Origin of the sequence: Uruburuella suis, assembly GCF_004341385.1 — a bacterium.
Classification (GTDB): domain Bacteria; phylum Pseudomonadota; class Gammaproteobacteria; order Burkholderiales; family Neisseriaceae; genus Neisseria; species Neisseria suis.
Window position 1 is genome coordinate 1 of sequence record NZ_SLXE01000004.1, and the last position, 56,759, is coordinate 56,759.

53 protein-coding genes (1 of these 53 running past the window's edge) are annotated in these 56,759 nt (G+C 55.5%); 26 read left to right on the forward strand and 27 right to left on the reverse strand.

All coding sequences use genetic code 11. The annotated features are described in order from the left end of the window. Positions 1 to 238: 238 nt before the first annotated feature. Genes pgmB through EV680_RS02220 form a run of 4 tightly spaced genes read right to left on the reverse strand, consistent with a single transcriptional unit; the run spans position 239 to position 5,568 of the window. On the reverse strand, positions 239 to 910 hold the full coding sequence (gene pgmB / locus EV680_RS02205; protein WP_132952768.1) for a beta-phosphoglucomutase: 672 nt from the start codon (positions 908 to 910) through the stop codon (positions 239 to 241). Positions 911 to 913: 3 nt separating this feature from the next. Further along, positions 914 to 3,178, reverse strand: a complete 2,265-nt coding sequence (locus tag EV680_RS02210; protein ID WP_132952770.1) for a glycoside hydrolase family 65 protein — start codon at positions 3,176 to 3,178, stop codon at positions 914 to 916. Between the two features lie 12 nt (positions 3,179 to 3,190). Then, complete coding sequence (locus EV680_RS02215) at positions 3,191 to 4,192, reverse strand: aldose epimerase family protein (protein WP_132952772.1); 1,002 nt, start codon at positions 4,190 to 4,192, stop codon at positions 3,191 to 3,193. Between the two features lie 11 nt (positions 4,193 to 4,203). Further along, a complete protein-coding gene (locus EV680_RS02220) occupies positions 4,204 to 5,568 on the reverse strand; it encodes an SLC45 family MFS transporter (RefSeq protein WP_132952774.1) in 1,365 nt (454 codons plus the stop codon). A 94-nt stretch (positions 5,569 to 5,662) separates the two neighbouring features. Between EV680_RS02220 and EV680_RS02225 the strand changes: the two genes are divergently transcribed. From EV680_RS02225 to EV680_RS02240, 4 genes are all read left to right on the forward strand, one after another. After that, positions 5,663 to 5,980: a hypothetical protein gene (locus EV680_RS02225; protein WP_132952776.1), complete on the forward strand. Its 318-nt coding sequence runs from the start codon at positions 5,663 to 5,665 to the stop codon at positions 5,978 to 5,980. Positions 5,981 to 6,164: 184 nt separating this feature from the next. Further along, a complete protein-coding gene (locus EV680_RS02230; protein WP_132952778.1) occupies positions 6,165 to 7,688 on the forward strand; it encodes a fumarate hydratase in 1,524 nt (507 codons plus the stop codon). Positions 7,689 to 7,901: 213 nt separating this feature from the next. Beyond that, positions 7,902 to 8,612 carry an SIMPL domain-containing protein gene (locus EV680_RS02235; RefSeq protein WP_132952780.1) on the forward strand — a complete coding sequence of 237 codons (711 nt, stop codon included), beginning with the start codon at positions 7,902 to 7,904 and terminating at the stop codon, positions 8,610 to 8,612. A 106-nt stretch (positions 8,613 to 8,718) separates the two neighbouring features. Continuing rightward, positions 8,719 to 9,522, forward strand: coding sequence for a M48 family metallopeptidase (locus EV680_RS02240; protein ID WP_132952782.1), 804 nt, complete (start codon positions 8,719 to 8,721; stop codon positions 9,520 to 9,522). A gap of 702 nt (positions 9,523 to 10,224) precedes the next feature. Here the strand turns inward: EV680_RS02240 and fabF are convergent. From fabF to EV680_RS02255, 3 genes are all read right to left on the reverse strand, one after another. After that, a complete protein-coding gene (gene fabF / locus EV680_RS02245; RefSeq protein WP_132952784.1) occupies positions 10,225 to 11,475 on the reverse strand; it encodes a beta-ketoacyl-ACP synthase II in 1,251 nt (416 codons plus the stop codon). A gap of 160 nt (positions 11,476 to 11,635) precedes the next feature. After that, on the reverse strand, positions 11,636 to 11,872 hold the full coding sequence (acpP, locus tag EV680_RS02250) for an acyl carrier protein (protein WP_047759914.1): 237 nt from the start codon (positions 11,870 to 11,872) through the stop codon (positions 11,636 to 11,638). 257 nt (positions 11,873 to 12,129) lie between these two features. After that, positions 12,130 to 14,133, reverse strand: coding sequence for a prolyl oligopeptidase family serine peptidase (locus tag EV680_RS02255; protein WP_424580106.1), 2,004 nt, complete (start codon positions 14,131 to 14,133; stop codon positions 12,130 to 12,132). An 88-nt stretch (positions 14,134 to 14,221) separates the two neighbouring features. On the opposite strand from EV680_RS02255, the gene EV680_RS02260 reads away from it, so the two are divergent. The 6 genes from EV680_RS02260 (at position 14,222) to leuS (ending at position 21,245) form a co-directional block, all read left to right on the forward strand. After that, positions 14,222 to 14,782 carry a hypoxanthine-guanine phosphoribosyltransferase gene (locus EV680_RS02260; RefSeq protein WP_132952788.1) on the forward strand — a complete coding sequence of 187 codons (561 nt, stop codon included), beginning with the start codon at positions 14,222 to 14,224 and terminating at the stop codon, positions 14,780 to 14,782. A gap of 225 nt (positions 14,783 to 15,007) precedes the next feature. Further along, positions 15,008 to 15,430, forward strand: a complete 423-nt coding sequence (locus EV680_RS02265) for a PTS sugar transporter subunit IIA (protein WP_132952790.1) — start codon at positions 15,008 to 15,010, stop codon at positions 15,428 to 15,430. A gap of 3 nt (positions 15,431 to 15,433) precedes the next feature. Beyond that, positions 15,434 to 15,703 carry an HPr family phosphocarrier protein gene (locus EV680_RS02270; protein WP_132952792.1) on the forward strand — a complete coding sequence of 90 codons (270 nt, stop codon included), beginning with the start codon at positions 15,434 to 15,436 and terminating at the stop codon, positions 15,701 to 15,703. 2 nt (positions 15,704 to 15,705) lie between these two features. Further along, complete coding sequence (ptsP, locus tag EV680_RS02275; RefSeq protein WP_132952794.1) at positions 15,706 to 17,457, forward strand: phosphoenolpyruvate--protein phosphotransferase; 1,752 nt, start codon at positions 15,706 to 15,708, stop codon at positions 17,455 to 17,457. A 120-nt stretch (positions 17,458 to 17,577) separates the two neighbouring features. Next, positions 17,578 to 18,447, forward strand: coding sequence for a putative phage abortive infection protein (locus EV680_RS02280; protein ID WP_132952796.1), 870 nt, complete (start codon positions 17,578 to 17,580; stop codon positions 18,445 to 18,447). A 152-nt stretch (positions 18,448 to 18,599) separates the two neighbouring features. Beyond that, positions 18,600 to 21,245 carry a leucine--tRNA ligase gene (leuS, locus tag EV680_RS02285; RefSeq protein WP_132952798.1) on the forward strand — a complete coding sequence of 882 codons (2,646 nt, stop codon included), beginning with the start codon at positions 18,600 to 18,602 and terminating at the stop codon, positions 21,243 to 21,245. Positions 21,246 to 21,360: 115 nt separating this feature from the next. On the opposite strand, the gene ppk1 is transcribed toward leuS, so the two are convergent. Then, positions 21,361 to 23,418 (reverse strand): polyphosphate kinase 1, encoded by a 2,058-nt coding sequence (gene ppk1 / locus EV680_RS02290; protein ID WP_132952800.1) that lies wholly within the window; start codon positions 23,416 to 23,418, stop codon positions 21,361 to 21,363. Between the two features lie 118 nt (positions 23,419 to 23,536). Next, positions 23,537 to 25,192, reverse strand: a complete 1,656-nt coding sequence (locus EV680_RS02295) for an ABC1 kinase family protein (protein WP_132952802.1) — start codon at positions 25,190 to 25,192, stop codon at positions 23,537 to 23,539. A gap of 155 nt (positions 25,193 to 25,347) precedes the next feature. On the opposite strand from EV680_RS02295, the gene EV680_RS02300 reads away from it, so the two are divergent. The 4 genes from EV680_RS02300 to EV680_RS02315 all read left to right on the forward strand — a co-directional run bounded on the left by EV680_RS02300 (position 25,348) and on the right by EV680_RS02315 (position 27,279). Further along, entirely contained in the window at positions 25,348 to 25,890 is a 543-nt protein-coding gene (locus tag EV680_RS02300) for a C40 family peptidase (RefSeq protein ID WP_165870891.1), read from the forward strand. 9 nt (positions 25,891 to 25,899) lie between these two features. Next, positions 25,900 to 26,118 carry a hypothetical protein gene (locus EV680_RS02305; RefSeq protein WP_132952804.1) on the forward strand — a complete coding sequence of 73 codons (219 nt, stop codon included), beginning with the start codon at positions 25,900 to 25,902 and terminating at the stop codon, positions 26,116 to 26,118. 130 nt (positions 26,119 to 26,248) lie between these two features. Continuing rightward, positions 26,249 to 26,587 (forward strand): CidA/LrgA family protein, encoded by a 339-nt coding sequence (locus EV680_RS02310; protein ID WP_132952806.1) that lies wholly within the window; start codon positions 26,249 to 26,251, stop codon positions 26,585 to 26,587. Next, on the forward strand, positions 26,584 to 27,279 hold the full coding sequence (locus tag EV680_RS02315; protein WP_207894266.1) for an LrgB family protein: 696 nt from the start codon (positions 26,584 to 26,586) through the stop codon (positions 27,277 to 27,279). The genes EV680_RS02310 and EV680_RS02315 overlap by 4 nt, the downstream gene beginning before the upstream one ends. Before the next feature lie 468 nt (positions 27,280 to 27,747). Here EV680_RS02315 and EV680_RS02320 read toward each other — a convergent pair whose 3' ends face one another. From EV680_RS02320 to EV680_RS02335, 4 genes are all read right to left on the reverse strand, one after another. Further along, positions 27,748 to 28,233, reverse strand: a complete 486-nt coding sequence (locus tag EV680_RS02320) for a hypothetical protein (RefSeq protein ID WP_132952810.1) — start codon at positions 28,231 to 28,233, stop codon at positions 27,748 to 27,750. A 65-nt stretch (positions 28,234 to 28,298) separates the two neighbouring features. Then, positions 28,299 to 28,910, reverse strand: a complete 612-nt coding sequence (locus tag EV680_RS02325) for a BON domain-containing protein (protein WP_132952812.1) — start codon at positions 28,908 to 28,910, stop codon at positions 28,299 to 28,301. A 122-nt stretch (positions 28,911 to 29,032) separates the two neighbouring features. Continuing rightward, positions 29,033 to 29,626 (reverse strand): phosphoheptose isomerase, encoded by a 594-nt coding sequence (locus tag EV680_RS02330; RefSeq protein WP_132952814.1) that lies wholly within the window; start codon positions 29,624 to 29,626, stop codon positions 29,033 to 29,035. A gap of 8 nt (positions 29,627 to 29,634) precedes the next feature. After that, positions 29,635 to 29,982, reverse strand: coding sequence for a YraN family protein (locus EV680_RS02335; RefSeq protein WP_132952816.1), 348 nt, complete (start codon positions 29,980 to 29,982; stop codon positions 29,635 to 29,637). A 54-nt stretch (positions 29,983 to 30,036) separates the two neighbouring features. On the opposite strand from EV680_RS02335, the gene rsmI reads away from it, so the two are divergent. The 3 genes from rsmI (at position 30,037) to EV680_RS02350 (ending at position 32,704) form a co-directional block, all read left to right on the forward strand. Then, entirely contained in the window at positions 30,037 to 30,906 is an 870-nt protein-coding gene (gene rsmI, locus EV680_RS02340) for a 16S rRNA (cytidine(1402)-2'-O)-methyltransferase (protein ID WP_132952818.1), read from the forward strand. Positions 30,907 to 31,433: 527 nt separating this feature from the next. Then, positions 31,434 to 31,745, forward strand: coding sequence for a DUF488 domain-containing protein (locus EV680_RS02345; protein WP_243650321.1), 312 nt, complete (start codon positions 31,434 to 31,436; stop codon positions 31,743 to 31,745). Between the two features lie 176 nt (positions 31,746 to 31,921). After that, a complete protein-coding gene (locus EV680_RS02350; RefSeq protein ID WP_132952820.1) occupies positions 31,922 to 32,704 on the forward strand; it encodes an acetoin reductase in 783 nt (260 codons plus the stop codon). A 70-nt stretch (positions 32,705 to 32,774) separates the two neighbouring features. Here EV680_RS02350 and EV680_RS02355 read toward each other — a convergent pair whose 3' ends face one another. Next, complete coding sequence (locus tag EV680_RS02355; RefSeq protein WP_132952822.1) at positions 32,775 to 33,653, reverse strand: LysR family transcriptional regulator; 879 nt, start codon at positions 33,651 to 33,653, stop codon at positions 32,775 to 32,777. A gap of 107 nt (positions 33,654 to 33,760) precedes the next feature. Between EV680_RS02355 and EV680_RS02360 the strand changes: the two genes are divergently transcribed. From EV680_RS02360 to EV680_RS02370, 3 genes are all read left to right on the forward strand, one after another. After that, positions 33,761 to 34,159 carry a DoxX family protein gene (locus EV680_RS02360; protein ID WP_132952824.1) on the forward strand — a complete coding sequence of 133 codons (399 nt, stop codon included), beginning with the start codon at positions 33,761 to 33,763 and terminating at the stop codon, positions 34,157 to 34,159. 72 nt (positions 34,160 to 34,231) lie between these two features. Continuing rightward, a complete protein-coding gene (locus EV680_RS02365; RefSeq protein ID WP_132952826.1) occupies positions 34,232 to 34,837 on the forward strand; it encodes a nitroreductase family protein in 606 nt (201 codons plus the stop codon). Positions 34,838 to 34,994: 157 nt separating this feature from the next. Beyond that, on the forward strand, positions 34,995 to 36,173 hold the full coding sequence (locus tag EV680_RS02370; protein ID WP_132952828.1) for an MFS transporter: 1,179 nt from the start codon (positions 34,995 to 34,997) through the stop codon (positions 36,171 to 36,173). A 377-nt stretch (positions 36,174 to 36,550) separates the two neighbouring features. On the opposite strand, the gene EV680_RS02375 is transcribed toward EV680_RS02370, so the two are convergent. From EV680_RS02375 to mqo, 6 genes are all read right to left on the reverse strand, one after another. Further along, a complete protein-coding gene (locus tag EV680_RS02375) occupies positions 36,551 to 36,982 on the reverse strand; it encodes an ExbD/TolR family protein (RefSeq protein WP_132952830.1) in 432 nt (143 codons plus the stop codon). A 3-nt stretch (positions 36,983 to 36,985) separates the two neighbouring features. Next, on the reverse strand, positions 36,986 to 37,645 hold the full coding sequence (locus EV680_RS02380; protein ID WP_132952832.1) for a MotA/TolQ/ExbB proton channel family protein: 660 nt from the start codon (positions 37,643 to 37,645) through the stop codon (positions 36,986 to 36,988). A gap of 63 nt (positions 37,646 to 37,708) precedes the next feature. Continuing rightward, complete coding sequence (locus EV680_RS02385; protein WP_132952834.1) at positions 37,709 to 38,500, reverse strand: energy transducer TonB; 792 nt, start codon at positions 38,498 to 38,500, stop codon at positions 37,709 to 37,711. 190 nt (positions 38,501 to 38,690) lie between these two features. Beyond that, positions 38,691 to 39,488 carry a lysophospholipid acyltransferase family protein gene (locus EV680_RS02390; protein WP_132952836.1) on the reverse strand — a complete coding sequence of 266 codons (798 nt, stop codon included), beginning with the start codon at positions 39,486 to 39,488 and terminating at the stop codon, positions 38,691 to 38,693. 83 nt (positions 39,489 to 39,571) lie between these two features. Beyond that, positions 39,572 to 40,321: a GNAT family N-acetyltransferase gene (locus EV680_RS02395; protein ID WP_132952838.1), complete on the reverse strand. Its 750-nt coding sequence runs from the start codon at positions 40,319 to 40,321 to the stop codon at positions 39,572 to 39,574. 578 nt (positions 40,322 to 40,899) lie between these two features. Next, positions 40,900 to 42,603: a malate dehydrogenase (quinone) gene (gene mqo / locus EV680_RS02400; protein WP_132952840.1), complete on the reverse strand. Its 1,704-nt coding sequence runs from the start codon at positions 42,601 to 42,603 to the stop codon at positions 40,900 to 40,902. Positions 42,604 to 42,910: 307 nt separating this feature from the next. Here mqo and EV680_RS02405 point away from each other — a divergent pair, with 307 nt between their 5' ends. Then, a complete protein-coding gene (locus tag EV680_RS02405) occupies positions 42,911 to 43,348 on the forward strand; it encodes a GNAT family N-acetyltransferase (protein WP_132952842.1) in 438 nt (145 codons plus the stop codon). 162 nt (positions 43,349 to 43,510) lie between these two features. Here EV680_RS02405 and EV680_RS02410 read toward each other — a convergent pair whose 3' ends face one another. Both EV680_RS02410 and EV680_RS02415 read right to left on the reverse strand, forming a co-directional pair. Next, a complete protein-coding gene (locus EV680_RS02410; protein ID WP_132952844.1) occupies positions 43,511 to 44,164 on the reverse strand; it encodes an FABP family protein in 654 nt (217 codons plus the stop codon). A gap of 163 nt (positions 44,165 to 44,327) precedes the next feature. Beyond that, complete coding sequence (locus EV680_RS02415) at positions 44,328 to 44,660, reverse strand: cupin domain-containing protein (RefSeq protein WP_132952846.1); 333 nt, start codon at positions 44,658 to 44,660, stop codon at positions 44,328 to 44,330. A gap of 213 nt (positions 44,661 to 44,873) precedes the next feature. Here EV680_RS02415 and EV680_RS02420 point away from each other — a divergent pair, with 213 nt between their 5' ends. Then, positions 44,874 to 45,428 (forward strand): ZapG family protein, encoded by a 555-nt coding sequence (locus EV680_RS02420; protein WP_132952848.1) that lies wholly within the window; start codon positions 44,874 to 44,876, stop codon positions 45,426 to 45,428. Between the two features lie 288 nt (positions 45,429 to 45,716). On the opposite strand, the gene EV680_RS02425 is transcribed toward EV680_RS02420, so the two are convergent. The 3 genes from EV680_RS02425 to EV680_RS02435 all read right to left on the reverse strand — a co-directional run bounded on the left by EV680_RS02425 (position 45,717) and on the right by EV680_RS02435 (position 49,335). Then, positions 45,717 to 46,277: a cysteine hydrolase family protein gene (locus EV680_RS02425; RefSeq protein ID WP_132952850.1), complete on the reverse strand. Its 561-nt coding sequence runs from the start codon at positions 46,275 to 46,277 to the stop codon at positions 45,717 to 45,719. A gap of 131 nt (positions 46,278 to 46,408) precedes the next feature. Further along, positions 46,409 to 47,839 carry an aminobutyraldehyde dehydrogenase gene (locus EV680_RS02430; protein WP_132952852.1) on the reverse strand — a complete coding sequence of 477 codons (1,431 nt, stop codon included), beginning with the start codon at positions 47,837 to 47,839 and terminating at the stop codon, positions 46,409 to 46,411. A 104-nt stretch (positions 47,840 to 47,943) separates the two neighbouring features. Beyond that, positions 47,944 to 49,335: a putrescine aminotransferase gene (locus tag EV680_RS02435; RefSeq protein WP_132952854.1), complete on the reverse strand. Its 1,392-nt coding sequence runs from the start codon at positions 49,333 to 49,335 to the stop codon at positions 47,944 to 47,946. A 357-nt stretch (positions 49,336 to 49,692) separates the two neighbouring features. Here EV680_RS02435 and EV680_RS02440 point away from each other — a divergent pair, with 357 nt between their 5' ends. From EV680_RS02440 to EV680_RS02455, 4 genes are all read left to right on the forward strand, one after another. Further along, a complete protein-coding gene (locus EV680_RS02440) occupies positions 49,693 to 50,172 on the forward strand; it encodes a carboxymuconolactone decarboxylase family protein (protein ID WP_132952856.1) in 480 nt (159 codons plus the stop codon). Between the two features lie 159 nt (positions 50,173 to 50,331). Beyond that, entirely contained in the window at positions 50,332 to 51,525 is a 1,194-nt protein-coding gene (prpF, locus tag EV680_RS02445) for a 2-methylaconitate cis-trans isomerase PrpF (protein WP_132952858.1), read from the forward strand. Between the two features lie 163 nt (positions 51,526 to 51,688). Further along, positions 51,689 to 52,966: an acetate kinase gene (locus EV680_RS02450; RefSeq protein WP_132952860.1), complete on the forward strand. Its 1,278-nt coding sequence runs from the start codon at positions 51,689 to 51,691 to the stop codon at positions 52,964 to 52,966. A gap of 411 nt (positions 52,967 to 53,377) precedes the next feature. After that, a complete protein-coding gene (locus tag EV680_RS02455; RefSeq protein ID WP_132952862.1) occupies positions 53,378 to 54,598 on the forward strand; it encodes an acetate kinase in 1,221 nt (406 codons plus the stop codon). A 591-nt stretch (positions 54,599 to 55,189) separates the two neighbouring features. Here the strand turns inward: EV680_RS02455 and tyrS are convergent. Together tyrS and EV680_RS02465 are read right to left on the reverse strand one after the other, a co-directional pair. Next, a complete protein-coding gene (gene tyrS, locus EV680_RS02460) occupies positions 55,190 to 56,458 on the reverse strand; it encodes a tyrosine--tRNA ligase (RefSeq protein WP_132952864.1) in 1,269 nt (422 codons plus the stop codon). Positions 56,459 to 56,482: 24 nt separating this feature from the next. Then, a protein-coding gene (locus tag EV680_RS02465; protein ID WP_207894267.1) for a glycosyltransferase family protein crosses the window boundary here: on the reverse strand, positions 56,483 to 56,759 show its 3' end. It continues 545 nt past the right edge of the window; only the last 277 of its 822 coding nucleotides appear in the window; its start codon lies off the right edge, out of view; the stop codon is at positions 56,483 to 56,485.

A 56,759-nucleotide genomic window follows, 5' to 3' on the forward strand; every position in this document is an offset into this window, starting at 1 on the left:
AAAAAGTAAGCTAACAAGGCGGCGAGCCGCAGACAGTACAACTAGTACGGCAAGGCGAGACAACGAAGTTAGGTTATTTTTTTGGATTGGTATCAGACGGCCTTTGCTTGCAATATTTATAAAGGTTTATTTTTTTGATTTGATATCACGCTTTCAGACGGCCTCTCATCACCATTGCGCAAAAAGCCGCTGCCGCACCCACGGGATGCGGCAGCGGCTTTTTGCGCCGTGCAAACCATCAGCGCTGCGCTTGGCGCCACACTTCTTCCAGATAAGCCAGCGTGAGCTCGGCGGTGCCGGCCACAATGGCGATATCATCACCCAAATCCTGTGCGCGCCCTACACCCACCGGCAGCGCGCCGGCGGCTTTAATCGCCTGCACGCCGGCCAGCGCGTCTTCAATGCCCAGGCAGGCGCGGATATTGGTGCCTACGCCCTTGGCGGCGGCCAGGAAAATATCGGGTGCCGGCTTGGAATGCGCCACGGCGCCGGGGTCGGCAATGGCGCCGAAAAAACGTGTCAGCCCCATTTTTTCAAGCAGAAACGGCCCGTTTTTGCTGGCCGAAGCCAAGGCGATTTTCTTGCCTGCCGCCTGCAAGGCTTCCAAAAGCGGCAAAATGCCGGGAAACACATCATCGGGTGTGATGGCGGCGATCATTTCAATATAGCTGTCGTTTTTGCGCTCGGCCAAGCGGGCAAATTCTTCTGCGCCGATTTCGCCCTCTTTGCCGCCGAAAGCCAGTATGCGCTTGAGCGAATCTTCGCGCGACACGCCTTTGAGCTGCTCGTTGAAGCTGCGGTCGATCTCGATGCCCAGCTCGCCGGCCAGCTTTTTCCAGGCGCGGTAATGGTATTCCGCCGTGTCGGTAATCACGCCGTCTAAATCGAATAACACTGCTTGAAAAGTCATGGTTCAGGCTCCTTGCTTTTTCAGGGCGGTGGTGTAAACGCTTTCGAGCTGCACCGGCTCGCCATACACTTCCAGCGCAATCGGGCTGCCTTTGAGCAAGGCGATTTCCACTTGTTTATTCACGCTCACTTTCAGCAGGCGGCCGCGATAGTTAATGTGAAACGCATAAGCCGTCCATGCCTGCGGCAGGAAAGGCGCAAAGCTCAAGGTGCCGCCCCAGGTTTTCATTTGGGCAAAGCCCTGCACAATCGCCAGCCAAGAGCCGGTCATCGAGGTGATGTGCAGGCCGTCTTCGGTGTCGTTGTTGTAGTTGTCCAAATCAAGCCGCGCGGTGCGCTCATACATTTCCACGGCTTTTTCTTCTTTACCCAATTCTGCCGCCAAAATGGCGTGCACCGAGGCCGAAAGCGAGCTTTCGTGCACAGTCATCGGCTCGTAAAAATCGAAATTGCGCCGCTTGGTGTCGATATCGAAACGGTCGCCGAAGAAGTAAACCCCTTGCAGCACATCGGCCTGCTTGATAAAGGGCGAGCGCAGAATTTTATCCCACGACCATTTTTGGTTGAGCGGCAAATCGTCGGGCGAGAGCGCGGAAACCGGGCGGATGTCTTTATCGAGAAAGCCGTCGTGCTGCACGAAAACATCCAGCACTTCATCATAGGGATAATACATATTGGCCACGATATCCGCCCATTTATCCAGCTCAGCTTCCGAGATGCCCAAATCGGGGCGCGGGTATTTATCGAGTGCGGCTTTGGTGTAGCCGAGCACCCAGGCGGCCAAGGTGTTGGTATACCAGTTGTTGTTGATGTTGTTTTCGTATTCGTTGGGGCCGGTCACGCCGTGAATCATGTATTTGCCGTGGCGTTGGGAATAATGCACGCGGTCGGCCCAGAAACGGGCGATTTCCACCAACACTTCCAAGCCTTCGCCGGCCAGATAGCCTTCATCGCCGGTGTAGTTGGTGTAGTTGTAAATCGCATAGGCTATCGCGCCGTTGCGGTGGATTTCTTCAAACGTGATTTCCCATTCGTTGTGGCATTCGATGCCGGTAAAAGTCACCATCGGGTAAAGTGCGCCGGCCAGCCCTTGCTCGCGCGCGTTGTGTTGCGCCTGCGGCAATTGGTTGTGCCGGTATTTGAGCAGGTTTTCGGTAACTTGCGGCTCGGCCAGCGAAAGATAAAGCGGCACGGCATAGGCTTCGGTGTCCCAATAAGTGGCACCGCCGTATTTTTCGCCGGTAAAGCCTTTGGGGCCGATATTGAGGCGGGCATCTTCGCCGTAATAAGTTGAGAAAAGTTGGAAAAGGTTGAAGCGTATGCCTTGTTGGGCGGCATCGTTGCCTTCGATCACCACATCGGCAATCGCCCAACGTTGGCGCCAGCCGTTTTCGTGCGCGGCCAGCAAATCGGCAAAGCCCGTCTGCTCCATATCGGCAATCAGCGCACGGCCGGCCGCTTCCACCGCATCCAGATTCTCGTAATCGCGGCTGGTGGTAACGACCACCCGCTTTTCAAACGATTTCACCGCTTCGCCCACTTCGGCTTCAAATGTGTTGCTCACTTGCCAATCGCTTTGCCGGTGTGCGGTTTCGGTGAAATCGCCGGCAAAGCTTTGCTGCGCATTCACGATAAACTGCGGCACGCCAAAGGGATTGGCCACGGTTTGCGCGGCAATGTGTGCGCCGCCGGTAAAGGCTTTTTTGTTTAACACCTGCCAAAATGTTTCTTCATAATTGGCATCTTCGTTTTTCACATCGGCATCGATAAACGATTCGATTTTCACATGATGGCTTTTGCCATCGGCCGACACCACATCCCAGCGCATCAGCGCCAGCTCTTTTTGCGCCACCGAAAAGAATTTGGTGAGGCAAAACTGCACGCCGAACACGGTGAATGTGCGCCGCAGCACGCCGGTTTGCATATCTAAGGCCACCGAAAAACCGCTCACTTCGTTTTCGGCCAAATCCACTTCCTGATTGTCGACAAAAATCGCCACTTTGCCGAAATTCACGGCATTGATGGCTTTGCCGAAATATTTCGGATAGCCGTTTTTCCACCAACCCACGCGGGTTTTATCGGGAAACCACACGCCGGCGATATAAGTGCCCAAGTGGCTGTCGGCCGAATAGCGCTCTTCAAAGCTGCCGCGCGCGCCCATATAGCCGTTGCCCAGGCTGGTGAGGCTCTCTTGCAGGCGCTTGTGGGTTTTATCCAGCGTGGTTGATTTAATCACCCACGGGTCTACTTCCATAATTCGCGTATACATAATTTGTCTCCGTTAATTCATTTCAATTTGGTAAATAATCACGGCTTCTTTGCACTCGCCTTTGTTGAGGCGGATGTTGCCGAATTCGGGGTGGTGCAGGCTGTCGGGCAAGGTTTGGGCTTCGGTGGCCAGCGCATCATAATCACCGGCATCGTGCTGTGCGGGCTCTTTGGGCGCGGCGGTAAACACCACCAAGCCGTTGCGGTTGCTGAAAATATTCACCCGAAAACCCTCACCCGTATCCAGCACGGCCACGGGCGCTGCCAAATCCGGCCGCACCCGATAAGCTTCGTCAAACCCGCTTTGCGTGGTGCTGCGGCGCAAGGCCGACACGGCTTGGGCAAGATCTTGGCCGTCTGAAAAATCAAACAGCGCATTGCCGCCATCGCTCAAGCCCGTGGGCAGGCGCTCGGCATCAAGCTGCATGTGCTGCCCGTCGGGTATTGCCAGCCGCGCGCCGGCCAAGCCTTGCGGCAGCCGCCAATAAATATGCATGGTCGGGTCAAACACGGTGTCGCCCAGCGCGGTGGCGCGGTAGGTGATTTTCAGGCTGTCGTCGTCGGTCAAATGATAGTGGATGCTTACATCCAAATCATTCGGATAACCGTCTGAAACCTGCTGCAGGCGGGTGGAGAGCACCAATTCACTGCGGCTCACCCAAGCGGCGTCGAAAAGCTGCATGCTCAGCCCGTTGCTGCCGCCATGCAGGGCGTTTTTGCCCTCATTGGCTTCCACCTGATAAGCTTGGCCGTTGATTTCAAACGCCGCGCCTTTAATGCGCCCGGCCACGCGCCCGATTTGTTTGTTGATTTGAAAAGGGTTTTCAATATAGCCTTGCGCATCATCAAAATGCACCACCAAATTGTGCGGCCCGCCGTTTTGCAACACGGAAAATTCCTGAATAATGCCGCCCAAATTCAAAATGCCCGCCCTGCTGCCTTTTGAATTGGTTAAGATGTATTTGCAGACGGCTTGGTCTTGGAAAAAACCGAAAGCCTGCTCACATGCGCTCATGCCGACTCCCTTTATGCGCTTGGCGTTTCACGGTGTGTTTCTTTGATGAAAAACACCGAGCAGGCGCCCAGCAGCAGCGCGATGCCGCCGGCTAAAAACATATTGGCCTGCTGGCCGCCCAAAAGCGGGTAAAGGCCGAAGCTCAAGAGCGAGGCGATAATCTGCGGAATGCAGATAGAGCCGTTAAACAAGCCCAAATAAGTGCCCATATGTTTGCCTGAAAGCGCGTTGGTTACAATGGTGAGCGGATAAGTGAGAATGCCGGCCCAGGCGATGCCGATTAAAATGTAAGAGCCCACCAACACATATTGGTCGGTAACGAAGAAAATCGAGAAAAAGCCCAATGCGCCCAAGGCCAGGCTCGTGAAATAGCCCGCTTTGTGGTATTGGTTCGGCACTTTGGCCAGCACATAAGAGCACACCACCGCCGCAATCGACTGCACCGCCGCGAGCACGCCATACCAGTTGCCCGCTGCCTGATAGCCCGAAGAAGAGGCATCGGTGGTTTGCCACACGTTTTCCGCAATCGCGCCGGCCGAGTAAGTCCACATATATTGAAAGGCAAACCAGCAGAAAAACTGCACCAAAGCCACCGTCCAAAACGCTTTGGGCGCTTGTTTCAAAAGATCGATCCAACTGACCTTTTCATGATTGGCGCGCGCATCAATACCGTGATAGCGGGCATAGGTTTCCGGGTCGTATTCTTTCACCTTGAAGATGGTCAGCGCGCTGGTAATCACCAAAATCGCCGCGCCCACATAAAACGACACAATCACCGTTTGCGGCACCACGCCTTTGGGCGCCGTGTTGGCCAGGCCGATATAGGCAAACACAAAAGGCAGTATCGCCGCAATCACCCCGCCAGTGTTCGACAAAAAGCTCTGAATGCCATAAGCATAGCTTTTTTGCTTGTCGTTCACCATATCGCCCACCATCATCTTAAAGGGCTGCATCGCCATATTCGATGACACATCAAGTAAGGCAATCATCAGCGCGCCAAACAACAAAGCATTGAGCGAGGCATAACCGAAGCCGAAGCTGCCCGCATTGGGCATCAGAATCATCACAATCACCGCCACCAACGAGCCGTATAAAAGATAAGGCAGCCGGCGGCCGCCCAAGCGCGGTGCCCAGGTGCGGTCGGAGTAATAGCCCACAATCGGCTGCACCAAAAGCCCGGCCAACGGCGGCAGAATAAAAAACCAGCCCAAGCTGTGCGGGTCGGCACCCAGCGTTTGGAAAATGCGGCTCATTTGCGAGCTTTGCAGCGTAAAGGCCGTCTGAACGCCGAGAAAGCCGAAGCTGATCATCCAGATCATATTTTTGGAAAGTGTCGGCAAGCCTTGTTGCGTTGCCGCTTGGGATTCTTCTTTCATAGCAAACTCCTTATTGGGATGCAGCGAATTGCAAGTGAAGCCTTGGCGGCCTCCAAGATGCATTCCTACTTTTGCTTGCGCTAAATCAATATGAATGAAGTTTTATTTCATTTTCAACCAAACAAACCCGTTTTCCGATATGCATATTCTGCATTTAGTTGTTTTCACCGCCAAACCGGCAGCCATTTTTTCCATTTATTTTTGCGCCATCAACAATAAATTTTTAGATGATTATTTTATAGATTTACTATTTATCTGCATTATCAAACCAAAAATCAATGCTGAAGCGCCATCATCACTTGCACCTAAATCACCCCGAAATCTTTGTTTCAAAGCGCCTTCCACATGCACTCAAGCGCTTTTCTCATGCCGAAACCCACCCAAACAGCAGCGCCCACGCAAGTTTATTTAAATTAAAACAAACGTTTTAAAGCTTTGCCCGCCTTTTCAGACGGCCTGTTTATTTGCTTATCATCAAACACCCGGCAAACACGCTGCCAAATCATATACAAACCCTGCAAAATCATGCTTAAATAAGCGCCACAAATTTTGATAACAGGCCGCCCAAGCAGCGGCCGCCACCTAAGGAACCCACCATGACTGTGATCAAGCAAGAAGATTTCATTCAAAGCATTGCCGATGCTTTCCAATTTATCAGCTATTACCATCCGGTAGACTACATCCAAGCGCTCACCCAAGCCTGGGAAAAAGAAGAAAATCCCGCCGCTAAAGACGCCATGGCGCAGATTTTGGTCAACAGCCGCATGTGTGCCGAAGGCCACCGCCCCATCTGCCAAGACACCGGCATTGCCACCGTGTTTCTCAAAGTGGGCATGAATGTGCAGTGGGACAGCACCATGAGCGTGCAGGAAATGGTGAACGAAGGCGTGCGCCGCGCCTACACCGACCCCGACAACACCTTGCGCGCATCCGTGCTGGCCGATCCGGCCGGCAAACGCACCAACACCAAAGACAACACCCCCGCCGTCATCCACATGGAAATCGTGGCCGGCGACAAAGTGGAAGTCACCTGTGCAGCCAAAGGCGGCGGCTCGGAAAACAAATCCAAGCTCGCCATGCTCAACCCTTCAGATTCCATCGTTGATTGGGTGCTGAAAACCATCCCCACCATGGGCGCGGGCTGGTGTCCGCCGGGCATTTTGGGCATCGGCATCGGCGGCACACCCGAAAAAGCCATGCTCTTGGCCAAAGAATCGCTGATGAGCCATGTAGATATTCAAGAATTGCAGCAAAAAGCCGCATCCGGCGCCGAATTAAACACCGTTGAAGCGCTGCGCTTGGAGCTTTACGAAAAAGTAAACGCGCTGGGCATCGGCGCGCAAGGCTTGGGCGGCCTCACCACCGTGCTCGATGTGAAAATTCTCGACTACCCCACCCACGCTGCCGGCAAGCCCGTGGCCATGATTCCCAACTGCGCCGCCACCCGCCACGTTGAATTCGAGCTCGACGGCTCAGGCCCCGTGAAACTCACCCCGCCCTCGCTCGACGACTGGCCCGACATCACCTATAGCCCCGACAACGGCATCCGCGTGAATGTAGACGAAATCAGCAAAGCCGATGTGGCGCAATGGAAAACCGGCGATGTGCTGCTGTTAAACGGCAAAATCTACACCGGCCGCGATGCCGCCCATAAACGCATGGTGGATATGCTCAACAAAGGCGAAAAACTGCCGGTGGATTTCACCGACAAAATCATCTACTACGTAGGCCCCGTCGACCCGGTGCGCGATGAAGTGGTCGGCCCCGCCGGCCCCACCACCGCCACCCGCATGGACAAATTCACCCGCCAGATGCTGGAGCAAACCGGCCTTTTGGGCATGATCGGCAAATCCGAGCGCGGCGAAGCCGCCTGCCAGGCCATTGCCGACAACAAAGCCGTGTATCTGATGGCCGTGGGCGGCTCCGCCTATCTCGTGGCTAAAGCGATTAAAGAAGCCAAAGTGGTGGCCTTCCCCGAGTTGGGCATGGAAGCGATTTACGAATTCGAAGTGAAAGACATGCCCGTCACCGTGGCCGTCGACAGCAGCGGCTTATCGGTGCACGCCGTAGCACCCAAACAATGGCAGGCCAAAATCGGCATTATTCCTGTGGAAAGCTAACTCTTTTCCCCCGCCAAAGCAAAGGCCGTCTGAAAGCATTCAGACGGCCTTTTTGCCGGCACAAAATCCATCAAAATTGTCTTCCGTTACAGCTTGGCAGCCACACCTTTTCGCCGCCCAAGCACGCTGCTAATCCCTTAACCCTTCTTTTCAGACGGCCTGAATGAATTATGCTAAATTAAGCGCCGTTACCACCCACTTGAAAGCCCCACCATGTCGAAAAAAGCCCTGTTGCTGGCCGCCTTGGCCGCTGCTACCGCCGCCGCGCCCGCCGTGGCCGAGCCGCTCAACTACAACGTCATCGAATTTGCCGAGAGCGCCAGCGCCGAAGTGCAGCAAGACACCATGATCATCGGCCTCGAAGTCAACCAAGAAGGCCGCGACCGCGCCGAAGTCAACCGCGCCTTTATGCAGAAATACAACAAGCTCACCCGCCACATCAGCGCCAACAAAGCGCTCAAGAGCGAGCTGCAAGGCCGCCGCGCCAACCCGCTTTACCAATATAAAAACGGCAAACAAACCCAAATCGGCTGGCAGGAAAGTGCCCAAATCCGCGTGGAAAGCACCGATTTCACCGCCATCAACCAGCTGATTGCCCAAGCGCAAAATGATGCCGCCCTGCAATACACCCAATTTAGCGTATCCAAGAAAAAGCGCGAAGCGGTCATCGACGAAGTGAGCAAAGCCGCGCTCAAACGCTTCCAGGCGCGCGCCGACACTTTGGTGCAAACTTTGGGTTTCCGCGGTTATAAAATCGTGCATCTCAACCTCGGCCAAATCGGCAACCAAAGCGCAGAATACGCTGCCCCGGCTCCGATGATGATGCGCGCCGCCAAAGCCGACAGCATGGGCGGCATGCCCGAAACCACCAACCCGGGCACCGAAGAAATCCGCATCACCGTAAACGGCACCATTCAAATGTAATGCAACAGGCCGTCTGAAACTTTTTTGTTTCAGACGGCCTGTTGAACCAAATTGAAAACATCATGTAAATTCCATTCATTGAATACTTTAAGGGAAGCCAACCACCATGAAAACCCGCACCTTACGCCTGAGCGCCCTCTTCACCGCCGCCGCCTTGACCGCCACCGGCTGCACCTCTGTGGCCGATATGATGGGCTACGACACCGCCACCCTCAACGCCAGCGCCGCCAAAAGCTACACCCAAGTGGTGCAGCAAGCGCAAGACAAGCGCGTGCTCGACACCACCTCGCAAACCTCGCGCCGCATTCAAACCGTGTTCAACCGCCTCAAGCCTTATGCCAACCAAGCCAACCAAACCGGCGTGCCCTTCCAATGGCAGATGAGCGTAATCAAATCCAACGAGCTCAACGCCTGGGCCATGCCCGGCGGCAAAATGGCGATGTACACCGGCATGGTCGACCGCCTCAAGCTGAGCGATGATGAAATCGCCGCCGTAATCGGCCACGAAATGGCGCATGCCCTGCGCGAACACAGCAAAAAAGCCGTCGGCCAGCAAGCGCTCACCGGCTTGGCCGCCAGCATCGGCGGCGCCGTGTTGCAATCCACCACCGGCGCGAGCAGCGACACCGTCAACCTGGGCGCCAACATTCTGAGCGAATACGGCGTAAACATGCCTTTCTCGCGCAGCCAAGAATCCGAAGCCGACCTTTTGGGCGTGCGCCTGATGGCCCAAGCCGGCTACAACCCGCAAGCGGCCATCAGCGTATGGGAAAAAATGAACAGCGTGAGCGACAACAATAACGCGCTCAACGCCATCACCTCATCACACCCCACCAACAACGCCCGCATCAGCGCCATCCGCCGCATGCTGCCCGAAGTGATGCCCATCTACGAGCAAAGCCGCCGCTAAACCGCCGGATAGGGCTTGAGCACAACAGGCCGTCTGAAAGATGGGACACTTTTCCAAGCTTTCAGACGGCCTTTTTCCGTTTACCGTTCTCTACTCTACCAAGTGCAATCTGCATACAAAAGGCACGCGCGCGTTTTCTCATACCAATTCAAAAAAGTAAGCTAACAAGGCGGCGAGCCGCAGACAGTACAAATAGTACGGCAAGGCGAGCCAACGAAGTTAGGTTATTTTTTTGGATTGGTATCATTCAACAACAAGGCCGTCTAAACGGTTAATGTTTCAGACGGCCTTGCTTTTATACCCATTCAAAAAAGTAAGCTTACCAAGCGGCGAGCCTGCGCCAGCACAGATAACACGGCAAAGTGAGACAAGACAGTAAGGTTATTTTTGAATGGATATTGCGCATCAAAAAATCAACGCAAGTCGGTTAATACCAATTCAAAAAAATAACCTTACAAAATAAAAAGCAGTTCGGCAGCATCATCTGCGTAGGTCGGATTCTTGAATCCGACGTTTGGCCAACGGCCAAAGCGATGTGCGTGCCTTGTTCTGCGAACAAGTGTCGGATTCGAGAATCCGACCTACAGGCTGCCTGTTTGTATATTATTTTTTTGAATGGGTATAAGAAATCGACATCACCCAATCAAACAGGCCGTCTGAAAAATGTTTCAGACGGCCTGTTTGATTATTGCCGCTTCAGGCTCAGCCTTCAAACTTCTTAAACACCAGTGTGCCGTTGGTGCCGCCAAAGCCGAACGAATTGGAAATCGCCACATCAATGGCCACATCTCGCGCTTCGTTGGCGCAATAATCCAAATCGCAGCCGCCCTCGATATCTTGCTCGAAAATATTGATGGTGGGCGGTGATTTTTGATGGTGTACGGCCAAAATGCTGTATACCGCTTCCACGCCGCCGGCGGCGCCGAGCAGATGGCCGGTCATCGATTTGGTGGAATTCACCACCACTTTGCGGGCATGCTCTTCGCCCAGCGCCAGCTTCAGCGCATTGGTTTCGTTGGCATCGCCCAGCGGGGTGGAAGTGCCGTGCGCGTTGACATAATCCACATCGGCAGCGTTCAGGCCGGCATCTTTCAGCGCACGGGTAACGGCCAAGGCGGGGCCGTCCACATTGGGGGCGGTGATGTGGTAGGCATCGGAGCTCATGCCGAAACCCACCAGCTCGGCGTAGATTTTCGCACCGCGTTTTTTGGCGTGTTCCAATTCTTCCAGCACCACCACGCCGGCACCCTCGCCCATCACAAAACCGTCGCGGCCCTTGTCCCACGGGCGTGAGGCGGTAGCGGGGTCGTCGTTGCGGGTGGAAAGTGCTTTCATGGCGGCAAAACCGCCCATGCCCAAGGTGCACACCGCGCCTTCGGCACCGCCGGCCACCATCACATCGGCATCGCCGTATTTAATCAGGCGGGCAGAATCGCCGATGGCGTGCGCGCCGGTGGTGCAGGCGGAAACCATGCCGTAGCTGGGGCCGCGATAACCTTTGAGAATGGTTACATGGCCGGAAATCAGATTAATCAGCGAGCCGGGAATGAAAAACGGGTTGATTTTGCGCGGGCCGCCTTCTTGCACGGTCACGCCGGTGGCTTCGATGCTGGGCAGGCCGCCGATGCCGGAGCCGATGTTCACACCCACGCGGTCTTTATCGAGGCCTTCCACATCATCCAGCCCGGCATCGGCCACGGCTTGCAGCGCGGCGGCGATACCGTAGTGGATGAACACATCCATGCGGCGGGCTTCTTTGGGGCTGATGTAGGTGCCGATGTCGAAATCTTTTACTTCGCCTGCGATTTGGCAGGCCAGATCAGAGGCGTCGAAACGGGTGATGGTGCCGATGCCGCCTTGGCCGGCCAGCAGGTTGCGCCATGCGCTGTCGATATCGTTACCGACGGGCGACACTTGGCCCAAGCCGGTGATAACCACTCTTCTCTGACTCATAACTGTCTCGCTTTACGGGCGCAAACGGCTTTGCTTTACAGGCCGTCTGAACGCCCTCATGTGTATTCAGACGGCGAAAAATGTCGCCGCTGATGGGAAAAAGCCTCTGTCGGCAGGCAAACCCGCAGCAGAGGCCGGAATCGGTGCGCGTGGGCGCGGTTTAACCGTTGTGGGCTGTGATGTAATCGATAGCCAGCTGAACGGTGGTGATTTTTTCAGCTTCTTCATCGGGAATTTCGCAACCGAACGCTTCTTCCAGAGCCATTACCAGCTCAACGGTATCCAGAGAGTCGGCGCCCAAATCGTCTTGGAATGAAGATTCGTTTTTCACTTCGGCTTCATTTACGCCCAGTTGTTCGGCAACAATTTTTTTAACTTGTTGTTCAATGTTTGACATGTCGGTCAGTCCTTATATGCCTTGTTTAAAAATCACACAGGCGGGTTACAAAAGTTTGCTTCGGCGCATTGTACCGAATTAGTTTAGAGTTTTCCATCTAAAAAAGCAAGCTGCTCGGTGTGCAGGCAGGCTTAGTTTCAGCGCATATTATCATAGGCTTATTTTGTATCACAAGCGGCTTTTCGTTTTCTTAAACATATCAATTCTTTAAATCAGCCAAGCTGCTTGCGGCGCTTCAGACGGCCGTTTGAAGCGCTTCAGCGCAAAAATCCGTTTAAAAACTGCAACACGCAGGCCAATTCGGCGGCGGTTTGCGCTTGCGTGCCGTTGCCGCTGTGGCCGCCTTCTGCGGGCGCATAAAGCCAGCTTTGCGGGCTGATTCGGCGCAATTTGGCGTAAAACTTGAGCGCGTGCGCCGGGTGCACGCGGTCGTCGGAGAAGCTGGTGGTGATGAGCGCGGGCGGGTATTTTTGGCCGTCTGAAAGCCGGTGATAAGGCGACAAAGCAGCCAGGCTTTCGCGCTCGGCGGGGTTTTCAGGGTCGCCGTATTCTTCTATCCAGCTCGCACCGGCCGAGAGCTGTGCATAATTAAGCATATCGGTGAGCGGTACTTCACACACCAGCGCGCCCATGCTTTGCGGCGCGCGCACAAAAGCCGATGCCGCCACCAAGCCGCCGTTGCTGCCGCCTTGCAGGCCGATATGCGCCGGTGCGCTCAGGCCGCGCGCGGCCAAATCGTGCACCACCGCCAGCAAATCATCCACACTTTTGTGTTTGTTTACGCCTTGTGCCGCCTGATGCCAGGCGGGACCGAATTCGCCGCCGCCGCGCACGTTGGCGAGCACGAAAGCATGGCCTTGCGCCAGCCAATGGCGCCCGATAGTGCCCAGATAATGCGGCAATTCGGGCATGCCGAAGCCGCCATACACATACACCAGCGTGGGCGTGTCGGGCGCGGTTTGCTTGCCGACATGGTAATAAGGAATCGACACGCCGTCTGAAGATTGCGCGTGAAGCTGCTGCACCTTGATGCCGCCTGCATCAAACTGCTTGGGCTGGCGGCGCAACACGGTGAGCTCCATCACATTCAAATCGAGCGCAAACAGGGTGAGCGGCGTGGTGAAATCGCTGGCGCCCACATAAACCACATCGCCGCCCCAGGGCTGATCGGTTAGCTCGAGTGCGCCTTGCGGCAGCGCGGGCAGGCTTTGCTGCTGCCACAGGCCGTCTGAAAAACGCCAAGCGAGCAGGCGGCCGGAAACGTTATCCAAAATATTCGCCACCACAAAGCGCTTGGTGGTTTCCACGCTTTCGAGCGCCTGCGTGTCGTTGGGTGCAAACAATAAATGCGCCGCGCCAAGCTCGCCCTTGTTGAGCTTCACCGCCACCAGCGAACCTGCCGGATAGCTTTGATTGGCGCGCACCCAATCGCTGCGCAGTTGCAGCATCAATTGCCCGGCCAGATAGCCCGCCACTTCGCAATCGCGCGGCAGCTTCAGACGGCCTGTTTCCCCTTCGGGCGACACATATAAATAATCTTTGCTGAAAAAGCCGTCGGCCGCTTCAATCAAATCAATCGGCGCGCCTTGGGCATCGAGATAGCGCCATGCGTTCACCATCACGCCCCCGGCATCCATTTGATGCACCGGCAACGCTTCTTCAAAACTTTGGCCGCGCTGCATCAGCCACACTTGGCGCGGATAGCCCGAGCGCGTGAGCTGGCGCTCGTCCCACGCGGGGCACACCCACACGCTGTTTTCATCGCGCCAGGCGATGTGGTTTTTGCCGGCGGGAAAATGAAAGCCGCCCGCCACAATCGCGCCGGCGTTTAAATCGAATTCCACCGTGTAAGCCGCATCGGCACCGGCGCTGCTGAGCGTGAGCAACGCCTGATGCGGGGCTTCCACATAATGCGACACGCCGTCGAGATACACATCGTCGCCCAACACTTCATCAAAATCGGCCACCGCAAACAACACCTGCCAATCGGGCATGCCGGCGCGGTAAGACGCCGCCGAACACACGCGGTAAACGCCTTTCGGATATTGTGCGTTTTGATAAAAATGATACATGCGCCCGCGGTGCTCCTGGCAAAACGGAATCTGGCGCTCGTCTTGCAGCTGGGCGGTGATGTCGGCCGCCAGCGCGGCAAACGCCTCATCGGCGCAAAACCGCGCCAGCGTTTCGGCGTGCGCCCCGGCAGCAAAATGCGCAGTGGCGGGGGAAGACAAATCTTCCAGATAAGCGTAAGGATCTTGCATGGCAATCAGGCCGTCTGAAAAGCAAAAAAGCGATTATACCAACCCGAGCTGTAATATAATGCGCTTTTATTTTCTGCACCGAATCAAAATGGATATCGACACCAAACGCCACCACACCCAAGCCATGCTCGATCAGGCCGAATTATTGTTCAGCGAAACCGAATGCCGCGCCGCGCTCGAGCGCCTGGCCGGCGAAATCTGCGCCGATTTGGGCGGCAAATATCCGCTTTTGCTGCCGGTGATGGGTGGCGCGGTGGTGTTTACCGGCCAGCTGCTGCCGCTCTTGCGCTTTCCGCTTGATTTTGATTATGTGCACGTGTCGCGCTACGGCGACAAGCTCGAAGGCGGCAATTTCAACTGGCTGCGCATGCCCGAGCCGCAAAACATCGCCGGCCGCCATGTGGTGGTGCTCGACGATATTCTCGACGAAGGCCACACCATGTCTGCCATCAAAGAAAAGCTGCTCGAGATGGGCGCGGCCTCCTGCGCCACAGCTGTGTTTGCCAACAAGCTCACCGGCAAGCCCAAGCCGATTCAGGCCGATTATGTGGGCATTGATGTGCCCAACCGCTATGTGTTCGGCTACGGCATGGATGCGGCCGGCGCCTGGCGCAACCTCGGCGCCGTGTATGCACTAGGCCCTACCTGAGCCTGTTTACAGCAAGGCCGTCTGAACCCTCTTTTCAGACGGCCTCATTGCCCCTATATTATTCTCAATTGTTCTTTGCACCTACTCTGCACCCGGCCACCCTATCGCTTTTCAAGCCGCCGGCCTGATATAATCCTTTTTAATCTTTAATACATCGCAACAGGCCGTCTGAAACGGCCGCAACACACCAACCCCCGCCCGCGCGGGCCATCAGGACACCCACTTATGATCGGCATACTCATCATCACCCACGAAGCCCTCGGCGATGCCTACCGCAGCCTGGCGCAGCATTTTTTCCCGGGCGAGCCGCCGGCCAATATTAAAATCCTCGGCGTTACCCAAGAGCAGCAACACGAAGAAATCATCGCCCACACCCAAACACTGATCAGCAGCTTAGACAAACTCGAGCATTGCAACGGCGTGTTGGTGATTACCGACATTTTCGGCGCCACTCCGTGCAATGCCGCGCGCAAGCTCGTGCTCGAAGGCAAAGTGGCCATGCTCACCGGCCTGAATGCGCCGATGATGGTAAAAGCCCTGCAATCTTCGCCGCATGCCGATGATTTGGTGAAATTCACCCAAAGCGTGAAAACCGCCGCCATCAACGGCATTCTCGACATCACCTCACCGCCCGACGAAAGCTGCTGAACCATGCTCAAACAAGAAATCAAAATCATCAACAAGCTCGGCCTGCATGCGCGCGCCTCCAGCAAATTCACCCAAACCGCCGCGCAATTTTCAAGCGAAGTGTGGGTTACGCGCAAAGAGCGGCGCGTCAACGGCAAAAGCATCATGGGGTTGATGATGCTGGCCGCAGCACAAGGTGCTACCATCGAGCTTGAAACCGAGGGTGCCGACGAAGCCGCCGCCATGCAGGCGCTCGCAGACCTTATCAACGACTATTTCGGCGAAGGCGAATAATCATGAGCATCGTGTTACACGGCTTCACCGCCGGCAAGGGCATTGCCATCGGCCGCGCCCACCTGATTTTGCGCGGCATGACCGAAGTGCCGCAATACAACATCATCGCCGACGAATTGGCCGCCGAAACAACACGGTTTGACAACGCCATCAAGGCCAGCCGCCGCCAGCTCGAGCAGCTCAGAAGCGCCATTCCCGAAAACGCCCCCACCGAATTGGGCGCGTTTATCTCGCTGCACCTGATGCTGCTCACCGATGCCACCCTTTCGCGCGAGCCGGCCGACATCATCCAAGAGCAGAAAATCAACGCCGAATGGGCGCTCAAGCTGCAAACCGACAAGCTCTCACAACAATTCGACGAAATCGACGACGCCTATTTGCGCGAACGCAAGCAAGACATGCTGCAAGTGGTTGAGCGCATCCACAATAATTTGGTCGGCCAAAGCAACGAATTAAACCTCGAAACCAATCTGCTCGAAGACACCGTTTTGATCGCGCACGATTTATCGCCCGCCGACACCGTGCATTTCAAAGAGCAGCGCATTGCCGGCTTCGTTACCGATGCCGGCGGCCCCACCAGCCACACCGCCATTCTCGGCCGCAGCCTTGATATTCCCTCCGTTATCGGCTTGCGCAACGCACGCGATTTAATCAGCGAAAACGAATGGGTGATTGTAGACGGCATCAACGGCGTGCTGATTATCAACCCCGACGACACCGTGTTGGCCGAATACCGAGGCCACATGCGCGAATACAAAAACCGCAAACGCGCACTCAACAAGCTCAAAAAAACCGCCGCCACCACCGAAGACGGTCTCAACATCGAATTGCTGGCCAACATCGAATCAACCGAAGACATCAAACAACTGCACAGCGCCGGCGCCGACGGCGTGGGCTTGTTCCGCAGCGAATACCTTTATCTCAACCGCGACACCCTGCCCACCGAAGACGAGCAATACGAAGTTTACAGCACGCTGATTAAAAAGCTCAAAGGCAAGCAGCTCACCATCCGCACCGTCGATTTGGGCGTAGACAAAAACCCGCGCTGGTTCGGCCAAAACGCCACCCCCAACGGCAGCCTCAACCCCGCCCTCGGCCTCACCGGCATCCGCCTGTGCCTGGCAGAGCCCGTGATGTTCCGCACCCAGATGCGCGCCATTTTGCGCGCCGCCGCTCACGGCAAAGTCAACATGATGTGGCCGATGGTGGCCTCGCTCACCGAATTGCGCCAATGCATCGTGCATTTCGAAACCGCCAAGCGCCAGCTGGCCGAGCGCGGCGAAGAATATGGCGAAGTGTCGCTCGGCTGCATGATTGAAATCCCCTCCGCCGCGCTCACCGTCGGCAGCCTGCTCAAATTGGTGGATTTTATTTCCATCGGCACCAACGATTTGATTCAATACACCTTATCGGTCGACCGCGGCGACGACAGCGTGAGTCACCTCTACCAGCCCGGCCACCCCGCCGTGCTCAAGCTCTTGCAGCACATCATCCGCACCGCCAACCGCATGGGCAAATCAGTATCGGTGTGCGGCGAAATGGCCGGCGATTCCACCTACACCCGCCTTTTGCTCGGCATGGGTCTGCGCCGCTTCTCGATGAACCCAAGCAACCTGCTCACCATCAAAGACATCGTTTTGCGCAGCCACACCGGCCGGCTCGAAGAAGAAAGCGCCAAACTCATGCGCAACGAAGACCCGGAAAAAACCGATAAATTAATCAAAGAATTAAACAAAATGGATGAGGCCGTCTGAAACATTATGTCTGTCAACGCTTTCAGATGGCCTTGAATTAGAAATGGTAATTTATAGATTAACACCACAACTTTGCTTACAATAATTTTCCTACCATCACTTACCGCCAAAAAATTAATTATGAAAAGTAAGTTAAAAATATCTTTCTTGAAATGCCACTCTAATATCTTATTCAATAAAAAATTACTTCTATTTATAATCTGCCTATTTGCATGCATGATTTCTTTCTATACATTTTTTAGAGTATTTCAGCTAGAGATTGGAAGAAATGACTTTACTAATTGGATGATAATGTGCGGAACGATTGCCTCTGCCATTGGGTTGGTTTGGTTTAGTTCCCTAACATACAAAAATCAAAAGAATAACGAATTCTATGCATTGTTCAATGTATTACTTAATGAACATAACCAACTTTTAGATAAAATAAAAGAGAAGCCCTATTCTCTGCATACTTTAAATAAAGCTATTATCGGTCAATTTTCTAATTTTACACATAAACTAACAGAACTAGACCAAAGAAAATTAGGTGAAAAATATACTGATGACAAAGAAAAATTTCATCAGTCAATAGCTGAGTTGATCGATACTCATTTTGAATTCAAGCCTTATTTAATTACTTTGTATCATCTACTCGACTATATTTATAAAAACACCAAAATTGATGATACAGATAAAAAAGAATGCTATGGATTAGTTCGCGGTTTATTGCCATCTGAAATCCAGTTTCTCGTATTATTTAATGCTATTCATTTTGATCATTATCAATTTTTAATTGTAGAATCGAAACTATTGGAACATTTGCCCATAACAGAGAATTGGCTTCGCCAACAAGCAATGATTAATTCTGGTGCCCTTGATAAGCCAAGGTTTTGGGAATTAGATAAAAATGCCAAACAAATAGCTCCAAAGTTAAAAAATTATATTCTTTCAACTGAATTAATACCTTTAGAAGCCTTTGGATCTAGCATATATTTAAAGCAATCAACATAGTCTAGTTACAAACCTAGGCTGGCACCGCCTGAAGTCAAAAGCTTTCAGACGGCCTGAGCCATTATTTCCAAAACCCTTGCGCGAAGCTGCTATAATTCCGCTTTATTTTTATTCTGTTTGCGCCTGCCGCAATTTCACATCAAAGCCAAACCATGCAAGAACACTACCAACCCTCGGCCATCGAGCCTGCCGCCCAAGAAAAATGGCAACACGCCCGCTTGTTCAACGTATCTGAAGACACAAGCAAGCCCAAATATTATTGCTTGTCTATGTTTCCCTATCCCAGCGGCAAGCTGCATATGGGGCATGTGCGCAACTACACCATCGGCGATGTGCTTTCCCGCTTTAAGCTGCTCAACGGCTTTAATGTGATGCAGCCCATGGGTTGGGATGCGTTCGGTATGCCGGCCGAAAATGCGGCGATGAAAAACCATGTCGCCCCGGCCAAATGGACGTATGAAAACATCGATTATATGCGCAGCCAGCTTAAAAGCCTGGGCTTTGCCATCGATTGGGAGCGCGAAGTCACCACCTGCACGCCGGAGTATTACCGCTGGGAGCAGTGGCTGTTTACCCGCCTGTTTGAAAAAGGCATCGTTTACCGCAAAAACGGCACCGTAAACTGGGATCCGGTGGATCAAACCGTGCTGGCCAACGAGCAGGTGATTGACGGGCGCGGCTGGCGTTCGGGCGCGCTGATTGAAAAGCGCGAAATCCCGATGTATTACTTCAAAATCACCGATTATGCCGAAGAGCTGCTGGCCGACCTCGACAAACTCGAGCATTGGCCCGAGCAGGTCAAAACCATGCAGCGCAATTGGATTGGCAAATCGCGCGGCATGCAGGTGCGTTTTCAGGTAGCCCCTGAAAGCAAACAAGGCTTGGCGGGCGACTATGCCGATTATCTGCAAGTCTACACCACCCGCCCCGACACCTTGATGGGCGCCACCTATATGGCCGTGGCCGCCGAGCATCCGCTGGCCGCCGCTGCCGCGCAAGACAACCCCGAGCTGCAAGCCTTTATCGCCGAATGCAAGGCGGGCAGCGTGGCCGAAGCCGATATGGCCACGATGGAGAAAAAAGGCGTGCCCACCGGCCGCTTTGTGGTGAATCCGCTCAATGGCGACAAGCTGGAAGTGTGGATTGCCAACTATGTATTGTGGGGCTATGGCGATGGCGCGGTGATGGCCGTGCCCGCGCACGACGAGCGCGATTTCGAGTTTGCCCACAAATACCGCCTGCCGATTAAACAAGTGATTGCCGTGGGCGACAACGCTTTTGATGCCGAGCAATGGCAGGAATGGTATGGCGACAAAGAAAGCGGCACGTTGGTGAACAGCGGCAAATACAACGGCTTAAGCTTTCAGACGGCCTACGACACCATGGCCGCCGATTTGCAGGCAGCCAATCAAGGCGCACCGAAAACCCAATACCGCCTGCGCGATTGGGGCATTTCGCGCCAACGCTATTGGGGCTGCCCGATTCCGATTGTGCATTGCAGCACTTGCGGCGATGTGCCCGTGCCTGCCGAGCAATTGCCGGTGGTGTTGCCCGAAGATGTGGTGCCCGACGGCAGCGGCTCGCCCTTGGCCAAAATGCCCGAATTCTACGAAACCACCTGCCCCAAATGCGGCGGCGCGGCCAAGCGCGAAACCGATACCATGGATACCTTTATGGAATCGAGCTGGTATCCGTTCCGCTATATGTCGCCCCAATTCGAACAAGGCATGGTTGACCCGCAAGCCGCGCAATATTGGGGCGCGGTGGATCAATACATCGGCGGCATCGAACACGCCATTTTGCACCTTTTATACGCCCGCTTTTTCACCAAGCTGATGCGCGATGAAGGCTTGGTGAATGTAGACGAGCCGTTTGAGCGCCTGCTCACCCAAGGCATGGTGGTGTGCGACACCTATTACCGCGAAGCGGCCAACGGCAGCAAAGATTGGATTAACCCCGCCGATGTGGATTTGACGTTTGACGACAAAGGCCGCCCTGTTTCCGCCGTGCTCAAAGCCGACGGCCTGCCGGTGGTGATTGGCGGCACCGAAAAAATGTCGAAATCGAAAAACAACGGTGTCGACCCGCAAGCGCTGATTGAAGCCTACGGCGCCGACACCGCGCGCCTGTTTATGATGTTTGCCTCGCCGCCCGAGCAATCGCTGGAATGGAGCGACAGCGGCGTGGAAGGCGCGTTCCGCTTCTTGCGCCGCCTGTGGCGCACCGTCTACGACTACCGCAGCAGCGGTGATGCCGCAGCCGCATTTTCAGGTAGCCAAGAAGGCTTGAGCAAAGCGCTGAAAGAATTGCGCTTCAAGCTGCACAGCACCATCGCCAAAGTGGGCGACGATTACGGCCGCCGCCTGCAATTCAACACCGCCATCGCCGCCGTGATGGAGCTGCTCAACCAATACGACGCCTGTGTGCGCAACGGCGATTGCAGCAGCGCCGAAGGCCGCGCCGTGGCGCAAGAAGTGCTCGAAGCCGCCGTGCGCCTGTTGTGGCCGATTGTGCCGCACATCAGCGAAGCCTTGTGGCAAGAGCTGCGCCCCGGCACCGCGCTGTGGGATGCCGCCTGGCCGCAAGTAGACGAAGCCGCGCTGGTGAAATCGGAAATCGAGATCATGGTGCAGGTAAACGGCAAACTGCGCGGCAAAATCACCGTGGCCGCCGATGCGCCCAAAGATGCACTTGAAGCCGCCGCGCTGGCCACCGAAGGCGCGGTGAAATTTATGGAAGGCAAACCGGCCAAGAAAGTGATTGTGGTGCCGGGGCGTTTGGTGAATATTGTGGTGTAAGCCGTTGTGCCGACATCAAGGCCGTCTGAAACATTATTTCAGACGGCCTTTTTCAATTGCGGCAATCCGCTATTCAATTAACCCGCATTTCCTTTCTTGCTTGCAGCCGGCAGGCTCAGCTGCCGAATTCCTGCCACAAATCGTTTTGCAGATTCACCGGCACATCACCCTCGGCGAAGGGTGCGCGGATGTAGCTGCCGTCGGGCTGCATCAGCCAGGCTTGCTGATTGTCTTCCAGCGCCAGCGTGAGGCCTTCGCGGATTACGCGCGCTTTGAGCTCGCCCTGCTCCACCGGCGTGCAGGTTTCGATGCGGCGGAAGAAATTGCGCCCCATCCAGTCGGCGCTGGCAATATAGGTGTTTTCTTCGCCGCCGTTGTAGAAATAGAAAATGCGCGAATGTTCGAGCTGGCGGCCGATAATCGAGCGCACGCGAATATTGTCCGACAAACCGGGCACTTGCGGCCGCAGCGCGCACATGCCGCGCACAATCAGATCAATTTCCACGCCGGCATCGCTGGCGGCATAAAGCGCTTCAATCACGCTGGGCTCGATCAGCGAATTCATTTTGGCGATAATGCGCGCGCTTTTGCCGGCCTTGGCGTGCGCTGCTTCGCGTGCGATGCTGTCAATAATCATTTTGTGCAGCGTAAACGGGCTTTGATACACTTTTTTCAGATGAATGGGCTGGCCTAAGCCTGTGATTTCCAAAAATAAAGTGTTCACATCCATCGTGATTTGCTTGTCGGCGGTAATCAGGCCGAAATCGGTGTAGATGCGCGACGTGCCTTGGTGGTAGTTGCCGGTGCCCAAGTGGGCATAGCGCTTGAGCCTGCCCTCTTCGCGGCGCAACACCAGCGCCATTTTGGCGTGCACTTTATAGCCGAACACGCCATACACCACATGCGCACCGGCGTTTTCCAGCTGCTGTGCCCAATTCACATTGGCCGCTTCGTCAAAGCGCGCCATCAATTCCACCACCACAGTTACCTGCTTGCCGGCCAGCGCGGCAGTCATCAGCGCGCGCACCAAATCGGAATGGCTGCCGGTGCGATAGATGGTCATTTTGATGGCCACCACATCCGGGTCGACCGAAGCTTCGCGGATAAACTGCACCACCGGCTCAAACGATTGGTAAGGATGGTGCAGCAAAATATCTTTATCGCGCGCCGCATCAAGTATCGAATTGCCTTTGCGCAAGCGCTTGGGCACGCCGGCGGTGTAGGGCTTGAATTTCAAATCGGGGCGCGCCACCATATCGGGCACGGCCATCAGGCGCACCAGGTTTACCGGGCCTTGCACCTGATAAAGCTCGCTTTGCCCCAGCTTGAAGTGGCTGAGCAGAAAGTTGCGGATATGCTCGGGGCAGGTGTCGGCCACTTCCAGGCGCACGCCGTCGCCGTATTCGCGGTCGTGCAATTCGCTTTGAATGGCGGTGCGCAGGTTTTTCAAGTCTTCCTCATCCACAATCAGGTCGCTGTCGCGGGTGAGGCGGAATTGGTGGCAGCCTTTCACTTCCATACCGGTGAAAAGGCGGTAAACGTATTCGTGCAAAATCGATGATAAAAACACAAAGCCGTTGTCGCCGTCGCAGATTTCCGGCGGCAGTTGCAACACGCGCGGCAAAATGCGCGGCGCCTGCACAATCGCCATGCCCGAAGCGCGGCCGAATGCATCTTTGCCCTCCAATTCCACCGCGAAATTGAGCGATTTATTCAAAGGACGCGGAAACGGGTGGGAAGGGTCAAGCCCGATGGGCGTGAGTATGGGCAAAAGCTCGCAATCGAAATAGCGCTCGATCCAGGCGCGCTGCGCCGGCGTCCAGTTGCGGCGGCGGTAAAAATGAATGCCTTCGCGGCTGAGCGCAGGTTGCAGCTCATCGTTGAAAAGCGCGTATTGCTCTTGAATAATGGCATGCGCCTCGGCCGACACGGCGGCGATGGTTTCGGCGGGAGTTTTGCCGTTGTCGAGGCGGCTGTTGGGGCGCAGCTTCTGCTCGCGCTTGAGCCAGGCCATGCGCACTTCGAAAAATTCATCCAGATTCGATGACACAATGCACAAAAAACGCAGCCGCTCCAAAAGCGGCACACGCGCATCTTGCGCTTGCGCAAGCACGCGGCGGTTGAAAGCGAGCAGGCTCAGCTCGCGGCAAAGCAGGCGGTTTTGATCCGACATAACAATCCCTGAATATGGCTTTTTCAAACACTTTAGTATAACGTGTTTTGATGACGCATTGATGAAAAATCAGGCCGTCTGAAAGCTTTCAGACGGCCTTCCCTGCACGGCAGAGCGCTTAATGTTTGCCCGAGCGCCAAATCGACCAAATAATCCACAAGCTGTTGGTAAAGGCCAATAAATAGCCGAGAAAGCCGATAAACTTGGGGCCGGTTTCGATGCTCATCACAATCGACGAGCCGATAATCAGCGCGGCGGTAACAATGCCCATGGTGAGGCGGTTGGTGGCTTTGTCGATTTGGTGGATAAATTGCTCGGTGCGCTTGAAATCGAGGTTGACCACAAACTGGCCTTTTTGAATGCGCCGGCTCAAGCGGAAGAGATTTTGCGGCAACTCATCAAGCGATTGCAGCAGCGTTTGCGCGTGCATCTTGCTTTTGCGCAGAATATGCTCGGGTGAGGCGCGCGCTTTAAACACTTCGGCCACAATCGGCTTGGCCTGCTCCAGCATCTCGGCGCTGCCGTCGAGCTTTTTCACCACGCCCTCGAGCGTGATCAGGGTTTTAAACAGCATCACCAAATCGCCCGGCAGCGTGAGGCCGTGTTGGCGCATGATTTGGGTGATGTCGTTAATCACTTGGCTGATGCGCAGATCGCGCATGGGTGTGTGCTCATAATTGAGCAGCATTTCGAGCACATCGGCGCCGAGCAGGTTTTCATCGGGCAATTCGCCCTGCGCCCAATTGCTCAGCACATATTGCATGGTGAATTGGTCGCGGTGGGTGAGCGCGTTGATCAAATCAATGATTTCGCGGCGGCGGGTGCTGCTCAAATGGCCGACCAAGCCGAAATCGATCAGCGTGATGCCGCCCTCTTCGTTGATAAAGATATTGCCCGGATGCGGGTCGGCATGAAAAAAGCCCTGCTGCAAAATCATGGTAAACAAGGTGTCGGTGATGCGGTTGGCCAACATGCGGCGGGTGTCGGCAGCCAGGCTTTCAGACGGCACGTTTTTCAACAATTTGTCGCCGATGTATTCCTGCACCAAAAGATAGCGGTTGGAATATTCGGCATAAATCTTGGGAATGTGCACAAAAGGATGGCCGGCAAATGTGGCCTCAAAGCGCTGCATATAGCGCAATTCCACCGATAAATCGGTTTCTTTGGCGAGGCTGCGGGCGAAATACTGCACCATCTGCACCGGCTGGTAGCGGCGGCTTTCGGGAATTTCCGATTCGATAAGATGCGCCAGATGATTTAAAATACGCAAATCGGCCTGTATGGTCGGCTCGATGTCGGGACGCTTGATTTTCACCGCCACAATATCGCCGTCCACCAATTGGGCGCGGTGCACTTGCGCAATCGATGCGCTGCCGATGGGATGCGGGTCGATGTGTTTGAACACCTCGTGATAAGGCCGCCCCAGATGCGTTTCGATCAACACGCGGATATCGGCGGTGGCAATGGGCGCCACATCGCTTTGCAGCTGCTCGAATTCTTCAATCCACTCGGCATCAAAAATATCCACGCGCGTGGAGAGCACTTGCCCCAGCTTCACAAAAGTAGGCCCCAGCTCTTCAAACGCCAGCCGAAAGCGCCTGGGCGTGCTCATATAGCGCTGATTCGATGCCGCTTCATCATCGGCACCGCGCACGCCTTTGTGCGAAAGCTTGATGCGCTGGACAAATTCGCCCAGCCCGTGCTTCGACAAAATCGTCATGATTTCGCGCATACGCGAGAAATCGCGCATGGCAAGTAAAGTTGGAATCATCATGGCTTTTGCTGTATTGTGTGCGCCTATACAAGAATGATTAACAGCATAGCACACAAACCCTCGGCAGCGAATGCGGCCGAGTTGCGGAAAACAAAGATTGGCAAAGGCCGTCTGAATGCATTCAGACGGCCGTGAAACACACGGAATGCATGTGCATGAACTCATGGAAGCAATTTTTTATCACCACGCTGGCCGCCATCTGCCTGTTGATGCCGGCCGCCGCCCATGCCGACGAGCTGGAAACCCTGATTAATCTGCAAGCCGCCGGGCGCACCGACAGCCGCGACATCAGCCGCAACGAGGCCGACAACCTAATCGGCAGCGCCATGGGTCTGCTCGGCGTGGCCTACCGCTACGGCGGCACTTCGGCCAACACCGGCTTCGATTGCAGCGGCTTTATGCAGCATATTTTCCGCCGCAGCATGCAAATCAACCTGCCGCGCACCTCGGCCGAGCAGGCGCGCATGGGCGAGCCGGTGAGCCGCAGCGATCTTCAGCCGGGCGACATGGTGTTTTTCAACACGGCGGGGCGGCGCATTTCGCATGTGGGGCTCTATATCGGCAACAACCGCTTTATTCACGCCCCGCGCACAGGCAAAAACATCGAAATCACGAGCCTTGACAACAAATATTGGGGCAGCAGATATGTGACCGCGCGGCGCGTGAAAAAAAACGACCCCGCGCGCTTTCTTCAGTAGGAAACCATCATGAGCATGCCTGAAATGCCGAAATGGTATGGCGACGATGGCGACATCGTTTCCTGTACCGAAAAAATCAAAGTCATGAGCGAAAACATGCAGGAGCTTTACCAAACCGCCCAAGATGCGTTTGAAGATGCGCTCTTGATGGGCTGCGGCGAAGCACAGCTGCGCGATTATCTGCAAGCGCTGGTGGCCGGACTGGAAAACCCTTACAAACGCGGCTGAACAAGATATGGTTCGGATCACACCGCATCCGAAAATTTGTTATGCGGCAAAAAGTTTCAGACGGCCTCTTTTACCGACAGGCCGTCTGAAAGCCGTTTCTTCATCCGAAAAGCGTTGAAAAGAGAGAAAAATGATACGTGCAGTGGGCATTTTGCTGGGCTTTTTGGCCGCGGGCGAATGCATTGTGTTTTTTACCGGCTTGAAGCTGCCGGGCAGCATTATCGGCATGGGCTTATTGTTTGCCGCCTTGCAGGCGGGCTGGGTGAAAAAAGCCTGGCTCGAGCAATTGGTTAACGTGCTGATGACCAACTTATCATTATTTTTAGTGCCCGCCTGCGTGGCGGTGATCAGCTATTTAGACCTTATCCGCAAAGACTGGCTCTCGATTACCGTGGCAACATTGGCCAGCACTTTTCTGGTGTTGTTTGTCACCGGCAAAGCGCATGAGTTGATGCGGAGGTATTGGTGATGGAAATGCTCGCGCATCCGGTGACGCTGCTGTTTCTCACCGTAACGGTTTACGGGCTGGCCAACCTCGTGCGCGCCCGCACCGGCAGCATTTTGTGCAATCCCGTGATGATCAGCACCTGCCTGATTATTCTTTACCTGAAGCTTTTCGATATCGACTACCCCACTTATTACGAAGCCGGCCGCATCATTGATTTTTGGCTGCAACCGGCCGTGGTGGGGCTGGCGGTGCCGCTTTACGTCAACTGGCCGAAAATCCGCAGCCAATGGCTGCCGATTATCACCTCGCAATTGGCCGGCAGCATCACCGGCATCATTACCGGCATGTATTTCGCCAAATGGCTGGGCGCCGAGCGCGAAGTGGTGCTCTCGCTGGCGGCCAAATCGGTCACCAACCCGATTGCGCTGGAAATCACCCGCAGCATCGGCGGCATACCCGCCATCACCGCCGCCACCGTGATTCTCGCCGGTATGATGGGGCAGATGATAGGTTTCAAGCTGCTCAGCAGCAGCACCGTGGGCCCACCCACCTCGCAAAGCATCGCCCTGGGCACAGCCTCACACGCCATGGGCATCGCCTCGGCCATGGAGCGCAGCCGCAAATTCGCCGCCTATGCCAGCCTGGGGCTGATTTTCAACGGCGTGCTCACCGCCATTCTCGCACCGCTGCTGATTCCTCTTTTGGGCATTTGATGTTTGGTTGTTTGCCCGCAAGCATTTGATTTGATACCCATTCAAGAAAGTAAGCTAACAAGGCGGTGAGCCGCAGACAGTACAAATATAGTGGAATGCATAAAAAAGTGACACAACGGGTAGGTTGGGTTGAAAACCCAACAAGCCCACAGGCCGTCTGAAACGTTGGGTTTATCAACCCAACCTACGCCGTTGTAGCATGCAGTTTCATATAACTTTTCCTTGCATTTCACTATAGTACGGCAAGGCGAGACAACAAAGTTAGGTTATTTTTTTGGATTGGTATGAGTCGGCTCATAAGCACGATTGCGTTTCGTTGCTCGCACCCTCGCTGAAGGCCGTCTGAACGCAGCGGAAAACCTTGTTCTGCGAACAAGCGTCGGATTCGAGAATCCGACCTACACACTAAAAAGGCCGTCTGAAAAGTTTTCAGACGGCCTTTTGCAACTTAATGGGTTTATCCGATGCTTAAAACAGATTATCCATCACATCTTTAGGTTTGGCGGGCTTGGCTGCGGGGTTGGCCGGTGCGGGCGCAGGTTTTTCCGGCGCAACAGCCGGTGCGGCAGGTGCAGCGCTTGCAGCAGGTGCTGCGGCAACCGTTGCGGGTTTGGCCGCCGTTGCCGGCGTTTCGGCATTGGCCGGCGCGGCCGGTTGTGTGCGGCCGCCTGTTGCTGCGGCTTCGGCCGGCGGTGCGGCTACCTGCCCCGGCAACAACACTTGCCCGGCCGGCACGGCCACATTCGATGCGCCGCGCGGCGATAAGATTTCAACGGTGTTGCCGCTGCTGTTCGCAGGTGGGGCAGCGGCGATTTCACCCGGTGCGCTCATGGTGCGGAACACGCCCACCACCAGCGCGGCCACGGCCAGCGCCACCACCACAAAAGCGGCGAGCAATAGATGTTTGGGGGTGAGGTTGAAACCTTTTTTGGCGGCATTCTGTCGCGCTGGCATATGAATATTCCCGATGGCGGCAGGCCGTCTGAATGCTTGCGGCATTTCAGACGGCCTGTTCCGGATTATGGTTGTTGGATATAGGTTTGATAAAGGGTAACCACTTTTTGCACGCCGGCGGTGGTGCTTACTTTTTCGGTGACTGCGGCCTGCTCTTCGGGCGTGAGGATGCCCATCACATAAGTGGTGCCTTCATAGGTGACGATTTTCACGCGGCTGGGAATCACGCCCTGAATGCCGAGCAAGGTGGTGCGCACTTTGGTGGTGCTCCAGGTGTCGGCGCTCACATTGCCGAAGGTGCGCGCTTGCGGTGCCACTTCGATGTAGTTATACACCGCTTGGGCCGATTGCTCGGCGCGCGCCACTTGTTCGACAAAGTTTTTCTCGCCCTCAGTGGCCACTTGGCCCAAAAGCAGGATGTGGCGGTTGTAGCTCACCACGGCAAGCTTGGGCTCGAAGCCTTCGGCGGCATTGTTTTGGCGCAGGTAAGTGTTGGCGGTGTTGCGGATACGCAATTCCATCACTTCGTCATCGGCTTGCGCGCCGGTACTGCGCCGGTCGATGGCCGATGCGCCGCCCACCGCCGCGCCGCCCACAATCGCGCCCACGCAGCCGCTAAGGCCGGCAGCCAACAAGGTGGCGGCGGCTAAGGTGAGGGCATGCTTTTTGATGCTCATACAAACGTCCTTTCGTGATGCGTTCGGGCAGCCTTTACGGCTGCCGGAGAAAATCGGAAACAATCAGGGCGTGATTCTAGCGTGTTCTGCGCACTTTTGCATACACCGCCGCCCGGCGGCGCTTATACGCCCTCGAGCAGCATGGTGTCGATGCAGTCGCACAGCGCATGAATCAAGAGAATATGCACTTCTTGAATGCGGGCGGTGCGCGGGTGCGGCACGTTGAGCAGAATATCGTTGTCGTTGAGCATGGCCGCGATTTTGCCGCCGTCGCGGCCGGTGAAAGCAATCACCTGCATGTCGCGCTCGTGCGCCGCTTCGATGGCGGTGATGATGTTGGCTGAATTGCCGGAAGTGGAAATGCCGATCAACACATCGCCCGGGCGACCTAGCGCGCGCACTTGCTTGCTGAACACATGGTCGAAGCCGTAATCGTTGCCGATGGCGGTGAGCGCGGAAGTGTCGGTGGTGAGCGCCACGGCGGCCAATTCCATGCGCTCTTTTTCAAAGCGGCCGGTCATTTCGGCGGCGAAATGCTGCGCATCGGCAGCCGAGCCGCCATTGCCGCAGGCGAGGATTTTGCCGTCGTTCATCAGGCATTGCAGCATGATTTCGGCGGCTTGCGCGGTGGGCGCGCTCAACACTTCGGCGGCTTGCTGCTTGGCTTGGATGCTTTGGGCGAAATGTTCGGCCACGCGGTTTTGTAATGTTGTCATGTGATGGATTAACCTGTGATATTTTGCACCCATTCGGGCTTGTGGCCGCCCTCGATCAATACGGCATCAAGGCGGCAGGGTGCGTGGTTGAGACGGTGTTGCTGCAGATAATGTTCCGCGCTGCGCTGCAATTTAGCCAGCTTGGCCGGGGTGATGCTGCCGGCCGCGCCGCCGAAACGGCTGCTTTTGCGGTATTTTACTTCAACGAATAAAATCGTGTTGCCATTTTTGACAATCAGGTCGATTTCGCCAAACGGGCAATGCCAGTTGCGCGCCACCAGCTTGCAGCCTTGCGCCTGCAAAAACACCAGCGCCGCATCTTCGGCGGCCGCTCCTTCTTTATGGTTTAAGCGCATTGTGTTTATCCCCGTTATAATGAAGCCTTTCAGACGGCCTCTTCCATTATTCATATGCAGAAACATTATCAAAAAGCCTGCGACAGCCTGGCTGCGCAAACATTATATGTGGTGGCCACGCCCATCGGCAACCTGGCCGACATCACGCTGCGGGCGCTGGCGGTGCTCGCGCATGTGGATATCGTTTGCGCGGAAGACACGCGCGTGACCGGCCAGCTTTTGAGCGCTTACGGCATCCAGGCCAAGCTTTTGAGCGTGCGCGAGCACAATGAGCAGCACATGGCCGATAAAATCATCGCCGCGCTGGCCGAGGGCAAAAGCGTGGCGCAAGTGAGCGATGCGGGCACACCGGCGGTGTGCGACCCGGGCGCGAAGCTGGCCGCGCGTGTGCGTGAAGCGGGCTTTAAAGTGGTGCCGGTGGCAGGCCCGAGCGCCGTGATGGCCGCCTTGAGCGTGGCCGGCGTGGCCGAGCCGAATTTCTATTTCAACGGCTTTTTGCCGCCCAAAGTGGGTGAGCGCCAAAGGCTTTTGGCCAAATGGCTTGAAGCCGATTATTCGGTGGTGATGTTTGAAACGCCGCACCGCATCGAAGCGGCGCTGGCCGATATGGCCGCGCTTTTTCCCGAGCGAAAAATCGTGCTGGCGCGCGAAATCTCCAAAACGTTTGAAACCTTTTTAAGCGGCAGCGTGGCCGACATTCAGACGGCCTTGAAAGAAGACAGCAACCAGAGCCGCGGCGAAATGGTGCTGATTCTGCATCCGGCGCAGGTGGAAAAACACAGCGACATGCCCGAAGCGGCGCAGCAAGTAATGAAAATATTGGCCGCCGACCTGCCCACCAAGCAGGCTGCCGATTTGGCGGCGAAAATTACCGGCGAGAGCAAAAAAGCGCTCTACGATTTGGCGCTGACCTGGAAAGCCTAGGGTCTGTTCACAATTCATCCGCGAGTAAGATTTTGAGCGCAAAAGCGTGGCTGCAAGGCGAAAAGCACAGCAAGGTTGAACACCTTGCGAGCATTTTCAACGCAGCAGGCGCGTTTTTGAGCCAAAATATTGCCGCGTGATGAAATGTGAACAGACCCTAAACCGCCTGTTTTTTTCAGACGGCCTGCATCGATTTATTCGGAAAGGCAGCCATTGTGTATGATACCCATTCAAAAAAGTAAGCTATTGATTCGGCAATTAAATATTGAACATTTTCAGATGCCGGCAAACAAGCCTTTGGCTTGTTGCCCTCTCCCTAGCCCTCTCCCACGGGAGAGGGAACAGGTTTCTGCTGCGGGCAAGAGGATGTGAATATTCAATAATTAGTTGCCGCATCTATAACAAGGCGGCGAGCTGCAGACAGTACAGATAGTACGGCAAGGCGAGGCAACGAAGTTAGGTTATTTTTTTGGATTGGTATCACGTGCAAAGAATCTACGATTACGAGCCCGGCAGCGAGCGCGGCGGTGTTTGTCGACCGCCTTTATCCGCGCGGCATACCGAAAGCGCGCATGGCGGGCGTGTTGTGGTTGAAAGACATCACCCCGAGCGCGGCTTTGCGCGAATGGTATCACGCCGATGTGCAAGCGCATTTCGATGAATTCACGCAGCGTTCTTGGGAAGAATTGCACGGCCAAACCGAGCAGGCGGCCATAGGCCGTCTGAAAACGCTGGCGCAGCAGCACGATGTGCTGCTGCTCACAGCGGTGAAAAATCCGGCGCAATCGCATGTGTCGATACTGCTGGATTATTTGGGCGAACCTTTTACCGCAGCCTGATGCCGTGCACTTTGATGTGCTTGTTTCAAACAGGCCGTCTGAAAGCTTTCAGACGGCCTGTTTGTGTAAAGCCTTTTTAAGCTGGGTTTATACGGTTGTTGATGGCAGCTTGTTTATGTTTTAATCAATTGCAACATGCAGCACCCGACTGATTCAACCTCAAAAGGAGCGATGCAATGAGCAGCAAAAAAGTAGCAGTGATTACCGGCTCGGGCGACGGCCTGGGCAAAGGCATTGCCGAGCGTTTGGCGCAAGACGGCTTTGCCATTGTGTTGTCGGACATCAATCCCGACACCTTGGCCAAAACCGAAGCCGAATTCAAAGCACGCGGCGCGGCGGTAAGCGCATTTTTGGGCGATGTGGGCAAGCGCGAAGATCAGTTTGCGCTGGTCAAACACGCGGCAGACACCTTCGGCCGTGTGGATGTGTTTATCAACAATGCCGGCATTGAAGACGTGATGGCGCTGGAAGATGTGCGCGAGGCCGATATCGACCGCGTGTTCAACATCAACGTTAAAGGCGTGATTTTCGGCACACAAGCAGCGGCCGAGCAAATGAAAAAGCAAGGCGGCGGGCGCGTGTGCAAAATCATCAATGCCTGCTCGATTGCGGGGCATGAATCTTATGATTTGCTCGGCGTGTATTGCGCCAGCAAACATGCCGTGCGCGCGCTCACGGTGGCGGCGGCCAAAGAGCTGGCCAAGCACAAAATCACCGTTAATGCTTATTGCCCGGGCGTGGCCGCCACCAAGATGTGGGACCGCATTGATGCGGAAATGGCCAAATATATCGACACCAAACCGGGCGAAGCATTTGAAAAATTCTCGGCCGGCATTTTGATGGGGCGCCCGCAAGTGCCGCAAGATGTGGCTGCGCTCGTGCATTATCTGGCTTCGGAAGATTCCGACTACATGACCGGCCAATCGCTTTTGATCGACGGCGGCATGGTGTTTCGCTGATTGCTCTATATGAAATAAAAGGCCGTCTGAAAGTTCAGACGGCCTTTTTGATGAGTTTTTATGATGTTTTCTACTGCATTTTTTCCACCAGAAAATCAATAAAGCTGCGCACTTTGGCGCTCAAAAATGCGCGGTCGACATAAGCCGCATAGAGCTTGATCGGCGGCATTTCATATTCGGGCAAAAGCTGCACCAGCGAGCCTTGTTTCAAATCATTGGCCACCAGCCATTCGGGCATATAGCCGATGCCGCTGCCGGCCTGAATCAATTTGCGCAGCATCAAGGTGCTGCTGCTGCGCATTTGCGATGTAAGCTGCAAAGTTTCCGTTTCGCCGTTGCGGGTGAACGTTACCGTGCTCATGTCCACATAAGAAGGCAGCACGGCTTGGTGCTGTGCGGCTTCGGCCAGCGTTACCGGCACGCCGTGGCGGCGCAGATAATCGGGCGAGGCCACAGGGAAAAAGCGGATTTCAGTAATGGGCTTCACAATCAGCGAAGGATTTGGGTCTCTCGACACGCGCAAAGCCATGTCGAAGCCATCGGCAATCAGGTCGATTTTGCGGTTGTCGAGCGACAATTCCAGCGTCACTTCCGGGTAGCGGCGGCGGTATTCGGCAAAGCAATCGGCCATACGGCTATTGGCAAACCATTGCGGCATGGTGATGCGCAAAAGCCCTTGCGGGGTGTCGGTGCCGCTGGCGGCGCGCTCGGCGGCGGTGTCAAGCGTTTCGAGCGCATAGCTGCATTGGCGGTAATATTCTTCGCCCGCTTCGGTGAGGTGCAGGTTGCGGCTGTTGCGGTGCAAAAGCTTGGCGTGGATGCTGTTTTCCAAATGGCTCACATGCTTGCTGGCCATCGCTATCGAAATATCAAGCTTGTCGGCCGCGCGGGTGAAGCTGCCCTGCTGCACCACTTCGCGAAACACTTTCAGGCTGAGCAAAGTATCCATATTTTCCTGCTAAGAAATAGTTATTCAATAAAACGAGTATATATCAACCAATCAGGCAAGGCTATACTGCGCTCTATTCATCACACACCAACGAAAGAAGAATCACCATGAATGCTTTAGCCCGTTATCAACCGGTTTTGTTGTCGGTATTGCGCATTGTTGCGGCTTATCTGTTTTTGCTGCACGGCACCGCCAAGCTTTTCGGCGTGCCGCATGTGGAAATGTTTGACGGCTTGCAACTGTTTTCGCTCTACGGCTTGGCCGGCGTGCTCGAGCTGGTGGGCGGCCTGCTGCTTTTGCTCGGCTTGTTTACCCGCCCGGTGGCTTTTGTGCTTTCAGGCCAAATGGCGGCAGCCTATTTTATCGGCCATGCAGCCAGCGCCCCGCTTTTCCCGATACTCAACGGTGGTGAAGCAGCTGTGTTGTTCTGCTTTGTGTTCCTCTATCTGGCCGCAGCCGGCGGCGGTGCCTGGGCCTTGGACAACAAGCGCCATAGCGATGCATAATCTCTCTTGCAGTTAAAACCCAATCTTGATTTTAAAGCCGGCATTTTGCCGGCTTCACCAAAGGAAACCGAAATGGCTTACCAAGATGTTCAAAAAGGGGCTGAAAAGCGCCGCACCATTTATGCTTTAAATAAAAACCTGCCGCTGCCCGCTGCCGAAGTGGCCAAAATCATCGAGCATGCCGTGTTGCACACACCCTCTTCTTTCAACTCGCAATCCACCCGCGTGGTGGCGCTGTTTGGCGCGGAGCATGAAAAGCTGTGGCAAATCACGGAAGATGCGCTGCGCGCCATTGTGCCGGCAGATAAATTCGAGCCCACCGCGCAAAAATTGGCCATGTTTAAAGCCGCTGCCGGCTCGGTGCTGTTTTTTGAAGACCAAGAAGTGGTGCAAAACCTGCAAGCAAATTTCCCGGCTTATGCCGACAATTTCCCGGTGTGGGCGGAGCATACCGATGCCATGCACCAATATGCGGTGTGGACCACGCTGGCCGAAGCCGGCATCGGTGCCAATTTGCAACACTACAACCCCTTAATCGACCACGCTGTGGCCGAAGCTTGGGATATTCCGGCTTCTTGGAAGCTGCGTGCCGAAATGGTGTTTGGCGGCATCGCCACACCGGCAGGCGAGAAAGCTTTTGCGCCGTTGGAAGGCCGTTTTAAAGTGCACGGCGCCTGATTTACCTGAATCAACACACAGGCCGTCTGAAAGCGGATAGTGTCTTCAGACGGCCTTTATTTGTTTCATTCAATTTGTTATAATGTTAACCACTCAACACAACGGCTGCCGCTGCGCAGCCGTTTTCCTGTTTATACCGCACACGAAACGATAAAAAATGTCACACACCATCCCCCACCCGCGCTTGCTGCTGCTCGCGCTCGCGCTCGGCGGCTTTGCCATCGGCATCACCGAATTCGCCACCATGGGCTTGATTCCCTATATTGCCGCCGGGCTGGGCATCAGCGAGCCCACCGCCGGCCACTTGATCAGCGCTTATGCGCTCGGCGTGGTGGTGGGTGCGCCCTCGATTGCCGTGCTGGCCGCACGCATGTCGCGGCGCACGCTGCTTTTGTGCCTGATGGGCGCATTTGCCCTCGGCCACATCGCCACCGCGCTGGCCGACAATTATTCATCGCTCTTGGTGTGGCGCTTTTTAAGCGGCCTGCCCCACGGCGCTTATTTCGGAGTGGGCGCGCTGGTGGCCGCATCATTAGTGCCGCCGGCCAAACGCGCGCAAGCGGTGGGCATGATGATGTTGGGCCTCACCGTGGCCTGCACCATAGGCGTGCCGCTGATCAGCTGGACAGGCCAAGCCATCGGCTGGCGGGCGTGTTTTGTGATTGTGGCGGTGTTGGCGGTGGCCACCACCGTGTCGCTGGCGCTTTTTCTGCCCAAACAAGCCATGCGAAGTGGCGGCTCCAGCGCCATCCGCGAGCTCAAAGCGCTCACCAATAAGCAGGTGTGGCTCACCTTACTCACCGGTGCCATCGGCTTTGGCGGCATGTTTGCCATTTATACTTATATGGCTTCCACGCTGATGGAAGTCACCAAAGTATCCGCCGCGGTGGTGCCGCTGGTGCTGGCGCTCTTCGGCGTGGGCATGACGCTGGGCAACCTGATTATCCCGCGCTTTGCCGTGGGCAAAAAGCTGATGCCCTGCATTGCCGGCCTGCTGCTTTGGAGCATGGTGATGCTCGCGCTGTTTCCGCTGGCCGCGCACGATATCCGCACCATATCGCTGCTGGTGGTGCTTATCGGCATGGGCGGCGCCATCGGCACTTTGCTGCAAGTGCGGCTGATGGATGTGGCCCCCGATGCGCAAACCATGGCCGGCGCGCTCAACAACAGCGCTTTCAACGCCGCCAACGCGCTGGGGCCGTTTCTCGGCGGCTTAGCGATTAACGCGGGCTTCGGCTGGACGTCCACCGGCATTGTCGGCAGCCTTCTGGCCTTGGGCGGCTTAATCATCTGGTTTGCTTCTTACCGTTTGGAAAAGCGCACCGCAAGTGTTTGAAACCATTCAAGCTGCTTCGGCGGCATCAGCATCTATAGCCAAATGCAAGAAAAAGAAAAAGTGATACAAAACTACGCGCTATAACGGAGTAGCTTGGTTGTCAAACCCAATGTTTCAGACGGCCTGTGGGCTTGTTGGGTTTTCAACCCAACCTACCCGTTGTGTCACTTTTTTATGCATTTCATACCAATCCAAAAAAATAACCTAACTTCGTTGTCTCGCCTTGCCGTACTATCTGTACTGTCTGCGGCTCGCCGCCTTGTTAGCTTACTTTTTTGAATGGGTATCACTATATGCTGAATAATGCTGCACAATAAAACAGGCCGTCTGAAAGCCCACGCTTCAGACGGCCTGTTTACACAGCCGGCATAGCAAGCTTAATTGCCCGGCGTTTCTTCCGTTACAAAGCCCACTTTGCTCACACCGGCTTCGCGCGCGGCAATCAGGGCTTTGGCTACAAAATCGTAAGACACTTCTTTATCGGCGGCGATGGCCAAAATGGTGTCCGAGTTTTGCGCCTGCGCCGCTTGCAGCTGCGCGCCCAATTCATCCAAACGCAGCCCTTGCGTATCGGTGCCCAAATAATAGGCGCCGTTGGCATCGATGCTGAGCCGCAGCGGATCTTTGGGCTGCTCTTGCTGCTTGGCATGCTCGGAAGCCGTGGGCAGTTGCAGCGGAATCGAATGCGTGAGCACCGGCATGGTGATCATAAACACAATCAGCAATACCAGCATCACATCCACCAGCGGGGTGACGTTAATGTCGGACATCGGCGCATCTTCGCCGGAATTCATCGAGCCGAAAGCCATGGTTTAATCCTTTTGATTCAAAAGCTGCACATGCAGATCATGGGCAAACGCATCCATATTCTGCGCCAGGGTTTTGTTGCCGCGCACCAAAAAGTTATACGCCAACACCGCCGGAATCGCCACAAACAGGCCCGCGGCCGTGGCCACCAGCGCCTCGCCGATGGGGCCGGCCACAGCCGCAATGCTCATCTGGCCGCTGGTGCTGATGTTGATCAGCGCATGGTAAATGCCCCACACAGTGCCGAAAAGGCCGATAAAAGGCGCGGTGGCGCCGATAGAGGCCAGCGCGGTGAGGCCGCTGTCAAACGGGCGCAGAATCTGGCTCATGCTGTTGCGTATCTGGCGCACCAAATATTCATTCAGCGGCACGGCCGCGGCCATTTGCGTGTCTTTATGTTGGCAGTAATTGCCATGCGCGCGCACGGATGCCAGCGTTAGCTCGCTGATGGGCGACTCGATGCTTTCGGCCTGCACCACCGCTTCGGGCAGCGTTTGTGCATTCCAAATCAAGGGCTGCACTGCAGCATTGCCTTTTTTCGCCCGCCGCAGCTTGAGCGCGCGCACGATAATCACGCTCCATGTGATGATGCTCATCAACACCAGCACCAAAAACACACCCATCAACACATAATCGCCTGATTCAAATACCTGTCCTAAATCCATTGTTTTCTTCCCAACTTAAATTAATCAAATCCGTCTGTTTTGCCTTGGTGGCAGGCTGCAGCCTTATTGCAGCTTGAAGCTCACCGGCACCGTGTATTCCGTCCAGCCGTTGGGCTGGAAGCGGCCGTTTTTTCCCGCATTGCGGGCGGCACGGTCGAGCCGCGCAAAGCCGCTGCTCTTGGCCACGCCGACATTGGTAACCTTGCCATCGGGCGACACCATAATTTTCAACACCACCGTGCCCTCTTCGCCGTTTTCTTGAGAAATCGTCGGATAAGGCGGCCGTGCAATCGAGCCGGTGGCGCGGATGGCGTTGGCCGCGCTGCTGCCGGCACCAGAGCCGCCGCTGCCGCCTGCTTGGCTGCCGCCGGCACCGCCTTCGCCACGTGCACTCGAATGATTGCCGCCGCTGCGCTCGCCGCTGCCGCGGCCTTCTGCGGCGGTGATTTTGGCTGCGGGCCGCTCGGCAGGCCGTTCAGCAACCTGCTCGGCAGGCTTGGGCTCGGGCGTTTCCTGCTTCGGCTTCGGTTTAGGCTGTTCAACCGGCTTCGGCTTTTCCGGCACTTGGCGGATATCGGCTTTGTCGTTTTTCGTCACCACCGGTTTGAGAACCGGCTTGGCCGGCTCCAGCGGGCGCGGCTTGGGCGGCTCCACTTTGGGCGGGGGCGGCGGCGGCGCAGGCGCGCTTTCCGGCTGCCCGCCGCCGCTGCCCAAATCGCTCAAATCCACAAATTCGATATGCTGCACCGTCACCTGCGCGGGCTTGGCCGATTGCCACAGCAAGCTCATCAAGCCGATGTGCAGCAAAGCCACCAAGGCAAACACCGACGGCGTTAAGATATGTTCGTTTTTCATAGCCGCACAATATTAATGGAAATAATTCCCGTTTACAACCTAAATATTGATTTTATTTACATCTTGCACAATCATTCAGCATACGAAGCAAGCCCAACAGCATACATCCCATACACAACACACAAAACATCAAGGCCGTCTGAAACCTTTTCAGACGGCCTTGATGCCTTACTGCTTTGTGTTGTCGCCATTATCCATCCGCAGACCATTCAGCCGCAGCTTGCGCCCTGCCCGGTTCCGCGACCGGCCGCACCGGCACCGATTCGGCCAGCTTAGCCGCCAATTGCGCACGCACTTCGGCCGCCAGCTCGCGCCGGCTGCCCTCCGCGGCCAGCGGCGGCAGAAAATCGAGCACCACCACGCTTTGCGGCTGCGCCACAATCGCGCGCAACGACTGCACAAAGCTGGTGTCGCCGCAATAAGCCATCTGCTCGTTCAGGCCGCCATCAGCCAGCGGATAGCAGCACAACACCGGCATCACCTTGGCCTGATGATCCAGCGCGATTTGAAAAAAGCTGCTTTTAAACGGCAACACCACATCGCCCACGGTGGTGGTGCCCTCAGGGAAAATCGCCACCACTTCGCCATCACACAGCGCCTGCGCGGTTTGCGCCACTTTTGCCCGTGTGCCGCCGCTGCGCTCGCGCGACACAAACACCGTACCCGCCTTACGCGCCAGATAGCCCGCCACCGGCCAATGCGCCACCTCGGCCTTAGCCACAAAGCGCGCCGGCACCACCGCATTGACGGCAAACACATCCAGCCACGAAATATGGTTGGCCGCCAGCATCAGCGGGCCTGCTTCAGGCGCGGGCGGCACGCCGTTTACCTGCAGGCGCACGCCGCAAATATTCAGCAGCTGTGCCGACCAAGCGCCGATGCGCGCCAACTGCCGCTGCCGGCTCAGCCAGGGAAACCACAAAGCCATTTGCAACACGCCGCCAAGCATATGCAAACCGACCAAACACAAACGAAAAACAGTACGCATAAAAAAGGCCGTCTGAAACCTTAAACCACCAAACCATTAAGGGCTGTTCACCAAGCGCCTTTCAAGCAGAATGCTTTGGCAAACTATTTGGAAAAATGCTTGAGATAGCGCGGGCTCACCCGCGACATCGGCATCATAATCAACACATCGGCGCAGTTAAAATCCGCATCCCAAGCCGGCTCGCCGCAAATATACGCGCCCGCGCGCAAATAGCCTTTAATCAGCGCCGGGCATTCGGCCGCCACATCATCGCGCAAGGCCGGCAAGGGCAGCGGCAAATGAGGAAACACGCGATATTCGGGCGGGCACAAATAAGTTTGCGCCAACTTTTTATACAGGCTGGCCGCAAAATGGCCGCCATCGGCCATGCTCATGCTGCCGCAACCTATCATATATTCCAGCCGCTCGGCCTGCATAAATTTCACCAACCCCGACCACAACAACATCACCGTGCCGCCGTGTCGGTAATCGCGGTGCACGCAGGCGCGCCCCAATTCCACCGTGTGCGGCAGCAAATGGCGGATGCGCGCCAAATCGAATTCGCTCTCGCTATACCAACCGCCCAGCGCACGTGCGCCTTCTTCGGTGAGCAAACGATAGCAGCCCACCGCGCGGCCGCTGTCTTCATCGCGCACAATCAAATGGCGGCAATATTCATCGTATTTATCCACATCCAAACCGTTATCGCTCTTGATATCGGCGCCCATTTCTTCGGCAAACACCTTATAGCGCAGCCGCTGTGCTTCTTCTATATCGGCATCGCAGCGCGCCAGCGCCACCGTTAGGCGGCCTTGCCCGGCCGTCGCTTGATTTCGAGCATCACGTTGCAGCATCGCATCTCTCCGTTTCTGAATCTGCTGATTTATTTTTCAACAAGAATGAACCAAATCTAAAAAACAAGATAACAAGGCAGCGAGCCGCAAACATTACCGTTCGGTTTTTTAGGTTTGACATTGCCCATCACCAACGCACCCTATCACCATGGCTTGAATTTAACACTTTACAAATCTTTGATGACAGCTACATGAATGTTTGATGTCTTTATGCTAAAAATATGAACAAAGGCCGTCTGAAAAGTTTCAGACGGCCTCACCTTCATGCCCTGCAGGCCAACCACGATGATTTCCCGCACAGCATCGAAAGCTCACTCGAACTGAAAGAAAATGAGCGTCGCATTTCACTATAGTAGAATGCAAGAAAAAGTGATACAAAGCCACGTACTATCACGGAGTAGGTTGGGTTGATAAACCCAACGTTTCAGACGGCCTGTGGGCTTGTTGGGTTTTCAACCCAACCTACCCGTTGTATCACTTTTTTATGTATTTCACGATATTAAACGGCATCGCCAAACGGCTTACTTATATAAAAAAACCGGCTCTTTCGAGCCGGTTTGCGCTTTCAGACGGCCTGTTTACATGGCCTGCTCTTCTTTATTCAGGTTTTTTTCATCGTTGGCCGCCGGTGCCGCCGGGATAACGGGCGGCATGGCTTGGGCGGGATTGGGGTGGTTTAAATCGGCCGGCACTTCGATATACGGCAGCTGCAAGGTTTCGCTGGTGGCGCGGCGGATTTCATTGGTGAGCGCCGGGCTGCTGTTGATTTGCCGGCCGTAGGAGGGCACGATTTCTTTAATGCGCGCTTCCCAGCCTTGTGCCATCTGCTCGGGAAAAGCTTTGGGCAGCAAGCCCAGCATAATGGAAGGCGAAGTGGATGCGCCGGGCGAAGCACCTAAAAGCGCGGCAATGGTGTGGTCTTTATCGGCCACGATTTCGGTGCCGAATTGCAGTACGCTGCCTTTTTCCAGGTCTTTTTTGATGATTTGCACGCGCTGGCCGGCGGTGATCAGCTTCCATGAATCGGGCTTGGCGCTGGGGTAATATTTCAGCAATTCGGCCTGGCGGTCGCTGTCGGTAAGCATGGCCTGCTGCACCAGATATTGCACCAAATCAAGATTTTCCACGCCCACAGCCATCATACCGGCAACGTTGTGTATGTTCACCGAGCTGAGCAAGTCAAACCAGCTGCCGTTTTTCAAAAACTTGGTGCTGTAAAGCGCAAACGGGCCAAACAGCATGGTTTGTTTGCCGTCGAGGAAGCGGGTGTCCAGATGCGGCACCGACATCGGCGGCGCGCCGGTTTCGGCTTGGCCGTATACTTTGGCGCGGTGTTGGGTGGTGAGGCTCGGATTGTCAAACGACAAGAACTGGCCGCCCACGGGGAAACCGGCATAGTTTTGCGCTTCGGGAATGCCCGACATTTGCAATAGCTTCAACGAGGCACCGCCTGCGCCGATAAACACAAATTTGGCTTTCACGGTTTTCTCTGTTTGCGTGGCCAAATCGTATACGGTCACGTTCCAGGTTTTATCACTGTTTTGGCGCAAGGCGCGCACTTCGTGTTGCAAGTTGAGCTTGAAATTGGGCTGTTTTTGCAAAGCGGCGGTGAGCTGGTTGGTAATCACGCCAAAGTTGACATCGGTGCCCAAAGGCATATAGGTGGCGGCCACTTTTTGCTGCGGGTCGCGCCCTTCAATCAGCAAAGGCGCCCATTGGCGGATTTGCTCTTGATCGGTGGAAAACTGCATGCCGTAAAACATCGGCTGCTGCACCAGCGCGGCATGGCGCTTGCGCAAAAATTCGATATTGGCATCGCCCCATACAAAGCTCATGTGCGGCGTGGCATTGATAAAGTCTTGCGGATGGCTGCTCAGGCGGCCTGCACGCACTTGATGCGCCCAGAATTGGCGCGATACTTCAAATTGCTCGGTAATGCGCACGGCGCGGTCGGTTTTCACCACGCCGTTTTTCTCGGGGGTATAGTTTAATTCGGCAAAAGCAGCATGGCCGGTGCCGGCATTGTTCCAGCCATTGGAGCTTTCCAAGCCCACCGCATCCAGCCGCTCAAAGGCTTCGATGTTCCAGTCGGGCTGTAATTCTTGCAGGAAAGTGGACAGCGTCATGCTCATAATGCCGCCGCCGATTACCACCACGTCTATCGGCTTTTCGTTTTCGGCTGCGGGCACGCTGCGTTGGTAGAGCGGCCAGTTTAAAAAAATCAAGGCGGCTGCCAGCACCGCCACGATGAGGTATGCGAAAATTTTGATGATTTTTTTCATAATGCTTTTCATCTGGGAAAAAAGAAGCACTATTTTAACATGACCAATTTGATTTAAATCAAATTTTTATGATTTCTATCTTGACAACAACAGCATTGACTTTCACAAACCACTTTATTTATTAACAACCTTTGCAAAACCTCAGTGTTCACATTGACAAACCCAGCGTTCAACCTTAGGTAAAATCTGATAAAAATCAATAAAATCCGCCATTAAGATTTAATGAAGCAGAATCCTCATTTCGTTGCGCTTGCATGGCCGCACCACTATACTCTGTCTTTCAACAGCAACCGAAAGACAAAGCCTTATGAATATCCGTAAAGCGCAGCCCGAAGATCATCACGCGCTTCTGGCTATTTGGGAGCAATCCGTGCGCGCTTCGCATGATTTTTTATCAGAACAAGATATCAGCCGGCTGCTGATTGTGGTGCGCGACCAAGCCCTGCCCTGCCTTGAAGTGTGGGTATTGTGCGATGAAACAGAAACACCCATCGGCTTTATGGGGCTGAGCGGCAACAAGCTCGGGGCTTTGTTTATTGCGCCCGCCCGCTTTCGGCAAGGTGCCGGCAAGCTGATGCTTCATTATGCACGCAAATTGAAAGGCCGGCTGCTGGTGGATGTGAACGAGCAAAATCCTCAGGCTGTGGCCTTTTATTTGGCCAATGGATTCGCCGTTTCCCACCGTTCGCCCACAGATGCCCAAGGGCGCCCATTTGCGCTGCTGCATTTGAGCGAACCCGATTAGGCCGCCCACCATTCGATTTGAGCGCACGCATATACATCACAGGCCGTCTGAACTTTTTGTTTTCAGACGGCCTCTTTCTCAAATCACATTGCTGCTGCATTTATTGCCTGCACCGTTTAAGCAGATGCACTTTATTTATTTTTTAGACGGAGCGCATGCTGTTTACCCCGCAGCCTTGGCCTTCATCGCTGCCAGCGCGGTGGGATTGGGCGTGGCTTCGCCGATTTTGTGCAAGGTGTTTTGATCGGTGTGGGCAAAAGGTGCGGCATAGCCCGGCACAATCAGCGTGGTGGTTTGCTGATACGACCAAGTGCCGTCATCGTGCAGGGTGATGGTGATGCGGTAGTGATCGGTTTTGAAGGCATGTTCGAGAAAGGGATTAGAGCAGATGCCGTTTTCGGTGCTGCCGCGCACGGCTTCCACGCTGAAGGTTTTGTCATCTGCCTTGGCGCGGCCGGTAGCCATAGCGGTTTGGCCGCGCGGAATGGTGAGGGTTTGTATCAAATTACCGGTGGCCGGCTCCCACAGCCAATAGCCCACTTGGTCGTGAAACGTTTCCACTTCGCCCGGCTGCACGATATGGAGATGGTAGCGCAGGCCGTAAAAAAGCTGCGGGCCGTTGGTTTGGCCGTCGATGGGCTGCATTTCAGCGTGTTCGATATAGGCATCGTGTTCGGGGCCGTCGGCCTTGGGGTTCACATCATGGCCGGCCGCGCCGCGCCAAATGCCGGCCAGACCGGCAAGCGGGCCGAGGTTGGCGAGGGTGTCGGGGTCGACTTCGGGCTCGGTGTAGATGTCTTTGGGAAAATCAGTCATGTTGTTTAGCCTGTCGGATAAGGGTAAAAATCACGGTAATGGCAATATATTAATACAATCACCCGCAGGCGCAACCATTTGCCGCCGGCGCCCGAACATTATTTTGAGCATGCTCAAGATAATGCCAAGCCTAAAAATAAGATCAGCAAGCGGCGCCGGTAGGTTATTTTTCAGGTTCGGTATAAAACACCGCCAGCCAAACAGTGGGCATATTCGGGTCTGTTTGCACCACCCTGTGGCGGCAATGCGCAGGAATGTGCACATAATCGCCGGCTTCAAGAGCCGTTTCGCGGCCATCGGCAAAAGCGAGCCGCGCGTTGCCCTGCACCAGCAACACCCATTCGGCTTCTTCTTGGTCATACCAAAAATCGGCAGGCGAAGCGTGGCCGTGGGACACAATGCGCTCGATGCGCACGGTCGGGCTTTGTAAAAGCGTTTCAAAGGCTTCTTGCGCCTGCCGATCGGGCAGCGGCCGGCAGAGATTACGGCTGTGCATCAATATTTTCCTTCTATAGTTAAACATTGCCGGGCAACCATGATGTGATTCTATAATATTTCCATACTAGGCCGTCTGAAACATGGGTTTCAGACGGCCTGATATTTTTAGGCTGCCCACTTGTTGCGTCAAGCGCTTCGTTGGTAAGATAGCTTTGAAAGCCTGATGGCGGCTTGAAACACCATATCCGGATAACCTATAGAGGAGAACACCATGAATGCAGATTTGCCTTGGGGCTTGCAATTGGCGCTGGCAGCGCTGGCCGGTTTGGCGCTGGGCTTGCTGGCGATGTGGCTGATATTGCGGCAAAACAGCGCCAAACAAAAAGCACACGAAGCGCTGGCACAGCAATTTAGCGATTACCGCCATAAAGTGGACCAACATTTTGTAGACACCGCCGCCGCCGTAGACGAGCTCAACCGCAGCTATCAAAAAGTGGTGCAGCATCTGAGCGCCGGCGCGCAAACCCTGATGGGCAAAGAAGCCTTGCAAGAACAATTGGCGCAGCGCAGCAATAAAGCGGTAACGGTGTCTTATCTGGCCGCAGCAGCGGTGGAGCCGCTGGCGCAAGAGAGCGATGCCGGCGCGGCCGTGCAGGCCGCAGCAGCGGCCAGCGAGCCTGTGTTGCCGGCCGACAAAGAAATTATTCCACCGCCGATCGATCCGGAAGAGCAAGAGCCGGTGAGCGATGTGCCGGTGATCGATGCGCCGCCCACTTTGGCGATTGAAGAAGAGGATGAACACGAGCCCAAAGTGCCGAGAATTTAAAAAGCACCGAGAATCTAAATAATATGATGTAAAAGCCAAAGGCCGTCTGAAACGTTTCAGACGGCCTTTGGCTTTTGATTCATCCGTAGGTCGGATGCTTGAATTCGACACTTACCCGAAGCGCAAGACATTCCTGTTTTCCGCCTTAATGTTTAGCCTTAACGACCCTATGTCGGATTCGAGCATCCGACCAACGCATGGCTTCTCCACAATGTGTGCCAAACATTAAGATTGCATGCAGAGGCCGTCTGAAAGATTAGTTTCAGACGGCCTTAACAGCATCAATCATCAAACCATTTCCAGCAGCTCATCCGTGCTTTGCACTTGCGCATAACCGAATTGCAGCGCCGCCATAAAAGCCGCATGCACTTGCGCGGCCGGCACTTTGATACCGCCCCATTCCATCGCCAGCGTGGCGCAGGCATCGTGGGCGAGGTGGCATTCGTAGCCCAAATCGGCTGCAGCGCGGGTGGCTGCATCGATGCACATATGGCTCATCGCGCCCACGATAAACAGGCGTTTGATGCCCCGCTTTTGCAATTGCGCCTGCAAATCGGTGCCGAGAAAGCTGTTGACATGGTGTTTCAAAATCACCGGCTCGCCCTCTAGCGGCGCCATGCTTGCGTGGATTTGCGCGCCTTCGGAGCCGGGCTGGAAAAACGGCGCATCCGCGCTTGAAAACTCATGGCGGATATGGAAAACCGGCAAGCCTTGCGCGCGAAATGCCGCCAAAAGCTTGGCGCCGTTTGCCGCGGCGGCTTCGGTGTTGTCCAGCGGCCATTTTGCGCTGGGAAAAGTGGGAAAATAATCGTTTTGGAAATCCACAATCAATAAAGCGGTGTCGGACATTTTGCTTTTCCTTATCTTTTGATTTAAGCGCTGAAACATGGTTTGCAGGTTTGCTGGTTCAATTAATAAACCTGCGGCAACTGCCAACGAATCAGGCCGTCTGAAACCTTTCAGACGGCCTTGCCCATTCCTTACAGCGCCACCATCACATGCTTGGTAATCAGATAATCGCCCACGGCTTCGGCCGACAAATCTTTGCCGAAGCCCGATTGCTTGAAGCCGCCGTGCGGCGTTTCCGAGGTGAGCGGCAAGTGGTCGTTTACCCACACGGTGCCGAAGCGTAAATCGGCGGCAAAGCGCATGGCGCGGGCCACATCGGTGGTGAACACGGATGAAGCCAGGCCGAAGCGCACATCGTTGGCCATGGCCAGCGCTTCTTCGTCGGTTTTAAAGGTTTGGATGGTCATCACCGGGCCGAACACTTCGTTTTGCACGATTTCGGCTTTTTGATCCACGCCGGTGAGCAAGGTGGGGCTGTAGAAATGACCGCCGCCGAAATCGAGCGTGTGTCCGCCAAACAAGGCTTTGGCGCCTGCCGCTTGGGCGCGCTCGACAAAGCCCGCCACGCGCTCGAGCTGTTTGGCGGAAATCAGCGGTCCCATCATCACGCCTTCGTCAAACGGCTGCCCCACTTTAAACGCCTGTGCTTGTGCCAGCAGCGCTTCGGTGAATTTTTCTTTTACCGATTCGTGCACCAAAATGCGGGTGGCGGCGGTGCAGTCGTGGCCGGAATTGATAAAGCCGCCGAAGGCCGCTTTTTCGGCGGCGCGCTCGATATCGGCATCTTCAAACACAATTAGCGGCGCTTTGCCGCCCAATTCGAGGTGCACGCGCTTGAGCGAATCGGCGGCGCTACGCATAATGAATTTGCCGGTGTCGCTCGAGCCGGTGAGGCTCACCATTTGAATATCGGGGTGCGCTACCAACGCTTTGCCGGTGTCGGCCGCGCCGGTGATGATGTTCAACACGCCGTCGGGCAGGCCTGCTTCTTGGGCGATTTCGCCCAGCAGCAAAGTGGTGCGCGGCGTCATTTCAGAGGGTTTGATGATGGAAGTGCAGCCTGCGGCCAGGGCGGGGCCGATTTTCCAGGCCGCCATCAGCAAGGGGTAATTCCACGGCGCAATGCCGGCGCTCACGCCGCACGGCTCGCGGCGCAGCATAGATGTGTAGGCGCTGTTGTATTCGCCGGCGCTGCTGCCGCCGGTGTCACGCGCGGCGGTGGCGAAAAAGCGCAGGTTGTCTACCACAAAAGGCAGGTCGCCGCCTTTGCTGATGAATTCATAAGGCTTACCGGAGTCTTCCGTTTCGATTTTTGCCAACTCATCGGCGCGCGCTTCGATGATATCGGCCATTTTCCACAACACGCCCGAGCGCTCGCCCGGTGTGGCTTTCGACCAGCGCCCGTCGTCAAACGCGGCTTTGGCCGCCGCCACGGCGGCATTCACTTCCTGTTCGCCGGCGGTGGCCACTTGCGCCACGGTTTTGCCCGTGGCCGGGTTTTCCACATCTACCGTGCCGCTGCCGGCCTGCCATCGGCCGTTAATCCATAATCCGTATTCCATTGCTTTCTCCTCGAGATTCAGTGAACATCAATTGACTGGGCATTGCTGAAAATAGGTTTTCTGTTTTCTTTAATAAGAATAAGGCCGTCTGAAATCTCAGCGCTTCAAGCCGATTCGCTCACGCTTTTTAATGTATCTTCCAGCCGCACCAACACTTCATCCAGCAATTCATAAGGAATATTCAAGGCCGGCTCCAGCCGCACCACCGATGAATTGTTGAGTGTGCCCGAAGTGAGCACATGGCGCTTGAACAAGCCCGACACCACTTTATAGCCGATTTCGTCGTTTTCAAACACCATCGCCAAAAGCAGGCCTTTGCCGCGGATGTCTTTCAGGATATGCGGATATTTGTTGCGCAGCATGCCGATTTTTTGCAGCAGATAATCGCCTTTTTCGGCAGCCTGCTGCGGCAGGTTTTCTTCCAGCATTACCCGAATGCCGGCCAATGCGGCGGCACAAGCCAGCGGGTTGCCGCCGGTGGTGGTGGTGTGCATAAAGGGGTTGGGCTCGAGGCAAGACCAAATCTCGGCGCTCGAGAAAAAACCCGACATCGGTACCACGCCGCCGCCCAGCGCTTTGCCGAAGCAGATGATATCGGGCGCCACGCCCCAATGATCCACACCGAAAATTTTGCCGGTGCGGCCAAAGCCGGTTTGCACTTCGTCGGCAATCAAAAGCACGCCGTAGCGGCTGCAGATTTCGCGCAGGCGCGGCCAATAATTATCGGGCGGCACAATGGCACCGGCCTCGCCCTGTATCGGCTCCACCACCACTGCTGCCACATCCATGCTGCCCACCGAGTCGGCAATGCGCAAAAGCTGCTCCACCGCGTCGGCATCGCCATAAGGCACGTGGCGCACGCCGCCGAGCAGCGGCAAAAGCGGCTCGCGGTAAACAAATTTGCCCAAAAGCGAGAGCGCGCCCAGCGATTTGCCGTGAAAGCCGCCGGTGGTGGAAATAAAGCCGCGCCGACCGGTGTAGAGCTTGGCGAGCTTCATCGCGCCGTCTACCGCTTCGGTGCCGCTGTTGGCAAAAAAGCCGTATTGCAATTCACCCGGAGTGAGCTTGGCAATCACTTTGGCCAGCTGGCCGCGCAGGGGGTCGAGCATTTCCTGGCTGTATTGCGGGCTGCGGTCGAGCTGTGCTTTCACCGCTTCAACGATTTTCGGGTGGCGGATGCCGGGGCTGTAGAGGCCGAAGCCGCCGAGCATGTCGATGTATTCGCGCCCCATAATGTCGCGCAGAATCGAGCCTTGGCCATACCAATCGGTGAGGGCGAAATCGGCGGTTTCAGTAACGGATTTGCGATAATTGAGAAAGCCGCGGTTAACGTGGTGGGCAAAATTATCCGCCACGTTGGACGACACCCAGCGGCGCTGTGTGTCGCTCAATTCGTTTTCCGGCGTGTTGATGATGTCGAGCATTTGCGCAGCTTCATTCAAAGCGGCGTTGATATCTCTATCAGCGGGATGTGTGTGAGAAGGGGCGGTAGACATAAATTCTCCTGGCATGCGGTTGGGTTTGGCAGCCGGAAAATTTTTTATCAATCAAAATGGGTAAAACAAGGCCTGAGCGGCTGTTAACACCAATAAAATTTACCGGCTGGAAAAAAACGGTTCATGGTTGCTGTGTTTGAGAAATCAATAGAAAAAAGAGTAGTGCAGACAATCTACCCTTTTTGATGAAGGGCAGTCAAGAGGGGCTGCACGCCGAATCTGCAAGCGTGATGGCGCTGCCCTGCCGACCACAGGCCGTCTGAACCAAAAGCGTTCAGACGGCCTGTGTAATAAAGGCAGCACCAGCGGCAAGCCATGGTATATTTTCAAAGTTTCCATTTTAAAGAAAGCTGCCGCATGAATAACCGTGCCGACTATTACACCCTCGCCCCCGCTGCCGCCAACGCCATGCTGGCGCTGGAAGAAGCCGTGGCCAACGCCTCTATCGAACCGAGCTTGTGCGAGCTCGTGAAAATCCGCGCCTCGCAGATAAACGGCTGCCTGTTTTGCCTCGATATGCACAGCAAAAGTGCCAAAAAAGCGGGCGAGCGCGAATTGCGTTTGTGCCACCTGCCGCTGTGGCGCGAATCGCCGCTCTTCAGCGCGCGTGAACAAGCCGCGCTGGAATGGACCGAAACCCTCACCCGCCCCGGCAAACACGGCGCCACTGATGAAGATTACCAAAAGCTGGCCGCCCATTTCTCGGAAAAAGAAATCGTCGACCTCACTTTTGTCATCAGCACCATCAACGCCTGGAACCGCTTGGGCGTGGCCTTTCGCAACCGCCCCGGCGCGATGGACAAAATGCTCGGGCTGGAAAATGTGATGCCCGAATAGCCATATTCCCCAATGGCCGTCTGAAACTTTTCAGACGGCCATTTTTGCAAACCAGCCAAACAAAGCCCTTTAAACTACATCACATTACAGCTACAATGCCGATAAGTTTATTGCTATCATAACAACATCATAACAACAGATTCTCGCAAAGGAAAACCCATGAGCACCCCCTTCCCCCCCCAAATCAAAATCCCCGCCACCTATATGCGCGGCGGCACTTCCAAAGGCATTTTCTTCAAGCTCGATGATTTGCCCGCCGCCGCGCAAACACCCGGTGCTGCGCGCGACCGCATCTTGCTGCGCGTGCTCGGCAGCCCCGACCCCTACGGCAAGCAAATCGACGGCTTGGGCAACGCCAGTTCCTCCACCAGCAAAGCGGTGATTTTAAGCAAATCGGCCGAGCCCGATCACGATGTGGATTACCTTTTCGGCCAAGTATCCATCGACAAACCTTTTGTCGATTGGAGCGGCAACTGCGGCAACCTCACCGCCGCCGTAGGCGCGTTTGCCATCAGCAACGGCTTGGTCGATGCCGCGCGCATTCCTTCAGACGGCCTGTGCACGGTGCGCATCTGGCAGGCCAATATCCGCAAAACCATCATCGCCCATGTGCAAATCACCGGCGGCCAAGTGCAGGAAACCGGCGATTTCGAGCTCGACGGCGTGACCTTTCCCGCTGCCGAAGTGCAAATCGAATTTCTCGACCCCGCCGATGACGGCGAAGAAGGCGGCGCCATGTTTCCCACCGGCAATTTGGTTGACGAGCTCGAAGTGCCCGGCATCGGCACCTTCCCCGTCACGCTGATTAATGCCGGCATTCCCACCATTTTCCTCAACGCCGCCGACATCGGCTACCAAGGCACCGAGCTGCAAGAGCACATCAACAGCGATGAGCAGGCATTGGCCAAATTTGAAACCATCCGCGCTTACGGCGCGCTGAAAATGGGCCTGATTGCCGACATCAGCGAAGCCGCTGCACGCCAGCACACGCCCAAAGTGGCCTTTGTGGCCGCGCCGCAAGATTATGTTTCCTCAAGCGGCAAACCTGTGGCCGCCGCCGATGTGGATTTGCTGGTGCGTGCGCTGAGCATGGGCAAGCTGCACCACGCCATGATGGGCACCGCCGCCGTGGCCATCGGCACCGCCGCCGCCATTCCCGGCACGCTGGTCAACCTGGCGGCCGGCGGCGGCGGGCGTGAAGCCGTGCGCTTCGGCCACCCTTCCGGCACCTTGCGCGTGGGCGCACAGGCCAAGCTGGAAAACGGTGAATGGAAAGTGACCAAAGCCATCATGAGCCGCAGCGCGCGCGTGATTATGGAAGGCTTTGTGCGCGTGCCGGGCGATTGCTTTTAAACCCTTTCATACGGCCTCAGCCTATATTGAGACCATCTGAACCATCACATTTTCTGATGGCGTTAATCGGCAGAAACGATTTCACAAAAGCACCCGCTTTGCATTACATTGCGCAGAGCAAAAATACAACAACACAAGAAAAAACAAAGGAGAAACCCCCGTCATGGTTCAAGAAAACCACAAACTGATTCTGGTATTAAACTGCGGCAGCTCATCGCTCAAAGGCGCGCTGCTTGACAGCATCAACGGCGAGCTGATTTTGAGCTGCCTGGCCGAAAAGCTCACCACGCCCGAAGCCTATATCACCTTCAACTATTTCGAAAACCCCAAAGTGCAGCCCATCGGCCGGCGCTCATGGTTTGTCAACAAAGCCGGCGGCGACAAACACCGCGTCGAGCTTAGCGGCAAAACCGACCACACCGGCGCCGTAGAAGCGCTGTTGGAAGAATTGAAAGCCCACGACCTGCAAGGCCTCGTGGCTGCCATCGGCCACCGCGTGGTGCACGGCGGCGAAAAATATTCAGGCTCGGTGATGATCACCGACGATGTGATTGCCACGCTCGAAGAATGCATTCCGCTCGCCCCTCTACACAACCCGGCCAACCTCACCGGCATTCACGCCGCGCAAGCCATTTTCCCCGGTCTGCCCAACGTGGGCGTGTTTGACACCGCTTTCCACCAAACCATGCCCGAGCATGCCTACACCTATGCCGTGCCGCGCGAGCTCTACCGCCAATACGGCCTGCGCCGCTACGGCTTTCACGGCACAAGCTACCGCTATGTGGCGCAAGCGGCCGCCGATTTACTCGGCAAGCCGCTGAAAGACACCGCCTTGGTGATTGCCCACTTGGGCAACGGCGCTTCCGTAGCCGCCGTGCTCGGCGGCGAATCGAAAGACACCAGCATGGGTCTCACCCCGCTTGAAGGCTTAGTGATGGGCACCCGCAGCGGCGACCTCGACCCCGGTGCCTACGGCTTTATCGAAGAAGCCACCGGCATGAGCGCCAAAGAAGTCACCGACATGCTGAACAAAAAATCCGGCCTCTTGGGCATTTCCGAATTATCCAACGATATGCGCACCATTCAGGAAGCCGCCGCCGACGGCCACGAAGGTGCCAAACTCGCGCTGGAAATCACCGCCTACCGCCTGGCCAAATACATCGCCTCCATGAGCGTGGCCACCGGCCGCCTGGATGCAGTGGTGTTCACCGGCGGCATCGGCGAAAACTCCAGCCTGATTCGCGCCAAAACCATCGGCTATCTGGCCATACTCGGCTTAGAGCTTGATGAAGAAGCCAACGAAGCCACCCGCTTCGGCAAAGCCGGCATCATCACCCGCGCCGACCGCACGCCCTGCGCCTTGGTAGTGCCCACCAACGAAGAGCGCATGATTGCCTTCGACACCCGCAGCCTCTCGGGCTTGGAAAGCCCCGCCGCTTAAGCCACCTGCCCGACACAGGCCGTCTGAAACCTGTTTTCAGACGGCCTTAATATTTTAGGTTTGGCACAACTCATGCCAATCCAAAAAAATAACCTACCTTCGTTGTCTTGCCTTGCCATACTCTTGCCGTACTATGGTGGAATGCATAAAAAAGTGACACAACGGGTAAGTTGGGTTGAAAACCCAACAAGCTCACAGGCCGTCTGAAACGTTGGGTTTGGCAACCTAACCTACCCGTTATAGTGCGTAGTTTTGTATCACTTTTTCTTGCATTCCACTATATCTGTACTGTCGCAGGCTCACCGCCTTGTTAGCTTACTTTTTTGGATTGGTATCACTTTTGCCAAGCTGCTTTTTAAAACGGGTATCGTTATTGCCAAACCGCCGCCCCGGCCTTGGGAGATTTTTTCCATGGAAGACCTGATTCTGGTTGTGAATTGCAGCAGCAGCCTGTTTAAAGCCACCATTCTCAACAGCCGCAGCGGCGACATTGTGCTTAGCTGCCTGGCTGCCAAGCTCGGGCAGGCCGATGCCTACATCACCTTCAACCGCCGCGGCAACCGCAGCACCATCTCGCTGGCCGAGCAGCCCGATCATCACGGTGCCGCAGCAGAATTGCTGGAAGAAACCCGCATTCTCGGCATCGAGCGCCGCATCCGCGCCATCGGCCACCGCGTGGTGCACGGCGGCGAGCATTATTCCGACTCGGTGCGCATTGATGATAAGGTTATCGCCGCGCTCGAAGCCTGCATTGCGCTGGCGCCGCTGCACAATCCGGCCAACCTCACCGGCATCCGCGCCGCGCAAGCCGCCTTTCCCGGGCTGCCCAATGTGGCCGTGTTCGACACCGCCTTCCACCACACCCTGCCCGAACATGCCTACACCTACGCCGTGCCGCGCGCGCTCTATCGCGAGCACGGCCTGCGCCGCTACGGCTTTCACGGCACCGCCTACCGCTACGTTACCCGCGAAACCGCCGCCATACTGGGCAAAAACATCGCCGACACCGCGCTGGTGATTGCCTACTTGGGTGCTGGCTCCTCCGTGGCCGCCGTGCTCGGCGGCGCATCGCAAGACACCAGCATGGGCCTCACCCCGCTGGAAGGCTTGGTGATGGATACCCGCAGCGGCGACATCGACCCCGGCGCGTTTGAATTTATCGAAAACGCCACCGGCCTGAATTCCGCACAAGTCACCGCCCTGCTCAACCAAAAAAGCGGCCTGCTCGGCCTCTCGGAGCTCAGCGCCGACATGCGCATCATTGAAAAATCAGCCATCCAGCAAGGCCACGCTGGCGCTTTATTGGCGCTGGACGTGAGCGCCTATCGGCTGGCCAAATACATCGCCGCCATGTGCGTGCCGCTGGGCCGGCTCGATGCCTTGGTGTTCACCGGCGACATCGGCGAAAACGCCGCCTTTTTGCGCGCCAAAACCATCGCCCACCTCGGCATTTTGGGGCTGCGGCTCGATGATGAAGCCAACGAAGCCACCCGCTACGGCAGAGGCGGCGCCATCAACCGCCCGGGCAGCCCCTGCATTTTGGTGGTGCCCTCGCACGAAGAATACATGATTGCACAAGACACCTGCCGGCTGGCGGGCCTAGATCAAGCCGACCAGCGGGAAGCAACCTGAAAACGCCATTTATTTCATGCCCATTAAAATATAATGCATTGAAATACAATATTTATTGCCAAAACCTGATGCCGTCTGAAAGCTTTCAGACGGCATCTGTGCGTAAGTCGGATTCTCGAATCCGACACGTGTTCGCAAAACAAGGTTTTCAGGGTGGCGGCAAATGTCGGATACCAGCATCCAGCCCTCCACTCACTTAACAACCAAGGCCGTCTGAACGCTTTCAGACGGCATCTGTGCGTAAGTCGGATTCTCGAATCCGACACGTGTTCGCAAAACAAGTATCAGGGCTACGGCAAATGTCGGATACAAGTATCCGACCTACCACTCATTCAACAACAAGGCCGTCTGAACGTTTAATGTTTCAGACGGCCTGTGGTTTGACACCCTCAATATGCGGATATTTTACGGCACCCACACCAATGCGTAGGTCGGATTCCCGAATCCGACGCTTGTTCGCAGAACAAGGTTTTCAGGGCTACGGCAAATGTCGGATACCGGCATCCAGCCCCCACTCACTTAACAACCGCAGGCCGTCTGAACGCTTTCAGACGGCCTGCGGTTTGATACCCTCAATAAATATGCGGATACTTACTGCGCCCACACCAGCAAAGCATGATTGCGTTTGCCGCGGCGCACAATGGTGTATTTGCCGAAACGTTTGTCGGCATCGGCGAGCACATAAGCATCGCTGCCCACTTTGGCGCCGTTCACCACCGCCGCACCTTGCGACACAAAGCCGCGCGCCTCATTATTCGATTTGGCCAACCCGCTCTGCACCAAGGCCTGCACGATGTTTAATTCGCCCGACACTTCAAATGCCGGCAAACCGTCGAGCGCGAGCTGCTCGAAATCGGTTTCAGTCAGATTGCTTTGGTCTTCGGCAAACAGGCTGGCGGAAATGCGTTGCGCCGCTTCCAGCGCCGCTTCGCCGTGAATCAGGCGGGTCATTTCTTCGGCCAAAATGCGTTGCGCTTCGGGCTTGGTGCCGCTGGCCTGGTCGGCCGCCTCAATCGCATCAATCTCTTCCACGCCCAAAAAGGTGAAATATTTCAAAAATTTATACACATCGGCATCGGCCACTTTGAGCCAGAATTGGTAAAACTGATAAGGCGAGGTTTTCTTGGCATTCAGCCACACCGCGCCGCCTTCGGTTTTGCCGAATTTGGTGCCGTCTGATTTGGTCACGAGCGGCAGCGTGAGGCCGAACACGCTTTGCTGATTGAGCCGGCGTGTGGCATCGATGCCCCAAGTGATGTTGCCCCATTGGTCGGAGCCGCCGATTTGCAGCATCACGCCGTGGCGCTTGTTCAATTCGGCAAAATCGTAGCCTTGCAGCAAGGCATAGGCAAATTCGGTAAACGAAATGCCCACATCATCGCGCTCGATGCGCTGCTTCACCGATTCTTTCGCCAGCATTGCATTCACGGAAAAATGCTTGCCGATGTCGCGCAGAAAATCCAAGCAGCCCATGCCGCCGAACCAATCGTAATTATTGGCCATAATCGCGGCATTATCGCCCTCGAAGCTCAAAAAAGGCTCAAGTTGGCCGCGGATGCTTTGCACCCATTGCTGCACGGTTTCCAAAGTATTCAGGCTGCGCTCGGCCGCCTTGAAGCTCGGGTCGCCGATCATGCCGGTGGCTCCGCCCACCAGCGCCACCGGCGTGTGGCCGGCCAGCTGGAAGCGGCGCAAGGCCAGCACCGGCAGCAAATGGCCGATGTGCAGGCTGTCAGCCGTGGGATCGAAGCCGCAATAAAGCGCGATTTTCTGCTCGTTGAGCAAGGCATCGAGCGCTTCGGCATCGGTGGTTTGCGCGATCAGGCCGCGCGATTGGAGGTCTTGGATAATGGATTTCATAACATCTTCATCAATTGGGATAGGTTATTTTGAATTTTTGTATTTGTGTTTGATGCGGCGCCAAATAATGCTGCCGGCGGATTTGTTTTCCCGAACCGAGCCCGCTTTATCAACCGATTGGAAATCGGCGCCGTGCTCGCGAATATAGGCCAAACGCGTCTGATGCATGCGGTCTGCCGGATCCAGCGCATAAAACACCGTGGCAGCGCCCGTTTCGCCAAACGGAGTAGGTTTGAGCTGCTCGAAAATCAACCGATCTTCCGCATCGCCCTGCTCATTGGGCGAATCTGCCCACAAATAT

Excerpts from the sequence above, each read along its gene's own strand:
- pgmB (WP_132952768.1), bottom strand. The coding sequence starts at position 910 with ATGACTTTTCAAGCAGTGTTATTCGATTTAGACGGCGTGATTACCGAC.
- EV680_RS02210 (WP_132952770.1), bottom strand. The coding sequence starts at position 3,178 with ATGTATACGCGAATTATGGAAGTAGACCCGTGGGTGATTAAATCAACC.
- EV680_RS02215 (WP_132952772.1), bottom strand. The coding sequence starts at position 4,192 with ATGAGCGCATGTGAGCAGGCTTTCGGTTTTTTCCAAGACCAAGCCGTC.
- EV680_RS02220 (WP_132952774.1), bottom strand. The coding sequence starts at position 5,568 with ATGAAAGAAGAATCCCAAGCGGCAACGCAACAAGGCTTGCCGACACTT.
- EV680_RS02225 (WP_132952776.1), top strand. The coding sequence starts at position 5,663 with ATGAAGTTTTATTTCATTTTCAACCAAACAAACCCGTTTTCCGATATG.
- EV680_RS02230 (WP_132952778.1), top strand. The coding sequence starts at position 6,165 with ATGACTGTGATCAAGCAAGAAGATTTCATTCAAAGCATTGCCGATGCT.
- EV680_RS02235 (WP_132952780.1), top strand. The coding sequence starts at position 7,902 with ATGTCGAAAAAAGCCCTGTTGCTGGCCGCCTTGGCCGCTGCTACCGCC.
- EV680_RS02240 (WP_132952782.1), top strand. The coding sequence starts at position 8,719 with ATGAAAACCCGCACCTTACGCCTGAGCGCCCTCTTCACCGCCGCCGCC.
- fabF (WP_132952784.1), bottom strand. The coding sequence starts at position 11,475 with ATGAGTCAGAGAAGAGTGGTTATCACCGGCTTGGGCCAAGTGTCGCCC.
- acpP (WP_047759914.1), bottom strand. The coding sequence starts at position 11,872 with ATGTCAAACATTGAACAACAAGTTAAAAAAATTGTTGCCGAACAACTG.
- EV680_RS02255 (WP_424580106.1), bottom strand. The coding sequence starts at position 14,133 with ATGCAAGATCCTTACGCTTATCTGGAAGATTTGTCTTCCCCCGCCACT.
- EV680_RS02260 (WP_132952788.1), top strand. The coding sequence starts at position 14,222 with ATGGATATCGACACCAAACGCCACCACACCCAAGCCATGCTCGATCAG.
- EV680_RS02265 (WP_132952790.1), top strand. The coding sequence starts at position 15,008 with ATGATCGGCATACTCATCATCACCCACGAAGCCCTCGGCGATGCCTAC.
- EV680_RS02270 (WP_132952792.1), top strand. The coding sequence starts at position 15,434 with ATGCTCAAACAAGAAATCAAAATCATCAACAAGCTCGGCCTGCATGCG.
- ptsP (WP_132952794.1), top strand. The coding sequence starts at position 15,706 with ATGAGCATCGTGTTACACGGCTTCACCGCCGGCAAGGGCATTGCCATC.
- EV680_RS02280 (WP_132952796.1), top strand. The coding sequence starts at position 17,578 with ATGAAAAGTAAGTTAAAAATATCTTTCTTGAAATGCCACTCTAATATC.
- leuS (WP_132952798.1), top strand. The coding sequence starts at position 18,600 with ATGCAAGAACACTACCAACCCTCGGCCATCGAGCCTGCCGCCCAAGAA.
- ppk1 (WP_132952800.1), bottom strand. The coding sequence starts at position 23,418 with ATGTCGGATCAAAACCGCCTGCTTTGCCGCGAGCTGAGCCTGCTCGCT.
- EV680_RS02295 (WP_132952802.1), bottom strand. The coding sequence starts at position 25,192 with ATGATGATTCCAACTTTACTTGCCATGCGCGATTTCTCGCGTATGCGC.
- EV680_RS02300 (WP_165870891.1), top strand. The coding sequence starts at position 25,348 with ATGAACTCATGGAAGCAATTTTTTATCACCACGCTGGCCGCCATCTGC.
- EV680_RS02305 (WP_132952804.1), top strand. The coding sequence starts at position 25,900 with ATGAGCATGCCTGAAATGCCGAAATGGTATGGCGACGATGGCGACATC.
- EV680_RS02310 (WP_132952806.1), top strand. The coding sequence starts at position 26,249 with ATGATACGTGCAGTGGGCATTTTGCTGGGCTTTTTGGCCGCGGGCGAA.
- EV680_RS02320 (WP_132952810.1), bottom strand. The coding sequence starts at position 28,233 with ATGCCAGCGCGACAGAATGCCGCCAAAAAAGGTTTCAACCTCACCCCC.
- EV680_RS02325 (WP_132952812.1), bottom strand. The coding sequence starts at position 28,910 with ATGAGCATCAAAAAGCATGCCCTCACCTTAGCCGCCGCCACCTTGTTG.
- EV680_RS02330 (WP_132952814.1), bottom strand. The coding sequence starts at position 29,626 with ATGACAACATTACAAAACCGCGTGGCCGAACATTTCGCCCAAAGCATC.
- EV680_RS02335 (WP_132952816.1), bottom strand. The coding sequence starts at position 29,982 with ATGCGCTTAAACCATAAAGAAGGAGCGGCCGCCGAAGATGCGGCGCTG.
- rsmI (WP_132952818.1), top strand. The coding sequence starts at position 30,037 with ATGCAGAAACATTATCAAAAAGCCTGCGACAGCCTGGCTGCGCAAACA.
- EV680_RS02350 (WP_132952820.1), top strand. The coding sequence starts at position 31,922 with ATGAGCAGCAAAAAAGTAGCAGTGATTACCGGCTCGGGCGACGGCCTG.
- EV680_RS02355 (WP_132952822.1), bottom strand. The coding sequence starts at position 33,653 with ATGGATACTTTGCTCAGCCTGAAAGTGTTTCGCGAAGTGGTGCAGCAG.
- EV680_RS02360 (WP_132952824.1), top strand. The coding sequence starts at position 33,761 with ATGAATGCTTTAGCCCGTTATCAACCGGTTTTGTTGTCGGTATTGCGC.
- EV680_RS02365 (WP_132952826.1), top strand. The coding sequence starts at position 34,232 with ATGGCTTACCAAGATGTTCAAAAAGGGGCTGAAAAGCGCCGCACCATT.
- EV680_RS02370 (WP_132952828.1), top strand. The coding sequence starts at position 34,995 with ATGTCACACACCATCCCCCACCCGCGCTTGCTGCTGCTCGCGCTCGCG.
- EV680_RS02375 (WP_132952830.1), bottom strand. The coding sequence starts at position 36,982 with ATGGCTTTCGGCTCGATGAATTCCGGCGAAGATGCGCCGATGTCCGAC.
- EV680_RS02380 (WP_132952832.1), bottom strand. The coding sequence starts at position 37,645 with ATGGATTTAGGACAGGTATTTGAATCAGGCGATTATGTGTTGATGGGT.
- EV680_RS02385 (WP_132952834.1), bottom strand. The coding sequence starts at position 38,500 with ATGAAAAACGAACATATCTTAACGCCGTCGGTGTTTGCCTTGGTGGCT.
- EV680_RS02390 (WP_132952836.1), bottom strand. The coding sequence starts at position 39,488 with ATGCGTACTGTTTTTCGTTTGTGTTTGGTCGGTTTGCATATGCTTGGC.
- EV680_RS02395 (WP_132952838.1), bottom strand. The coding sequence starts at position 40,321 with ATGCTGCAACGTGATGCTCGAAATCAAGCGACGGCCGGGCAAGGCCGC.
- mqo (WP_132952840.1), bottom strand. The coding sequence starts at position 42,603 with ATGAAAAAAATCATCAAAATTTTCGCATACCTCATCGTGGCGGTGCTG.
- EV680_RS02405 (WP_132952842.1), top strand. The coding sequence starts at position 42,911 with ATGAATATCCGTAAAGCGCAGCCCGAAGATCATCACGCGCTTCTGGCT.
- EV680_RS02410 (WP_132952844.1), bottom strand. The coding sequence starts at position 44,164 with ATGACTGATTTTCCCAAAGACATCTACACCGAGCCCGAAGTCGACCCC.
- EV680_RS02415 (WP_132952846.1), bottom strand. The coding sequence starts at position 44,660 with ATGCACAGCCGTAATCTCTGCCGGCCGCTGCCCGATCGGCAGGCGCAA.
- EV680_RS02420 (WP_132952848.1), top strand. The coding sequence starts at position 44,874 with ATGAATGCAGATTTGCCTTGGGGCTTGCAATTGGCGCTGGCAGCGCTG.
- EV680_RS02425 (WP_132952850.1), bottom strand. The coding sequence starts at position 46,277 with ATGTCCGACACCGCTTTATTGATTGTGGATTTCCAAAACGATTATTTT.
- EV680_RS02430 (WP_132952852.1), bottom strand. The coding sequence starts at position 47,839 with ATGGAATACGGATTATGGATTAACGGCCGATGGCAGGCCGGCAGCGGC.
- EV680_RS02435 (WP_132952854.1), bottom strand. The coding sequence starts at position 49,335 with ATGTCTACCGCCCCTTCTCACACACATCCCGCTGATAGAGATATCAAC.
- EV680_RS02440 (WP_132952856.1), top strand. The coding sequence starts at position 49,693 with ATGAATAACCGTGCCGACTATTACACCCTCGCCCCCGCTGCCGCCAAC.
- prpF (WP_132952858.1), top strand. The coding sequence starts at position 50,332 with ATGAGCACCCCCTTCCCCCCCCAAATCAAAATCCCCGCCACCTATATG.
- EV680_RS02450 (WP_132952860.1), top strand. The coding sequence starts at position 51,689 with ATGGTTCAAGAAAACCACAAACTGATTCTGGTATTAAACTGCGGCAGC.
- EV680_RS02455 (WP_132952862.1), top strand. The coding sequence starts at position 53,378 with ATGGAAGACCTGATTCTGGTTGTGAATTGCAGCAGCAGCCTGTTTAAA.
- tyrS (WP_132952864.1), bottom strand. The coding sequence starts at position 56,458 with ATGAAATCCATTATCCAAGACCTCCAATCGCGCGGCCTGATCGCGCAA.